Origin of the sequence: Allobosea sp., from assembly GCF_051860145.1 — a bacterium.
GTDB lineage: Bacteria > Pseudomonadota > Alphaproteobacteria > Rhizobiales > Beijerinckiaceae > Allobosea.
In genome coordinates, this window is the sequence record NZ_JBHYEM010000011.1 from 111,419 (window position 1) to 160,745 (window position 49,327).

At 67.0% G+C, this 49,327-nt stretch carries 50 protein-coding genes, 1 tRNA gene and 1 pseudogene (1 of these 52 only partly in view); 29 read left to right on the forward strand and 23 right to left on the reverse strand.

The window, feature by feature from the left end:
- On the forward strand, positions 1-553 hold the 3' portion of the coding sequence (locus ACTIF2_RS18200) for an HNH endonuclease family protein (protein ID WP_439498566.1). The gene continues 290 nt to the left of window position 1, outside the view; only the last 553 of its 843 coding nucleotides appear in the window; the start codon falls outside the window, past its left edge; it ends in the stop codon at positions 551-553.
- A gap of 67 nt (positions 554-620) precedes the next feature.
- Positions 621-1,151: pseudogene (locus ACTIF2_RS18205) on the forward strand (IS3 family transposase); the annotation flags it as partial.
- A 372-nt stretch (positions 1,152-1,523) separates the two neighbouring features.
- Here ACTIF2_RS18205 and ACTIF2_RS18210 read toward each other — a convergent pair.
- A complete protein-coding gene (locus ACTIF2_RS18210) occupies positions 1,524-2,285 on the reverse strand; it encodes an FkbM family methyltransferase (protein WP_439498511.1) in 762 nt (253 codons plus the stop codon).
- Here ACTIF2_RS18210 and ACTIF2_RS18215 point away from each other — a divergent pair.
- Entirely contained in the window at positions 2,223-3,899 is a 1,677-nt protein-coding gene (locus ACTIF2_RS18215) for an MFS transporter (RefSeq protein ID WP_439498512.1), read from the forward strand. The genes ACTIF2_RS18210 and ACTIF2_RS18215 overlap by 63 nt on opposite strands.
- A gap of 119 nt (positions 3,900-4,018) precedes the next feature.
- On the opposite strand, the gene ACTIF2_RS18220 is transcribed toward ACTIF2_RS18215, so the two are convergent.
- Both ACTIF2_RS18220 and ACTIF2_RS18225 read right to left on the reverse strand, forming a co-directional pair.
- Complete coding sequence (locus ACTIF2_RS18220; RefSeq protein WP_439498513.1) at positions 4,019-4,660, reverse strand: Vgb family protein; 642 nt, start codon at positions 4,658-4,660, stop codon at positions 4,019-4,021.
- 43 nt (positions 4,661-4,703) lie between these two features.
- Complete coding sequence (locus ACTIF2_RS18225) at positions 4,704-5,924, reverse strand: helix-turn-helix domain-containing protein (protein WP_439498514.1); 1,221 nt, start codon at positions 5,922-5,924, stop codon at positions 4,704-4,706.
- A gap of 116 nt (positions 5,925-6,040) precedes the next feature.
- Between ACTIF2_RS18225 and ACTIF2_RS18230 the strand changes: the two genes are divergently transcribed.
- The 4 genes from ACTIF2_RS18230 to ACTIF2_RS18245 all read left to right on the forward strand — a co-directional run bounded on the left by ACTIF2_RS18230 (position 6,041) and on the right by ACTIF2_RS18245 (position 8,894).
- Positions 6,041-6,826 (forward strand): DUF899 domain-containing protein, encoded by a 786-nt coding sequence (locus ACTIF2_RS18230; RefSeq protein WP_439498515.1) that lies wholly within the window; start codon positions 6,041-6,043, stop codon positions 6,824-6,826.
- 4 nt (positions 6,827-6,830) lie between these two features.
- Complete coding sequence (locus ACTIF2_RS18235) at positions 6,831-7,085, forward strand: hypothetical protein (RefSeq protein WP_439498516.1); 255 nt, start codon at positions 6,831-6,833, stop codon at positions 7,083-7,085.
- Positions 7,086-7,158: 73 nt separating this feature from the next.
- Positions 7,159-7,587 carry a GFA family protein gene (locus tag ACTIF2_RS18240; protein ID WP_439498567.1) on the forward strand — a complete coding sequence of 143 codons (429 nt, stop codon included), beginning with the start codon at positions 7,159-7,161 and terminating at the stop codon, positions 7,585-7,587.
- A gap of 83 nt (positions 7,588-7,670) precedes the next feature.
- Positions 7,671-8,894 (forward strand): MFS transporter, encoded by a 1,224-nt coding sequence (locus ACTIF2_RS18245; protein WP_439498517.1) that lies wholly within the window; start codon positions 7,671-7,673, stop codon positions 8,892-8,894.
- A gap of 58 nt (positions 8,895-8,952) precedes the next feature.
- On the opposite strand, the gene ACTIF2_RS18250 is transcribed toward ACTIF2_RS18245, so the two are convergent.
- The 8 genes from ACTIF2_RS18250 to psrA all read right to left on the reverse strand — a co-directional run bounded on the left by ACTIF2_RS18250 (position 8,953) and on the right by psrA (position 16,296).
- Positions 8,953-9,351 carry a VOC family protein gene (locus ACTIF2_RS18250; protein ID WP_439498518.1) on the reverse strand — a complete coding sequence of 133 codons (399 nt, stop codon included), beginning with the start codon at positions 9,349-9,351 and terminating at the stop codon, positions 8,953-8,955.
- Between the two features lie 13 nt (positions 9,352-9,364).
- Complete coding sequence (locus tag ACTIF2_RS18255) at positions 9,365-9,655, reverse strand: ArsR/SmtB family transcription factor (RefSeq protein ID WP_439498519.1); 291 nt, start codon at positions 9,653-9,655, stop codon at positions 9,365-9,367.
- A gap of 120 nt (positions 9,656-9,775) precedes the next feature.
- Positions 9,776-11,227: a phosphonoacetaldehyde dehydrogenase gene (gene phnY, locus ACTIF2_RS18260; protein WP_439498520.1), complete on the reverse strand. Its 1,452-nt coding sequence runs from the start codon at positions 11,225-11,227 to the stop codon at positions 9,776-9,778.
- 11 nt (positions 11,228-11,238) lie between these two features.
- Positions 11,239-12,486 (reverse strand): phosphonoacetate hydrolase, encoded by a 1,248-nt coding sequence (gene phnA, locus ACTIF2_RS18265; protein ID WP_439498521.1) that lies wholly within the window; start codon positions 12,484-12,486, stop codon positions 11,239-11,241.
- 96 nt (positions 12,487-12,582) lie between these two features.
- Positions 12,583-13,386, reverse strand: a complete 804-nt coding sequence (gene phnE / locus ACTIF2_RS18270) for a phosphonate ABC transporter, permease protein PhnE (protein ID WP_439498522.1) — start codon at positions 13,384-13,386, stop codon at positions 12,583-12,585.
- Between the two features lie 20 nt (positions 13,387-13,406).
- On the reverse strand, positions 13,407-14,216 hold the full coding sequence (phnC, locus tag ACTIF2_RS18275; RefSeq protein WP_439498523.1) for a phosphonate ABC transporter ATP-binding protein: 810 nt from the start codon (positions 14,214-14,216) through the stop codon (positions 13,407-13,409).
- Between the two features lie 32 nt (positions 14,217-14,248).
- Complete coding sequence (phnD, locus tag ACTIF2_RS18280) at positions 14,249-15,124, reverse strand: phosphonate ABC transporter substrate-binding protein (RefSeq protein ID WP_439498524.1); 876 nt, start codon at positions 15,122-15,124, stop codon at positions 14,249-14,251.
- 80 nt (positions 15,125-15,204) lie between these two features.
- The gene (gene psrA, locus ACTIF2_RS18285) at positions 15,205-16,296 is read right to left on the reverse strand and encodes an iron-containing alcohol dehydrogenase PsrA (protein ID WP_439498525.1); all 1,092 of its coding nucleotides are present in this window, start codon (positions 16,294-16,296) and stop codon (positions 15,205-15,207) included.
- A gap of 117 nt (positions 16,297-16,413) precedes the next feature.
- On the opposite strand from psrA, the gene ACTIF2_RS18290 reads away from it, so the two are divergent.
- The 3 genes from ACTIF2_RS18290 (at position 16,414) to ACTIF2_RS18300 (ending at position 20,399) form a co-directional block, all read left to right on the forward strand.
- Positions 16,414-17,283: a LysR substrate-binding domain-containing protein gene (locus ACTIF2_RS18290; protein ID WP_439498526.1), complete on the forward strand. Its 870-nt coding sequence runs from the start codon at positions 16,414-16,416 to the stop codon at positions 17,281-17,283.
- Between the two features lie 181 nt (positions 17,284-17,464).
- The gene (locus ACTIF2_RS18295; RefSeq protein ID WP_439498527.1) at positions 17,465-19,021 is read left to right on the forward strand and encodes an ABC transporter substrate-binding protein; all 1,557 of its coding nucleotides are present in this window, start codon (positions 17,465-17,467) and stop codon (positions 19,019-19,021) included.
- Between the two features lie 22 nt (positions 19,022-19,043).
- Positions 19,044-20,399 (forward strand): MmgE/PrpD family protein, encoded by a 1,356-nt coding sequence (locus tag ACTIF2_RS18300; protein WP_439498528.1) that lies wholly within the window; start codon positions 19,044-19,046, stop codon positions 20,397-20,399.
- Positions 20,400-20,436: 37 nt separating this feature from the next.
- On the opposite strand, the gene ACTIF2_RS18305 is transcribed toward ACTIF2_RS18300, so the two are convergent.
- A complete protein-coding gene (locus tag ACTIF2_RS18305) occupies positions 20,437-21,354 on the reverse strand; it encodes a LysR substrate-binding domain-containing protein (RefSeq protein WP_439498529.1) in 918 nt (305 codons plus the stop codon).
- Positions 21,355-21,446: 92 nt separating this feature from the next.
- On the opposite strand from ACTIF2_RS18305, the gene ACTIF2_RS18310 reads away from it, so the two are divergent.
- From ACTIF2_RS18310 to ACTIF2_RS18335, 6 genes are read left to right on the forward strand one after another with little or no spacing between them, the layout of a single operon-like run.
- Positions 21,447-22,565: an NAD(P)/FAD-dependent oxidoreductase gene (locus tag ACTIF2_RS18310; protein ID WP_439498530.1), complete on the forward strand. Its 1,119-nt coding sequence runs from the start codon at positions 21,447-21,449 to the stop codon at positions 22,563-22,565.
- On the forward strand, positions 22,546-22,842 hold the full coding sequence (locus ACTIF2_RS18315; RefSeq protein ID WP_439498531.1) for a (2Fe-2S)-binding protein: 297 nt from the start codon (positions 22,546-22,548) through the stop codon (positions 22,840-22,842). The genes ACTIF2_RS18310 and ACTIF2_RS18315 overlap by 20 nt, the downstream gene beginning before the upstream one ends.
- A complete protein-coding gene (locus ACTIF2_RS18320; RefSeq protein WP_439498532.1) occupies positions 22,839-24,236 on the forward strand; it encodes an FAD/NAD(P)-dependent oxidoreductase in 1,398 nt (465 codons plus the stop codon). Before ACTIF2_RS18315 ends, ACTIF2_RS18320 begins: the two co-directional genes overlap by 4 nt.
- The gene (locus tag ACTIF2_RS18325; protein ID WP_439498533.1) at positions 24,233-25,363 is read left to right on the forward strand and encodes an NAD(P)/FAD-dependent oxidoreductase; all 1,131 of its coding nucleotides are present in this window, start codon (positions 24,233-24,235) and stop codon (positions 25,361-25,363) included. Before ACTIF2_RS18320 ends, ACTIF2_RS18325 begins: the two co-directional genes overlap by 4 nt.
- The gene (locus ACTIF2_RS18330; protein WP_439498534.1) at positions 25,360-26,304 is read left to right on the forward strand and encodes an ABC transporter permease; all 945 of its coding nucleotides are present in this window, start codon (positions 25,360-25,362) and stop codon (positions 26,302-26,304) included. The genes ACTIF2_RS18325 and ACTIF2_RS18330 overlap by 4 nt, the downstream gene beginning before the upstream one ends.
- Positions 26,301-27,164, forward strand: a complete 864-nt coding sequence (locus ACTIF2_RS18335) for an ABC transporter permease (RefSeq protein WP_439498535.1) — start codon at positions 26,301-26,303, stop codon at positions 27,162-27,164. The genes ACTIF2_RS18330 and ACTIF2_RS18335 overlap by 4 nt, the downstream gene beginning before the upstream one ends.
- 127 nt (positions 27,165-27,291) lie before the next feature.
- On the opposite strand, the gene ACTIF2_RS18340 is transcribed toward ACTIF2_RS18335, so the two are convergent.
- Both ACTIF2_RS18340 and ACTIF2_RS18345 read right to left on the reverse strand, forming a co-directional pair.
- Complete coding sequence (locus tag ACTIF2_RS18340; RefSeq protein WP_439498536.1) at positions 27,292-28,215, reverse strand: PLP-dependent cysteine synthase family protein; 924 nt, start codon at positions 28,213-28,215, stop codon at positions 27,292-27,294.
- On the reverse strand, positions 28,212-28,577 hold the full coding sequence (locus tag ACTIF2_RS18345) for a DUF488 domain-containing protein (RefSeq protein WP_439498537.1): 366 nt from the start codon (positions 28,575-28,577) through the stop codon (positions 28,212-28,214). Before ACTIF2_RS18345 ends, ACTIF2_RS18340 begins: the two co-directional genes overlap by 4 nt.
- An 88-nt stretch (positions 28,578-28,665) precedes the next feature.
- Here ACTIF2_RS18345 and ACTIF2_RS18350 point away from each other — a divergent pair, with 88 nt between their 5' ends.
- Together ACTIF2_RS18350 and ACTIF2_RS18355 are read left to right on the forward strand one after the other, a co-directional pair.
- Positions 28,666-29,121: a MarR family winged helix-turn-helix transcriptional regulator gene (locus ACTIF2_RS18350; protein WP_439498538.1), complete on the forward strand. Its 456-nt coding sequence runs from the start codon at positions 28,666-28,668 to the stop codon at positions 29,119-29,121.
- Between the two features lie 137 nt (positions 29,122-29,258).
- Positions 29,259-29,894, forward strand: a complete 636-nt coding sequence (locus tag ACTIF2_RS18355; RefSeq protein WP_439498539.1) for a 2'-5' RNA ligase family protein — start codon at positions 29,259-29,261, stop codon at positions 29,892-29,894.
- Positions 29,895-29,946: 52 nt separating this feature from the next.
- On the opposite strand, the gene ACTIF2_RS18360 is transcribed toward ACTIF2_RS18355, so the two are convergent.
- Positions 29,947-30,981, reverse strand: coding sequence for an aldo/keto reductase (locus tag ACTIF2_RS18360; RefSeq protein WP_439498540.1), 1,035 nt, complete (start codon positions 30,979-30,981; stop codon positions 29,947-29,949).
- Between the two features lie 58 nt (positions 30,982-31,039).
- A complete protein-coding gene (locus ACTIF2_RS18365) occupies positions 31,040-32,218 on the reverse strand; it encodes an MFS transporter (RefSeq protein WP_439498541.1) in 1,179 nt (392 codons plus the stop codon).
- 103 nt (positions 32,219-32,321) lie between these two features.
- On the opposite strand from ACTIF2_RS18365, the gene ACTIF2_RS18370 reads away from it, so the two are divergent.
- Both ACTIF2_RS18370 and ACTIF2_RS18375 read left to right on the forward strand, forming a co-directional pair.
- The gene (locus ACTIF2_RS18370) at positions 32,322-33,227 is read left to right on the forward strand and encodes a LysR family transcriptional regulator (RefSeq protein ID WP_439498542.1); all 906 of its coding nucleotides are present in this window, start codon (positions 32,322-32,324) and stop codon (positions 33,225-33,227) included.
- A gap of 48 nt (positions 33,228-33,275) precedes the next feature.
- Positions 33,276-33,632 carry an ArsC family reductase gene (locus ACTIF2_RS18375; RefSeq protein WP_439498543.1) on the forward strand — a complete coding sequence of 119 codons (357 nt, stop codon included), beginning with the start codon at positions 33,276-33,278 and terminating at the stop codon, positions 33,630-33,632.
- Positions 33,633-33,749: 117 nt separating this feature from the next.
- Here the strand turns inward: ACTIF2_RS18375 and pstS are convergent, their stop codons facing one another.
- Both pstS and ACTIF2_RS18385 read right to left on the reverse strand, forming a co-directional pair.
- Positions 33,750-34,793: a phosphate ABC transporter substrate-binding protein PstS gene (gene pstS, locus ACTIF2_RS18380; protein ID WP_439498544.1), complete on the reverse strand. Its 1,044-nt coding sequence runs from the start codon at positions 34,791-34,793 to the stop codon at positions 33,750-33,752.
- A 120-nt stretch (positions 34,794-34,913) separates the two neighbouring features.
- On the reverse strand, positions 34,914-35,786 hold the full coding sequence (locus ACTIF2_RS18385; protein WP_439498545.1) for a DMT family transporter: 873 nt from the start codon (positions 35,784-35,786) through the stop codon (positions 34,914-34,916).
- A 93-nt stretch (positions 35,787-35,879) separates the two neighbouring features.
- Between ACTIF2_RS18385 and ACTIF2_RS18390 the strand changes: the two genes are divergently transcribed.
- The 3 genes from ACTIF2_RS18390 to ACTIF2_RS18400 are packed head-to-tail and all read left to right on the forward strand — an operon-like array spanning position 35,880 to position 38,764.
- A complete protein-coding gene (locus ACTIF2_RS18390; RefSeq protein ID WP_439498546.1) occupies positions 35,880-36,770 on the forward strand; it encodes a LysR family transcriptional regulator in 891 nt (296 codons plus the stop codon).
- 29 nt (positions 36,771-36,799) lie between these two features.
- A complete protein-coding gene (gene tgt / locus ACTIF2_RS18395; protein WP_439498547.1) occupies positions 36,800-37,924 on the forward strand; it encodes a tRNA guanosine(34) transglycosylase Tgt in 1,125 nt (374 codons plus the stop codon).
- 42 nt (positions 37,925-37,966) lie between these two features.
- Positions 37,967-38,764 carry a hypothetical protein gene (locus tag ACTIF2_RS18400; protein ID WP_439498548.1) on the forward strand — a complete coding sequence of 266 codons (798 nt, stop codon included), beginning with the start codon at positions 37,967-37,969 and terminating at the stop codon, positions 38,762-38,764.
- Here the strand turns inward: ACTIF2_RS18400 and ACTIF2_RS18405 are convergent.
- Complete coding sequence (locus ACTIF2_RS18405; protein WP_439498549.1) at positions 38,669-39,664, reverse strand: DMT family transporter; 996 nt, start codon at positions 39,662-39,664, stop codon at positions 38,669-38,671. The two genes, ACTIF2_RS18400 and ACTIF2_RS18405, sit on opposite strands and share 96 nt — an antisense overlap.
- Positions 39,665-39,836: 172 nt before the next feature.
- Here ACTIF2_RS18405 and ACTIF2_RS18410 point away from each other — a divergent pair, with 172 nt between their 5' ends.
- Positions 39,837-40,475 carry a hypothetical protein gene (locus tag ACTIF2_RS18410; protein ID WP_439498550.1) on the forward strand — a complete coding sequence of 213 codons (639 nt, stop codon included), beginning with the start codon at positions 39,837-39,839 and terminating at the stop codon, positions 40,473-40,475.
- A gap of 19 nt (positions 40,476-40,494) precedes the next feature.
- Here ACTIF2_RS18410 and eno read toward each other — a convergent pair whose 3' ends face one another.
- The gene (gene eno, locus ACTIF2_RS18415) at positions 40,495-41,778 is read right to left on the reverse strand and encodes a phosphopyruvate hydratase (RefSeq protein WP_439498551.1); all 1,284 of its coding nucleotides are present in this window, start codon (positions 41,776-41,778) and stop codon (positions 40,495-40,497) included.
- A gap of 142 nt (positions 41,779-41,920) precedes the next feature.
- Between eno and queF the strand changes: the two genes are divergently transcribed.
- On the forward strand, positions 41,921-42,376 hold the full coding sequence (gene queF, locus ACTIF2_RS18420) for a preQ(1) synthase (RefSeq protein WP_439498552.1): 456 nt from the start codon (positions 41,921-41,923) through the stop codon (positions 42,374-42,376).
- On the opposite strand, the gene ACTIF2_RS18425 is transcribed toward queF, so the two are convergent.
- From ACTIF2_RS18425 to ACTIF2_RS18435, 3 genes are all read right to left on the reverse strand, one after another.
- Positions 42,377-43,582 (reverse strand): MFS transporter, encoded by a 1,206-nt coding sequence (locus ACTIF2_RS18425; RefSeq protein WP_439498553.1) that lies wholly within the window; start codon positions 43,580-43,582, stop codon positions 42,377-42,379.
- Complete coding sequence (gene kdsA, locus ACTIF2_RS18430; RefSeq protein ID WP_439498554.1) at positions 43,575-44,447, reverse strand: 3-deoxy-8-phosphooctulonate synthase; 873 nt, start codon at positions 44,445-44,447, stop codon at positions 43,575-43,577. The genes ACTIF2_RS18425 and kdsA overlap by 8 nt, the downstream gene beginning before the upstream one ends.
- Positions 44,448-44,520: 73 nt before the next feature.
- Positions 44,521-45,951, reverse strand: coding sequence for a multicopper oxidase family protein (locus tag ACTIF2_RS18435; protein ID WP_439498555.1), 1,431 nt, complete (start codon positions 45,949-45,951; stop codon positions 44,521-44,523).
- A gap of 262 nt (positions 45,952-46,213) precedes the next feature.
- Here ACTIF2_RS18435 and ACTIF2_RS18440 point away from each other — a divergent pair.
- From ACTIF2_RS18440 to ACTIF2_RS18455, 4 genes are all read left to right on the forward strand, one after another.
- Positions 46,214-46,298, forward strand: a tRNA-Leu gene (locus ACTIF2_RS18440).
- A gap of 90 nt (positions 46,299-46,388) precedes the next feature.
- Positions 46,389-47,834 carry a trigger factor gene (gene tig, locus ACTIF2_RS18445; RefSeq protein ID WP_439498556.1) on the forward strand — a complete coding sequence of 482 codons (1,446 nt, stop codon included), beginning with the start codon at positions 46,389-46,391 and terminating at the stop codon, positions 47,832-47,834.
- Between the two features lie 148 nt (positions 47,835-47,982).
- Positions 47,983-48,606 (forward strand): ATP-dependent Clp protease proteolytic subunit, encoded by a 624-nt coding sequence (locus ACTIF2_RS18450; RefSeq protein ID WP_439498557.1) that lies wholly within the window; start codon positions 47,983-47,985, stop codon positions 48,604-48,606.
- Positions 48,607-48,879: 273 nt separating this feature from the next.
- On the forward strand, positions 48,880-49,327 hold a 448-nt coding region (locus tag ACTIF2_RS18455; RefSeq protein WP_439498558.1), incomplete at its 3' end, for a ClpX C4-type zinc finger protein.

The window sequence follows — 49,327 nt, forward strand, 5'->3', positions numbered from 1 at the left end:
TTGGGACAACTTTCGATACGCTGCCGGGCGGACCAATAAACTCACTACGGATGAGGACACTGACGAGGTTGTTGGGAAGTCAAGTTGGTTTCCGCTGATCGAGGGAAGTGTGACTGCGTCCTGGGAGGACCGTCGCGTCCACAATGAACATCCTATGTTGCTCGATCCCACGAACGAGGACGACGTAAAGCTCCTAGAGATTGCGCCGGACGGCCGAGTCAGCCCGAACAAGTATTGCGTCGGCACCAATCGGCTGCGGGTGGCTGCGTCCGTTAGGCGCTACGGGTTAGACCTTCCCAACTTGAAGGAGGAGCGCTTGCGCGTCATGCGCGACGTGTCCGAGCGGATCGACGCCTTGCTAAAATGCATCGAAGCGGCAAACAAGTTCGAGCCTGCAGCGGACCATCTTCCTATTCCCGAACAGAGGAATGCGATCACAAACCTTACTCTCCCCGGCAGTACGTATTCGCTCGCCGCCAGGTCAAAACTCTATGAGCTTGGGTTAGGGGAGCTGATCGCCAAACCGGAGGGTCACGCAGCAGTCGCGGCCTAAAGCGGGTTGGGATCTGGTTGAATCGTTTTGGTATTCCCCTACCAGCGTCTAGCGGGTTCAGACTGTCATCGCGCCAAATGTGCTCGATCGTCAGTTCACGGCGACGCCGCCGAACCAGGGCTGGATCGCCGACTTCCCCTATGTCTGGACGGGCGAGGGCTGGCTATATGTGGCCGCCGTGATCGACCTGTTCTCGCGGCGGGTCGTCGGCTGGTCGATGAAGGCCGAGATGACGGCGGCACTCGTCACCGACGCGCTCGTCATGGCGATCTGGCGGCGGGGCAAGCCGGCCGCCCTGCTGCAACATTCGGATCAGGGAAGCCAATATGCCAGCCAGCACTTCCAGGAATTGCTGGCCGAGAACGGCGTCACCTGCTCGATGAGCCGATCCGGCAACGTCTGGGACAATGCTGCCATGGGGAGCTTCTTCTCATCCCTGAAAACCGAGCGGATCAGGGGCACAATCTTTCGGACGCGCGACGCCGCCAGGGCCGATGTGTTCGACTACATCGAGCGCTTCTACAACACCATCCGCAGGCACTCGACCATCGGCTATCTCAGCCCCGTCGAGTTCGAAAAGAAGGTGGGATTAGCTTAACTGAGCGTCCACGAAACCGGCAGCAGGCCACCTTTTTCAAGCCTGTTTCCGTTTCGAGCCCTCTTTTTTAGTCCTGGCACGCGAACGGCCTATCAGCCCAACAAGGCGGGCATTGCCGTGGGCACAATCGTGGTGCACATTGCGGTTCATCGGGGTCGATTCCCATCGAAACCCTGTGTTTTGCCCGGAAATCAGGGCGTTTGTGGCATTTTCACGGGGTCCTAGTCCCCCAGCCACTCACGTGGCTTTCCCTGCTTTTCCAGCACCTCCGTTCCCAAGACGTCGAGCACGCCTTTCAAGGCCGCGCCTTGAGCGCGAAATTTCAATGAAGCAGGGGAGCCGGGAGTCAGAGCTGGCGCATTGCGAGACCGGTCAGGTGTTAGGCCTCGCAAAGGCGACCATCCGTCCGCATGACCTGTCAGCAATGAAATCAAATCCTGAATCCAGGATCGCGCGGATCACCGTCGACACGCCGTCATCGCCAATGATATTCGGATGCAGCTCTCCGCACAGCACCCGGACCTCTGGCGGAATCTTGACCTTGAAAATCTCGGCTTCCGCACCTTCGACATCGAAGACCACAAAGGTGGGACGGATCTCCCGAAGCAAACGTGACATGGAAGCCATGGCGACCTGCTCAGGCTTCGCGGCGCCTTCTCGACGATGAACGGACGAAGACATAATATTCACGTTGAAGAAGAACTCTCGGTAGCCATCCTCCTGCCCAACCGCAGTATTGTGAAGGTTTGGCCTGACGTCATTAGCCTCAAAGACGGATCTAATTGGCCCCAAGAGCTCGGGATTTGCCTCGAAGGTATGGAGATTCCTGCTGTCGGAAAGTCGCTGCGCGATGAACGTCGACACGATCCCGAGACCCGACCCGAGCTCCAGGACGATATCGTCGGGCCGGATCAAGTGTCTGATCGTTTCCATCTCGCCGCGCTCGTGCAGCCCTCGGTAGAAATCGCGTCGACGAGCTTGAAGAGCAGGCGATGATCCAAGTGGAATGCGAATATTTTCATACATGTACATCTTAGGCTTAGAAATGACAGAAATCGCATACCTTATCTTATGCCTAAGGTAACTCATGAGTTCTTGAATAAATGTAAGATCATCCGCATCGCCGCGGCTCAATCCCACCGATCCCCGATCCATGGCGCATCTTTCTTCGGCGTTCTGCCTTCTGGCTCAAGCGAAGGCTCGCGGGCTATTGGTCGTTGGCACACGCGCCAAGGGGTCCCATGTCGGCCGCGTGGCCCTCTTGATATCCGTCAAGAAGGGTTGGGGGCTTTTCGCTCGACGCTCTCACCCCACCAGCGCCTCCTTGCCGGCCGGCTACGGCGTGTTGCCCTTCGGACGCACCTCGCTTGTCAGGGGCGGCCGGATCGCTTGCATGCTTCTGATGCAGCCCTCTCAGCCCATAAACGGCCTCGACCGTTCGCGGATATTGCCGGAAGACCAGTTCAACGCCGCGGTTCCTTCAACGCTTGGAGAGTGAAGGAGAAACGCTCGCGGCGATGTGACCGGGGGGCTGCCTTGAAGCTGCCAGTGTGGGGAAGCGCCTTGAGCGCTACTCTCCTTGTGCAAGTCGTGAGTTCGTTCGCCGCCGCAGCGATCCCTCTCCTGGGCCCGATCCTGACGCAACGCTGGGGCCTCATGCCCGAAAGCATCGGCTATGTCTCGGCGGTCGTGTCCGCCGGCATATGCTGGTTCCTGGCCTGCGGCGGGCCGATGCTCGACCATCACGGCCCGATTCGGGCCCTGCAGTTCGGCCTGGTCTTCGTCGCAGCGGGTCTCGTGCTCCTGTCACAGCCGGTCGGGCTGATCGGGCTCTTCGGCGCGCTCCTGGTCGGCCTGGGCCTGGCCCCGAACACGCCCGCCGGCAGCCAGGTGCTGATGCGTACGGCGCCGGCCAGGCATCGCACGCTGGTGTTTTCCATCAAGCAGGCGGGCGTGCCTCTGGGCGGCGCCATCGCCGGCCTCGTGATCGCCCCGCTGGTCCTGGGTTTCGGCTTCACCGGCGCGATCTGGGCACTCGTCGCCGTCATCCTGCTGAGCGCCTTGCTGGTCCAGCCCTTCCAGAGGGAGCTCGATGCGGAGAAAGGTCCGCAGAACCGGGCCTGGGCCCGGCTGTTCCTGTCGCCGTCCTCGCTTGCCCGGTCGGCCCGCGTTCTCAGCGCGCATCCGTCCTTGCCGATGCTCACGGCGATGGGCGTCGCGTTCTCGATATCGCAGGCCAGCATCACGGCCTTCACGGCGACCTATATGGTGACCCAGCATGGCCAGACCCTGGCGCAGGCCGGGCACTACATTGCCGTGCTGCTGGCGGCGAGCACGATCGCGCGCATCTTTTTCGGGTGGCTTGCGGACCGCATGGGGGGCGGGCTCCTGCTGCTTTCGCTGCTGGCGCTTGGAGCCGCGACCGCAATCGTCCTGCTCGTCAGCTCCACGAGCGCGAGCCCCTGGCTGGTCTATGGCTGCATGGCGCTGGTAGGCGCCACCTCGATGGGGTGGAACGGGGTACACATGGCCGAGCTTGCCCGGGTATCGCCGCCTGCGCTGATCGGCGACGTGACGTCCGGCGCCAGCCTGTTCGGCTTCGTCGGCTCGATCTGCGGGCCTCTGGCCTTCGCCATTATCGTCAGCCGGACCGGGAGTTTCGAGTGGCCGTTCGTGCTGGTCGCCGGCCAGCTGGCCGCGTTCGGCCTGTTCGCGCTCTGGCGCCAGTTCCGAATGCGCGGCGTTTGAGGCCCGATCGAGGCCGGTCCGCGCTTTCGGCCGGAGGCGAGGCGCGCCGCGCGTTGCCTCCGGCTGCGATCGGTTTTGGCCGAGGACTACGCCTCCGGCCGGTGTCGTAAGCGTGACGGCTAGTTGCGACCATGGCTCGGCCGGCGCACCGCTCTCACCGTTCCGCTGCGCCCGCCGCCGCAGAAGAACCTGTCGCCGCCATCGGATTCGAGGCCGGAGACGCCGGTGCCGGCCGGCATCTCGATCCGCTCCAGCACCGCGCCGGTCTTGGGGTCGATCCGCCTCAACTCGCTTTCGTCGTTCTCCCAGGTGCCGTGCCAGAGCTCGTCATTGCTCCAGGTGACGCCGGTGACAAAGCGGTTGGACTCGATGGTGCGCAGGATCGCCCCCGTCTCCGGATCGATCTGGTGGATCTTGCGGTCGCGATACTGTCCGACCCAGAGCGTCCCTTCCGCCCAGGCGAGCCCGGAATCGCCGCCGCCGGGGGCCGGGATCGTCGCGAGCACGCGGCCGGTCTCCGGGTCGATCTTCTGGATGCGGTCTTCGGCGATCTGGAACAGGTGCCGGCCGTCGAAGGCCGTTCCCGCGTCGGCGGCGACGTCGAGCGAGCGCACCGTCTTGCCGCTCGCCGGATCGAGGGCGTTCAGCTTGTCGCCGGTCGCGAACCAGACATGCCGGCCGTCATAAGTGACCCCATGCACGCCTTCGACGTCCGGAAAGGGGCCGTATTCGTGGATGATCTCGGCTGCTGATCGTTTCATGTCGTTGCTCCTGTCCTCCGGCAATGGCGCCGGCAGTAGCAGGCTAGCCGCCTGGCAAAGGAGCCGGGAGTAACAAGGTTGTCGGGAACCCCGGCACGGGCGGGGTCATCCAGCGGCAGGCCCGGCCGCGCCCGAAGGATTGCACCCGGCCTCCCGAAGCAAGCGAATCGAGCGCGCGTTGCACGGTCCGCGCGCTCGCCCCGAGCGCCAGCGCGAGCGCCGAACTCGACCATGACTCGCCGTCGGCGAGGAGGGCGAGCATCGCCGCGTGCCGCTCCTCGACCGGTGGAGCGAGCACCACGATCCCGGTCGCCCGGCACGGTGCCAGCGCGAACCCGTCCGCGGTGGCGCCGATATCGGCGAGCCCCCTAAGCTCGGCGCGCAACCGTCCGATCTCGACGCGCAGCCTGGCGCGATGCGATTCATCGGCATGCTTCGCTCGGAAGGCGCGCGCGAGGAGCGCAGCTCTCGGTACGTCTGCGGGCCAGGCTTCGGCCAGCGTGCGCGCGAGTGCGAACAGCACCGGTCGCGTCGCGAGCGAGACCGCGGCATTCGCGTCCCGCACGGCATTCCGGCAGGCGTCGATGATGAGCGCGCCCGATTGCGGCAAGGCCTCGACCTCGCCGAGCAGGAGCAGCCGCTCGCCGCCGCGTTCGATCAGCCGCGCCGCCGGCGTGCTCAGCAGCAGAGCGGCGCTTTCGATCTCCGCCTGCAAGGCTGGAATTCCGGCCTGGCGCGCGGCGGTCTCTGCCCGAGCCAGTGCCGCGCGCGCCACCTTGGTCCGCAGCCGCCTTATCGCGATACCGGCGACGACGAGCTCGTGAGCGGCCAGCAGGGCAGGCGGGAAGGGCGTGGGATCGACCTCGGCGAGCGCGCGCTCGGCGTCGTCGAGGCGCCCGATCAGGACGAGGCGCCGCACCTCGAGATGCCGAGCATGGGCGGCATTGAGCCGGTCTCCGCGCCGTTCGAGCGTCGTGCGCGCAGCGTCGAGCGCCTTGGCGGGCCAGCCGAGATCGCGCGAGACCAGGGCGATCTCGGCCTCGGCGACGACGCAGCGCGCGCGAGCCGCAGCCTCCTTGGGGCCGAAGGCACGCGCCGCCCTCTGCAGCAGCGTCTTCGCCCGGGCGAGATCGCCCAGCCGCGCCATCGCGATGCCGCGCAGGGCGAGCGCGGGCGGGTCCTCGCGCAGCGCGACGCGGTTCAGCACACCAAGGAGATCGCCCGCCGCCAGCGCCCGCGCCGCGGCCGTGATCATCGAGTCCATTCAAATCCCGCCAAACTTGTCACTCCCACCGTCTCACGGCCGGCGAGTACCAACAACCGGGACGCCGCATCGCGAGTGAGAGCGGCGACGGACATCAGACGACAGGAGTGAAAGCGATGACGACACATCTCACCGGCTCCCGCGACGAATGGCTCGCAGCGCGGATCGACCTGCTCAAGGCCGAGAAGGAGTTCACGCGCCTCGGTGACAAGCTGGCCCAGCGGCGTCAGCAATTGCCATGGGTCCGCATCGACAAGGAGTTCCGCTTCGAGACCGAGGAGGGCGACGCATCGCTGGCGGACCTGTTCCGCGGGCGCTCGCAGCTCCTCGTCTATCACTTCATGTTCGGCCCCGACTACAAGGCGGGATGCCCGTCCTGCTCGGCGATCGCCGACGGGTTCAATGGCATCATCGTCCATCTGGCGAACCATGACGTTGCGTTTACGGCCGTCTCGCGGGCGCCGCTCGCCAAACTGCTGGAATACAGGACACGCATGGGCTGGAGCTTCCCCTGGGCCTCCGCTGCCGGCAGCGAGTTCAATTTCGATTTCCACGTCTCCTTCACCGAGGAGCAGCAGCGCGACGAGGGCATCGACTACAATTACCGGCGCGAGCCGGTGCGCGGATGGCGGGAGCGGAGCGGCCAGGAGGGCAGCGGCGACAGCGCCGAGGCGAAATTCGCCGCGATGACCGGTACCGATGTGCCCACCTATCAACGCGAACAGCCGGGGATGAGCGCCTTCGTCCAGGAGGATGGCGCCATTTACCACACCTATTCCAGCTATGGCCGCGGCATGGACGCGATCTGGAGCATGTATCCCTGGCTCGACCGCGCGCCGAAGGGACGCAACGAGTCCAGCGGCCCGTGGTGGCGGCGCCATGACGAATACGGCAAGGGCTGAGGTCATGGCGAGCCGTCATGACAGCGGGCGCGCGGCCGGGCTCGGTGCGGCCGACTTGCTGGGCTTCATCGCCGCGCCGACCTTCGCGGCGATGGCACTGCTCACGGCCGTCCTCGACGGTGGCGCAACCGGTGCTCTCTGCGCGCCCATGCCGGGCGCGTCGCCGATGACCGGCATGGCCCTGATGTACGCGCTGATGAGCGGCTTTCACGCAGCGCCCTGGCTCAGGCTGATCGCCGATCGGCGCGGCCGATCCTGATGCGGGCTCGTGGCGGGTCTTGGCCCGCCGCGACGCCGCCAGCCCCGGTATCTTTTTCGACAGGAGGAAAGACATGAGTGGTGCCTTCATCGGCGGATGCGCCTGCGGCGCGATCCGCTACGAGATCTCTGCCGAACCGCTGGCGATGACCGATTGCCAATGCCGTCATTGCCAGCAACGCAGCGGCACGGGGCACGGATCCTACATCACCTTTCCGAGCCGGCAGGCCGTGAAGCTCCGGGGCGAGGCGCGGCATTGGGACATCGCCGCCGACAACGGCAATGTGAAGACGCATGGCTTCTGCCCGAACTGCGGGACACCGGTCCATCTGACCTTCTCGGCGGCGCCGGACCGGTTCGCGATCCACGCCGCCAGCCTCGATGATCCGGGCCGATACAAGCCGCAGGCGGTGGTCTTCACGGCGAGCGGCCATGCTTGGGATCGCATCGATCCGGCCCTGCCGAACTTCGAGGGAATGCCGCCAAGCGAAGACCCGGCCTGAAACGGCGCGCAAGGCTGCGCGCTTCGTGCCGATGCCACCCAATGCGACATATCGAAGAGAGCTCCCATAGGGCGAGAGGAACCATGATCAATTCCCACTATCGCTGGATCATCGTCGCGGCTGGGGGGCTGCTCGGCTGCATGGCGATCGGTGCCATGTTCTCGCTGCCGGTCTTTATCCTCCCCATGTCGCGGGACACCGGCTGGTCCGTCACCGGCATCTCCAGCGCCATGACCCTCGCTTTCCTGGCGATGGCTCTTGCCAGCATGGCCTGGGGCTCCCTGTCAGACCGAATCGGCACCCGTCCGGTTGTGCTGCTCGGATCGGCACTGCTGGCCACGAGCCTGGCGCTGGCGAGCGTGGCGACATCCCTCGTCCAGTTCCAGCTCGTCTTCGGCGTCCTGGTCGGGGCTGCGGCGGCCGCGACCTTCGCGCCGATGATGGCTTGCGTCACGGGCTGGTTCGAAACCCGCCGCGGCCTTGCCGTCTCCCTCGTCTCCGCCGGCATGGGGATGGCGCCGATGACGGTGTCTCCCTTGGCCGCGTGGCTCGTCTCCAGCTACGACTGGCGAACCTCGCTCCAGATCATCGCCGCTCTCGCCGCGGTCGTGATGATCCCAGCCGCGCTCCTGGTCCGTCGCCCGCCGGCGCTGGCACGCGAACAGGCAGCCCACGGGGTGGAGGACGCAGCGCAAACGGCCATGTCCGTCAGCCAGGCGATCAGAACCCCTCAGTTCATCATCCTTCTGCTGACGAATTTCTTTTGCTGCGCAACGCATTCGGGCCCGATCTTCCATACGATCGGTTACGCCGTCAGCTGCGGGATACCGCTGATCGCCGCCGTGTCGATCTACAGCGTGGAAGGGCTTGCTGGCCTGGGCGGCCGTCTCGCCTTCGGCCTCCTCGGAGACCGGTTCGGCGCCAAGCGCGTCCTGGTCCTGGGATTGCTGGTTCAGGCCTTCGTCGCGCTGGCTTATTTCTTCGTGCGGGAGCTCGGCGCGTTCTATGCGGTGGCGGCGCTGTTCGGCTTCATCTATGCCGGGGTGATGCCGCTTTATGCGGTGCTCGCCCGCGAGAATTTCCCGCTACCGATGATGGGCACGATCATTGGCGGAACGGCCATGGCCGGCAGCCTCGGGATGGCGACCGGCCCGCTGGCGGGCGGTCTGATCTATGACAGCTTCGCGAGCTATGGCTGGCTCTATATCGGGGCTTGGGGCATCGGGATCGGCGCCTTCCTGATCGCGCTGACCTTCAGGCCCTTCGCAAAGGCCCGGCCCGACGCGCGGGCGGCGGTCGCCGGCTAGGCGCCGGCCGTCCGTGGCTCGCCTGCCCGGGGCAGGATCGAGTGGCCCGGCACGGATGTCACGGCTGCTGGCGGGTTATCTGCATGATCTGAATGAGGTTTCCGCAGGTATCGTCGAAGACCGCCATCCGGACGTTCCCGGCATCCATGGGTTCCAGGGTGAATTTGACGCCAAGGCCCTTAAGTCGCTCGAACTCGGCGTCGACATCGTCGACCTGGAAGGAGGTCGCAGGAATCCCGTCCGCGACCAGCGCAGCCTTGAAGGGCGCGACCGCTGGGTGACTGCTCGGCTCGAGCAGCAGTTCTGTACCGTCAGGCTGCTCCTTCGACACGACGGTCAGCCAGCGGTGCTCGCCCAGGGGGATATCGTGCTTCACCTGGAAACCGAGCTTGTCGGTATAGAAATCCAGGGCCTTGGCCTGGTCGTCGACAAGGACGCTCGTGACATAGATTCGCATGCGCGTTTCCCTTCTAGAGGAAGCGATTGATCGAGAGCGCTACTGCTGCCCGCAGCGGCTCGAGGTTGATCGAATGAGCCTTGGTTCGACCTTTCCAGGAGGTTTCGATCAGGCCGGCTTGTTCCAGCACGTCCAGATGCTGGGAGATCGTTTGCCGGGAAAGCGGTTGTCCGTTCTCGGCTAGCGACGAGGCGCAAATCTCGAACAGCGACTGGCCGGGCCGCCGGTGCAGGGAGGCCAGGATGCGGCGGCGCTCGGGATGAGCCATTGCCTTGAAAACGAGGTCGATCTGGTCGTCCTGCACGCCTCGAATTATGCAGTCATATTACTGCATGTCAACTCGGCAAGCGTCAGCCTGCGGTCGCGGATGAAGCGGCCATGAACGCGATGGCCGCCTCTCGCAGGGTGAGCGAGCGCAGCCCTCTCAGGCGGTCCAGGGCTGCGACCAGGTCTTGACGTTGGTGAAGCTCTTCATGGCCTCGACGACGCCTTCCTTGTAGCCGAGGCCGGAATCCTTGATGCCGCCGAAGGGCGACATCTCGATGCGGTAGCCGGGTACTTCCCAGATATTGACGGTGCCGACTTCGAGTTCGGCGATGAAGCGGCCGACATAGTCGAGGCGGTTCGTGCAGATGCCGGAGGACAGGCCATAGGCCGTCGAGTTCGAGATGCGGATGACCTCGGCGATGTCATCCGGGCAGCGCACGATGGGGATGACCGGGCCGAAGGTCTCCTCATGCACGAGTTCGCAGTCATAGGGCACGTGGTCGACCACGGTCGGATGGAACAGCGCCCCTTGCGCACGCTCGCCGTGGAGCACCTGCGCGCCCTTGCTCACCGCATCGTCGACGCGGGCCTGGAAGAGCGCGGCCGAGCGCGCGTTGATGACGCAGCCGACATCGGTCGCCGGATCCATCGGATCGCCGCACTTCAGCTTCCTGGCCTTCTCGACTACCAGCTTGGCGAATGCGTCGGCGACGCTCTCGACCACCAGGATGCGCTTCACGGCGGTGCAGCGCTGGCCGGAGTTCTTGGTGGCACCGGTGACGGCGAGCTCGGCAGCCTTGTCGAGGTCGGCGTCCTCCATGACGATCAGTGGATCGTTGCCGCCGAGCTCGAGCACGATGCGCTTGTAGCCGGCGGTCGCGGCGATGTGCTTGCCGACCCTGACCGAGCCGGTGAAGGTCACGAGATCGGCATCCGGATCGGTGATCATTGCATCCCCCATGGTCGAGGGATTGCCAGTGACGACCGAGAGCATCTCGGGCGGCAGGCCGGCCTCGTAGAGCACGTCGGCGAGCGCGAGCGCGGTCAGCGGCGTCAGCTCGGTCGGCTTCAGCACCAGGCGGTTATTGGTCGCGATCGCCGGCGCCAGCTTGTGGCTGACCATGTTGAGCGGGTGGTTGAACGGGGTGATCGCCGAGATCACGCCGAGCAGCGGTTGGCGCGTGGTGAAGATCTTGCGGGCCTTGCCGTTCGGCGAGATGTCGCAGGAGAACATCTCGCCATCGTCCTTGATGGTGAGCTGGGCCGCGAAGGACCAGACGTCGTAGGCGCGGCTCGCCTCGTAGAGCGAATCCTTCCAGCACAGGCCGGCCTCTGCCGTGATCAGCCGGGCGAACTCCTCCTTGCGGTCGCGCAAGAGCTCGGCCGTCTTCTGCAGGATCTGCTGGCGCTCGTAGCGGGTGAGCTTCGGCTTGAACGCCCTGGCTTTGGCGAAGGCCTCGCGGACATGCTCGGCCCGCGCCGCCGGGATCAGGCCGACGACGGCGTCGTCGTAAGGGTTGCGGACCTCGACCATGTCGTCGGTGGTCACGAGCTTGCCGGCGATGCGCATCGCCTCGCGGCGCGGGGGCTGGGTGAAGGGAGCGTTCATCGCGATCTTCCTCAGGCTGCGACGCAGTTCAGCGCGACATCGAAGACGTCGAAATTGCGCAGCTGCCCCTCCGGCCAGTCGACGACCCGGTTGACCAGCATCGGCACGAGCTGCTCGGTCAGTCCGCCATGGGAGCGCAGCGGCTCGGTCAGGCCCGTCAGGTCGTGCCGTGCCGCGCTCGTCCCGAGGACCTTGTGGCGCGTCGAGATCACGACGATGTCGCCGATCCGGTCGGCCGGCAGCTCGAAGCGGGCGCAAGCGGCCGCGCTGTCCAGAACGACTTCGACGCCTTCGACGGACGCGAGCTCGGTCAGGAGCGCTTTGCCGTCCACCTCGCCGGGCAGATAGATCGTGGCAAAGGAGCCCAGCGCGCCGTGATGGGCGACATAGGGGTCGGTGATCGGCAGGATCACGCGCGCCTTGCCGGCGCCGAAACGCTCGTCCATCCAGTCCTGGAGATAGAGCACGTCGGGTTCGCCCGACGGGAGGTGCTTGTCGTTCATGCCGTGGTCGGCGGTGAGCGCCAGCACGCAGCCGAGCGCGTCGAGCTCGCCGATATAGCGGTCCATCATCGCATAGAAGGCGTTGGCGACGTCGCTGTCCGGCCCGGCCTTGTGCTGGATGTAGTCAGTGGTCGAGAGATACATGACGTCCGGCCGGAACGTCTGGACGAGCTTGACGCCGGCCGCGAAGACGAACTCGGACAGATCGGCCGAGTAGACTTCCGGCAGTGGCTTGCCGACGAAGTCCAGCACGTTCTCGATGCCGTTTTCCGCTCTTGTCGCCTTATCGGCCTTCTCGGAGGAGAAGGCGATCGAGCGGCCGCTCTTCGGGTCCAGGCCCTTGCCGAGCAGGGTGCGCAGCTTGTCCTTGGCGGTGATCACCGCGACCTTGGCGCCGCCTTCCTCGAGAGCCTGCATGATCGTTCCGGTGCGCATGAAGCGCACGTCGTTCATCATCACTTCCTCGCCGGCCGCGCGATCGTAGAAATAGTTCCCGGCGATGCCGTGGACCGCCGGCGGGCGGCCGGTGATGATCGAGATATTGTTCGGATTGGTGAAGCTCGGGATGACCGAGCGCGCCAGCCGGTAGGAGCCTGCGCGCAGCAGCCGGTCCATGTTGGGGGCGAGGCCCCTGGCTATCGCGGCCTCGATATAGCCCGGTTCGGAGCCGTCGATGCAGACCGCCACGGTCGGAGCGCTCGGCATGCGATAGCTGCGTCCATTGGCGGTGACGGTGTTGGGAGCGCGGGTGAGCATGGGCGTTCCTTTCGAGAAGCTGGGCAGTGCTTCAGCGAGGTTGAGCGAGATGTATGACGTCCTGGCGGGCCGCGACCGAAGCCGCGGCTCCGGGCGTCAGCGGATCATGGCGCGGACCCGCGACGAGATCAGATCCGCGGCGAGCACCATCGCCAGGATCACCAGGATGCAGGTCGCGGTGTCCTGGTACTTGAAGAGCTTCATCGAGGAGACGAGCTCGAAGCCGATGCCACCGGCGCCCACCATGCCGAGCACGGTCGACTGGCGGACATTGGTCTCGAGCCGGTAGAAGACCGTGCCCAGCCAGGTCGGCAGCACCTGCGGCAGGACGCCGAAGAAGAAGGTCTTGAAGGGACCGACGCCGGCCGAGCGGAACGCTTCCAGCGGGCCCTCGTCGATATCCTCCATCGCCTCGGCGAAGAATTTCCCCAGCATTCCGGCGCCGTGGATCGCGAGCGCCAGGACGCCGGCGAAGGGGCCGAGTCCGATCGCCGCGACGAAGATCAGCGCCAGGATGATCTCGTTGATGCCGCGCATGCAGTTCAGCACCTGACGCGTCGCGTGGTAGATGACCGGGCTCGGGCTGAGGTTGCGCGCCGCGAAGACACAGACCGGCAGCGCGATGACGACGCCGAGCAAGGTTCCCCAGACCGCGACCTGCAGGCTCTCCAGCGCCGGCTTCCAGAGCCGGTCGAGGAATTCGGGATTGGGTGGCATCATGCGGACGAAGAAGTCCCACATGTAGGGAATGCCGTTCCACAGATTGTTGGCGTTGATCTGCGAGCCGATGGCGGCCCACCACAGGAAGGTGACGATCGCCAGCGCGAGGGCGCCGACGCCCCACCAGCCGAAACGGCCTTGGGGCGGGCGCAGGACGAGCTGCAAAGTGCCGAGTGACATGACCGTGCTCCTCGTCGGGTTCAGGCGGTTGCGGTGGCGATCATCGGGGCCAGAACGGGCTGGCTGCCGATGCGGGGCTTCAGCACGCGGCTGATGCCGGGGTCTTCCAGGCCGGGATAGATCTGGTGGACGATCTCGGAGGTGAGCTGGTCCGGCGTATCGTCGAAGACCACCCTGCCGCCGCTCAAGCCCACGATCCGCTCGCCAAACTCGACCGCGTAATCGACCTGGTGAAGGTTGCAGATCACTGCGATACCTTCTTCCTTGCAGATCGCCTTCAGATAGCCGAGCACGACGCGCGAGGTCTTGGGATCGAGGCTGGCGACGGGCTCGTCGCACAGGATGACGGCCGGTTGCTGGGCCAGCGCCCGGGCGATGCCGACGCGCTGCTGCTCGCCGCCCGAAAGCTGGTCGCCGCGCGAGTTCGCCTTGTGCGAGAGCTCGACCCGCGCCAGGCATTCCAGCGCGATGTCGACATCCTGCTTCGGGAAGAGCTGTAGCATCGACAGGAAGGACGACAGCCCGGCCATGCGCCCGACCAGCACGTTCTTGAGGACGGAGAGGCGCTTCACCAGGTTGTGGTGCTGGAAGATCATCGCCACCGGCCGCTTGCCGCGCGCGTTGCGCTTGGCATCGAACACGGCGCCGTCGATCACGGTTCGGCCCGCGTCGGGCTGGGCGAGCCCGTTGATGCAGCGAAGCAGCGTCGATTTGCCGGCGCCGCTCGGCCCGAGCACGATCAGGAATTCTCCTGCCTTGACGCTCAGGTCGATGCCGTGGAGCACCGGCCGGCCCGCATAGGACTTCTTCAGCCCTTCGATCTTGATCATCCCGGATCCTCCGCCGGTCGCGCTGGGCGCGACTACTTCATCTTTGCCAGATCGAGATGCAGCACCTTCGCCGTCTCCCGGATGATGTCGTAGGCTTGGTCGTTGGTCTCGACGAAGCGGTTGAGCTTGCCCTGATCCGCCCAGGTGATGTCCCTGATGTTCAGGAAGGCGGTCTTGATCTGCTTCTTCAGGTCGTCGGGCAGGTTCTTGCGCCAGCAGGTCGGTGATTCCGGGATCGGGTCGGAACGCCAGACGACCTGGATATCCGCCGGATCGACGAGCTTCTTCTGCACCGCTGCATCGAGGATGCGATCGGCGATCGTCGCCGCGTCGACGCGCTTGTTCGCGACGGCCAGCGCGTTCGCATCATGCGAGCCGGTGAACAGCACGCGGCCGAAATCCTTCTCCGGATCGAAGCCCAGCCGCATCAGCCCGGCCTTGGGGAAGAGATGGCCCGAGGTCGAGGACGGGTCGACAAAGGCGAAGGTGCGGCCCTTCAGGTCCTTCACCTCCTTGATGCCGCTGTCTTTCCGCGTGATGATCTGGCTGTGATAGTAGGTCCGGCCCGATTTCGCCGTCTCGGCCGTCGCGAAGGCCTCGATCGGTGCCACCGTCGTGCCGAGCACATAGGAGAAGGGGCCGAGATAGGCGACCTCGACATGGCCCGAGCGCATCGCCTCGATCACGCCGTTATAGTCGGAGGCGACGAAGCCCTGGACCTTGATCCCGAGGTTCTTCTCCAGCGCGTCGAGCAGTTGCTGGCTCGACTCCAGCATGGCCCGCGAATCCTCCGAGGGGATCAGCCCGACCCGGATCAGCTTGGTCTGGGCCCGGACCAGGTTCGGCATCGCCAGCATGGCTCCGCCTGCGATCGAGCCTGCAATCATCTTCCGACGCGATATGGTCATGTCATCCTCCCAAGATGATCCGGTGGTCTTTGACCTTGCCGGTGAACCAGTGCGGGCGTCGCAGCCCTGTTGTGAGAACGTCAGGCAGCTTTGGCGGCCTGCCTCCCGATGAAGTTGCGTCCGCGCTCTCCTTCGAGAGCCTTCTCGACCAGGCGATCCCATTCGCCGGGCGAGACGCCATAGGCCGAAGGGTCGGTATCCACGCCCAGATCCTGCAGGAACGCGGTCAGCCGTTCGGCGCCGGCATGGAGATCGCTGCCGAAGATCCGGCGCAGCGCCGCGTCGCATTGCGATTGGGCGCCCATCGCCCAGCCCATCACGATCGGCAGCGAGAACGAGCAGGCGATGCCGTGGACGGTGCCGGTCTTCAGGGTGATGTCATAGGAGATGTTGTGGGCCAGCGCCGTCTTGGTGTTCGAGAAGGCCAGCCCCGCGAGCAGGCTGGCGCGCGCCTGGCGAGCCCGTAGCTCGACATCGTCGAGCCGGTCGAGCAGCCTTGGCAAGGTCTCGATGATCTCGCGCGCGGCTTCGACCGCGTAGTTGGCCGAAACCGGGTTGCCGTTGACGTTCCAGATGCTCTCCAGCGCATGGGACAGCGCATCGAGCCCCGTCGCCAAGGTGAGGCCGCGCGGCGCTCCGACCGTCAGGGCCGGATCGAGCACCGCCGTTTCGGGGTAGAGCCCGGGATGGGCGAGCGAGTATTTGCTGCCATTGGCCGAATCCCAGACCGTCGCCCAGGAGGTGACCTCGCTGCCCGTGCCCGCCGTCGTCGGCACCGCGATGATCGGAACGATGGCGTTGGCGGCGAGGGGTGTTTTCTCGACGAGATGGCGGCGCACGGTCTCGAAATCGCCACCGCTCGCCGCGAGCACCTTGGCCGCGTCGATCATCGAGCCGCCGCCCAGCGCGACGATGACCTCGGCCCGCTGCGCCGCTGCCCCGAACAGGCGGCAGGATGTGACCAGGTCGGCGCAATCGGGGTTGGTCTCGATATTGGTGATGGTCGCGACCGGCTCGCCGGCCGTCCTGGCCAGGCGCGCCGAGAGTTCCCTGAAGATCGGCTGGTCATAGGTGACGAGCGCCCAGCGCCGATTGCCGATCAGGCCCGCGACCTCGTCGAACAGGCCGGCGCCGAAGCGAATCCTGACGGGATTCCAATAGGCCCAGTGCATGCGCTCCACCCTTGTTGCTTTATGTCTGCGCTTTTGACTGCGCTGTTGGGAGGATGCTCACAGAGGATGAAACCGGAAACAAATTGATTTTTCAGCGCGGATAGATAGAAATTCGCTATGCGTTATACGCGGCTTCGATCGTTCCATGCGGTGGCCAGCGCGGGCGGCTTCAATGCGGCTGCCGCGATGTTCAACATCAGCCAGCCGACCCTGACCGCGCAGGTCGGCGCGCTCGAAGGCGAGTACGGGGTCGAGCTCTTCGTCCGGAAGGGGCGCCGCCGCGAGCTCAGCGACGCCGGGCGGCAATTGCTGGCGATCACCACGCGCCTGTTCGCGGAGGAGGGCGAGGCGCTGGCCTTTCTCGAGCAATCGCGCGAGTTCAAGACCGGCAAGCTGTCGATCAGCGCCGTCGGTCCCTTCCACGTGACCGAGATGCTCGCCGCCTTCAACCGCGCCTATCCCGGCATCGAGCTCGCGGTGAAGCTCGGCAACTCGACCGAGGTGCTGGACGATCTGTTCGACTACAAATGCGACGTCGCCGTCCTCGCCTATATCGACGAGGACGACCGGCTGCTCACCATCCCCTATCGCCGCCATCCGGTCGCGGTGTTCGTGCGCAAGGACCACCGTTTCGCACGGCGCAAGAGCGTCGAGATCGCGGAGCTGGACGGCGAACCGGTGATCATCCGCGAACATGGCTCGACGACGCGCCGCGCGTTCGAGCAGGCGCTGGCTGCGGCCAAGGCCAGGCCGCGCACCGTCATGGAGATCGGCAGCCGCGAAGCGATCCGCGAGGCGGTGATCCGCGGGCTCGGCATCAGCTATGTCTCGGTGGCGGAATTCGTGCCGGACCCGGACCTGCGCCTGATACCGATCTCGGACGCCGAGATCTACACCTATGCCCATGTCGTCGTGCTGAGGAAGCGCGAGGCGAGCCGGGTGGTCCGGGCTTTCCTGGACGTCGTCCGCCAGACGAAGGAGATGTGAGGCTCGAGGCGACGCTGCCGGCAGAGCGCCAGCGCGACCGCGGCAGGCTCGCAAGCGGGGGTGTGCCGATGCCTGCAGGCATAACCTGTGTGAATAAGGTGCCGCCGATTTTGACTTTGACAGATTAAGTTCTGCGCGCCCACGCTGCGATAAGTCACTGAAACAAAAACAGGTGGGAACGATGCCGTCAGTCTCTCGCGCGCTCGCGCTCGGGCTCCTTGCCGCTGTGGCGATGCCGCTTTCGCTCAAGGCGCAGGAGAGCGTCCTGCAGATCAGCGCCGGCAGCGCCGATATTTCGACGCTCGATGCGCATCGCGCCAGCGCGACCAACGACAAGGCGCTGGTCGGCTGGATCTATAACGGGCTCGTGCGTTTCAAGCCGGGCAGCGCCGATCCGAAGGATATCGAGCCGGATCTGGCGGAAAGCTGGGAAACCTCGCCGGACGGCAAGGTCTGGACCTTCCATTTGCGCAAGGGCGTGAAGTTCCACGGCACATGGGGCGAGTTTTCCGCCGATGACGTGGTCTATTCGCTGACCCGCTCGGCCGATCCGAAGCGCTCGACCTTCTCCTCGGACTTCGCCGGCATCGACAAGCTCGAGAAGGTCGACGACTACACCGTCCGCGTCTCGCTGAAATACCCGGATGCGAATTTCCTCGGTCGCGTCACGAATTACCATGGCGGCAACATCGTCAGCAAAAAGGCGGCCGAGGAGCTGGGCGACAGGTTCGGCTCCAACCCGGTCGGGACCGGACCTTTTGCCTTCGTCGAGCATGTCACGCAGCAATATGTGAAGCTCGCGGCGCATCAGGGCTATTTCCGCGGCAAGCCGAAGATCGACACGGTGATGTCGCGGATGATCCCCTCGGACAGCGCGCGCGAGCTGGCCTTCACCTCGGGCGAGCTCGACGTGATGTATGGCAAGCGCGAGCAGCGCTGGGTCGACGCGGCCCGCAAGCGACGGGGCTTCAATATCGACATCTTCCAGCCCGGCGAGTTCCGCATCCTGCACATCAACCGCAGCATTCCGCCGCTCGACGACATCCGTGTCCGCCGCGCGATCGCGGCCGCGGTCAATGTCGACGACCTCGTGCGCTATGTCGGCAAGGATGTCGGCCCCAAGGGCTGCTCGGTGGTGCCGTCCGGCTATCTCGGCGAGGACTGCACGGTCGGCAGCTATCAGTTCGACCTCGCCAGCGCCAAGGCGCTGCTGACCGAGGCGGGCCATCCCAACGGCATCAGCATCAAGGCGACCGTCTCCAACATCTCCGCCCAGCAACCCTTCATGGAGATCATCCAGGCCCAGCTCGCCAAGGCCGGGATCAAGCTGGAGATGTCGGTGGTCGACCACCCGACCTACCAGAGCCAGATCCGCAAGGATGTCAGCGGCCTCGTCTTCTACGGCGCGGCGCGCTTCCCGATCGCCGACACCTATCTGAGCGAGTTCTTCCATTCCAACGCGATCGTCGGAAAGCCCACCGCCGCGACGAATTTCTCGCATTGCGACGTTGCCGATGCCGAGATCGAAGGCGCGCGGCGCGAGCCCGACGCCGCCAGGCAGAAGGCGCTGTGGAAGGAGGCCCAGCGCAAGATCTTCGAGGATGTCTGCGCGCTCCCGCTCTTCGATCTGCGCCAGGTCTGGGTCCATAGCGACCGGGTCGATTATGGCTACGACCTCAAGGGCGCGATGAACCTCGCCCCGCCGATCACCGAGGCGACCACGGTCAAGCCGCGCTGAGGCGAGGAGAGGGGAGCAAGCGATGCTGGCGGTCAGGCAGCTTGCCGATTACGTCGCATCGGCACGGGAGCAGCCGCTTTCGGCCGAGGCACGCGAGGCGGCGCTGCGCTGCATCCTCGACCTTCTCGCGGCGACCGCCGTCGGCGTCGGCGCGCCCGGCGTTGCGGCGGTCCGGCAGGTGGCGAGGGCAGCCTATAGTGCGGGCGGGTTCCCGCTCTGGTTCACTGGCGAGAACGGCAGCCTGATCGGCTCCATCTGGGCCAATTCCGCCGCTGCGGCAGCGCTCGATCTCGACGACGGCAACCGGCTCGCCCGCGGCCATCCCGGCGCCGCGATCATTCCCGCCGCCTTCGCGGTGGCGCAGGAGCGGGGCGCCACGCTCGACCAGCTCCTGAGCGCGATCGCCATCGGCTATGAGGTCGGCGTCGCCGTCGGCGCGGCGCGGCGCTTCTACGCCAATAGCGGGATGTGGACCTGCTACGGCGTCGTCGCTGCGGCCGGTGCGCTGCGCCGCCTGCCGCCGGCGCAGCTGGCGCATGCCTTCGCCATCGCCGGGATGAGCGCGCCGAACCAGCTCCATGCCGGCGGCGGACCGGCGCAGCTCTTCCCGATCGGCAGCGACGTCAAGGAGGGCATTCCCTGGTCGACTGTCACGGCGCTGCAGGCGGTGTCCCTGGCGGAAGCCGGGCATACCGGCCCCGAGAACCTGCTCGACTCGGAGGCGCATTTCGCCGTCGCGGACATGCTGGCGGGGCTGGGCCAACGGCTGCATATCGGCCGGAGCTATTTCAAGTTCTATTCCTGCTGCCGCCACATCCATCCGCCGGTCGATGCCCTGCGCGGGCTGATCGCGCGCCATCACCTGGACGCGGCGCGGGTCGAGGCGATCGAGGTGCACAGCTATAGCGGCGCGCTGCGGCTCGCCAATCCGCCCGAGCCGGCCAATTTCGTCGATGTCCAGTTCAGCATTCCCTATTGCCTCGGCCTCGTCGCGCTGCATGGACCGGAGACGCTCCTGCCGCTGACGCCGGATGCCTTCGGGTGCGCCGACGTCGTCGCTTTAGCCCGCAAGGTCAGCCTGCATCTCGATCCGGCGCTGGACCGGCGCTTCCCGGCCGAGACCCTGGCGCGGCTCGTGGTGACGCATGCCGGCGAGCGCCATGAATCGCCGGCGACCGCGCCGCATGGCGAGGCGAGCGCGCCTGCCTCCTGGCAGGAGCTGGAGGAGAAGCTCGTGGTCGCGAGCCGCTTTGTCGCCACGCCGGATCAGCAGCGGAACATCCTCGCTGCCGTTTCGAAGCTCAGAGCGGGCGACATGGCCCCGTTGAAACATGCACTGGCGACGCTCGCGCTCGGCCGGCATGCAAAGGCCGCCTGAGCCTGCCAGACTTCGTCCGGCGCCGAGGCGGCGCGCCTCAATCCTCGCGCAGGATCGTGCGCGAGATGCGCCGGGCGGTCTCGCGGGTCTCGTGGAGATAGGCGTCGACCAGGCGGGCATTGCGGCTCTCGCGCAAGCGGCAGAGCTGGAAGTCGAACATGACGTCCGGCTCGAAACGCCTGATCGCCAGGCGGTTTTGCAGGCCGCTGGCGAGCAGCGGATGGACCAGGGAGACGCCGAGACCGGAGGCGACGAACTCGCACAGCGTCGGCGAGATATTGGCGACCAGAACCGTGTGCGGCTGGATCCCGTAGGTCTCGAACATCGTGGCCACGCGCTGGCCGGTATGGCTTTCGGGGTCGAAGGAGACGAAGGGCACGCCCGCGAGATCCGGCGGCTCGATCACGCTCTTCTCGGCCAGCGGATGGTCCGGCGGCATGATGCAGACGAGCGGATGCTCCATCAGCGGCTCGGTCGCGATATAGGGATTGCCGATCCGGGACGAGACCATCCCGACATCGAGCTTCCGCGCGACCAGCCAGTCGGCGATGAGCTGCGAGCTGCGCGCCAGAACCGAGCAGAAGACATTGGGATTGCCGGTCAGGAAGGCGCTGGTCACTTGCTGGATGAAGGGGCCGGAGAGGGCCGGCATGACGCCGACCATGAGCCGGCCCTGCTCGTCGCGCCGAATGGCGTCGACCGCATTCTCGATTTGCCGGACCCCGGTGAAGATCTTGTCGATCTCCTCATAGAGCCGCATGCCCTGGCTGGTCGGCGCGAGACGGCCCTTCACCCGGTCGAACAGGCTCAGCCGCGTGTCGTCCTCGAGATGGGCGATCAGCTTGCTCATCGCCGGCTGCGAGATGTGCAGCATTTCGGCGGCGCGGCTGATCGTGCCGTGCTCGATCACCGCCTTGAAGGCCTCGATCTGACGCAGGTTCAGATGTCTCGCCATTCCATAACCTCTGAGAATAGACTCAAGAAAAATGCGACTTTGACGAAATGGAGAATGGGTCTCTAACGTCCTAGCCGGCAAGAGGGAAAGCGATGCGGCCAGAGGTCATCGTCATTGGCGGAGGAACGGTAGGCGCCGCCATTGCCTATGGGCTGGCGCGGAGGAAGCTCGGCGTGCTGCTGCTCGATGGCGACGACGGCGACTTCCGTGCCGCCCGCGCGAATTTCGGTCTGGTCTGGCTGCAGGGCAAAGGCCTCAACATGCCGGAATACCAGCGCCTGACGCGCCGGAGCATCGCGCTCTGGCAGGATTTCGAGGTGGCGCTGACCGAGACCAGCGGCATCGATCTTCAGTATGAACATAATGGCGGGCTGGCCTTCTGCTTCGGCGAGGAGGGGTTCGAGGCGAGGCGGCTGCAATTGCAGCGGCTGCACAACCAGCTCGGCCACGATGACGCCGATTGGGAGATGCTCGACCGCGCGGAACTCGCGCGGCTCCTGCCCAAGGTCGCGCTCGGGCCAAAAGTCAGCGGCGCGAGCTTCGGCAAGCACGATGGCCATGCCAATCCGCTCTGCCTGCTCGCGGCCCTGCACAAGGCGGTGGTCGCGCTTGGCGGCACGGTGCGCAGCCAGGCGAACGTGCGCGAGATCGCCCGCGACGGCGAAGGCCTGCGCGTCAGCTTCCACGAGGAGGTGGTTACGGCGCCGCGCGTGGTCATCGCTGCCGGCCTCGGTTCGCAGGCGCTCGCCCGGCAGGTCGGGCTCGACGTGCCGATCCGGCCGCAGCGCGGGCAGGTGCTGGTGACCGAGCGGCTCGCGCCCTTCCTGCCGCTGCCGGCGAGTGGGCTGCGCCAGACCGGCGAGGGCACGGTGATGATCGGCGCGACGCAGGAGGAAGCCGGTTTCGACGTCTCGACCACTGGCGAAGCCGCCGCGAAGCTCAGCCGCAAGACCGTCGACCTCGTGCCCGCGCTCGCCAATGTCCGCCTCGTCCGGCAATGGGCCGGCCTCAGGGTCCTGACGCCCGACAGCTACCCGGTCTATGCCCAGTCGCAGAGCCATCCCGGCGCCTTCGTCGCGCTCTGCCATTCCGGCGTGACGCTGGCGGCGCTGCATGCCGAGGCGCTTGCGGAGGCCGTCATGGCCGGCCGCCTGCCGGCCGATCTCGCTCCCTTCCACCAGAGACGTTTTGATGTTCCGAAAGCTGCATGATCCCGGCCCCGAAGCCGTGACGGTCTATATCGATGGCGTGCCCGCGGCGGCCGAGGCCGGCGAGACGCTGGCAGCCGTGCTGCTGCGCCAGAGCGAGATCTGGGCCCGTACCACGCCGGTCTCCGGAGCCAAGCGCGCGCCCTATTGCATGATGGGCGTCTGCTTCGAATGCCTGGCCGAGGTCGACGGCGTCGCCTCGGTGCAGACCTGCCTGACCCCGGTGAAGGCCGGCATGCGCGTCGAGCGCCAGCGCGGCAAGCGGAGCCTGGCACTATGAGCCCGATCGATCTTCTCGTCGTCGGCGCCGGCCCCGCCGGCATGGCCGCTGCGGTCGCGGCGCGCCAGGCGGGTCTCTCGGTCACGGTCGTCGACGATCAGCCCGCGCCCGGCGGCCAGATCTGGCGCGCGGTCGAGACGGTCGCAGTGAGCCCGCGGGCCGCGGTGCTTGGCGAGGCCTTCAAGGCCGGCGCGGCGAGCGCCGCCGCCTTCCGTGCCTGCGGCGCGCACTATGAGCCCGGCGCGCAGCTCTGGCAGATCGAGCCCGGTTTCCGCGCCTTCGTCACGCAGGACCGTCAAGCCCGGACGATCGAGGCCAAGGCGATCGTGCTGGCGACCGGGGCGCAGGAGCGGCCGGTTCCATTTCCGGGCTGGACGCTGCCCGGCGTATTGACGGTGGGCGCCGCGCAGATCCTGCTCAAGACCTCCGGCCAGATTCCTGCCAAGCCGGCCTGGATCGCCGGCAGCGGGCCGCTCGTGCTGCTCTACATGAAGCAGCTTCTCGACGCCGGTGGACAGATCGCCGGCTTCCTCGACACCACGCCGCCCGGCCGGCTGATGATGGCTCTGCCGCATCTGCCGCGCGCGCTCGGCAAGGCAGGCGATCTCATCAAGGGCGCTAGCTGGAGCCTGGCGCTGCGGCGGGCCGGCGTGAAAGTGGTCCGGCATGTCGCCGATCTCGCCGCCGAAGGCAGCGAGCGCATCGAGGCGATCCGCTACCGCACCGCGTCGGGCGTCGAGGCGCGCGTTCCGGCGGAACTGCTCCTGGTTCATGAGGGTGTGATCCCGAGCATCCACCCGCCGCTCGCGCTCGGCTGCGCGGTGGAATGGTCGACCGCGCAGGCCTGCTACGTGCCGAAGCTCGACAGCTGGGGCGAAAGCTCGGTGCCGGGCGTCTTTATCGCTGGCGACGGGGCCGGCGTCGCGGGTGCCAAAGCGGCCGAATTGCGCGGCGCGCTGGCCGGAATCAAGGTCGCGCTCTCCGCCGGCAGGCTCGATGCGGCTGCCGCCGAGGAGCAAGCCGGCCCGCTGCGCCGGAAGCTGGCGAGCGAGCTGGCGCTCAGGCCATTCCTCGATGCGCTCTACGCGCCGCGCCCACAGGTTTTCGCGCCGGCAGACGAGACGCTGGTCTGCCGCTGCGAGGAGGTTACCGCCGGCGAGATCAGGGCGCTGGCGCAGGTCGGGCGGCCCGGTCCGAACCAGGTCAAGGCTTTCACCCGCGCCGGCATGGGTCCATGCCAGGGCCGGCAATGCGGCTACACCGTCAGCCACATCCTGGCCGCCGCCGAGAAGCGCCCGGTGGACGAGGTCGGCTTCTATCGCGTCAGGCCGCCGCTGAAGCCCGTCACGCTCGGTGAACTCGCCTCGCTCGACCGCAGGGACGATGCGGCATGAGCGAGACGGGTTTCGATGTCATCGTCATCGGTGGCGGGCTGCACGGGCTCTCCGCAGCGCTGAACCTGGCGCAAGCAAAGCGCAAGGTGGCGATCCTGGAACGCGCCTGGGTCGGCCGGCACGCCTCGGGCGCCACGGCCGCCGGCGTGCGCACGCTCGGGCGCGATCTCGCCGAGCTGCCGATCTCGCTCGAATCGATGGAGATGTGGCGCCGGATCGGCAGCATCGTCGACGGCGATTGCGGCTTCCACGCCCATGGCCAGATCAGGGTGGCGGAATTCGCCAGCCAGATGCCGGTGCTCGAGCAGCGGGCTGCCAAGACCGCCGCGCTCGGTTATCGCCATGAGGAGATCATCGACCAGGCGGAACTCCGCCGGCTCGTGCCGGCGCTGAGCCGGCACTGCTTCGGCGCACTGATCGCGCGCGACGACGGCGCCGCCGACCCGCACAGGACGCTCGCCGCCTATCGCCAGAGCTGCGAGGCCGAGGGCGTTACCATTCACGAGGGCTGCGGCGTCGAGGCGCTCGAGCGCCGGGGCGCCGATTGGCTGGTGCGCTGCGGCGAGCGGAGTTTTCTCGCGCCGGTGCTGGTCAATGCCGCCGGCGCCTGGGCCGCGCGATTGGCGGCCATGGCCGGCGAGGAGATCGAGCTCGGCTACAAGGCCTCGATGATGATCGTGACGGAGCGGCTGCAGAAGCTGCTCGATCCGGTGGTCAGCGTCGTTGGCCGCTCGTTGTCCTTCAAGCAGTCGGGGCAGGGCACGCTGGTCATTGGCGGCGGGCTGCAGGGCTCGGCCGATATCGCGGCGCAGCGCTCCAGCGTGAATTTCGTCGAGCTCGCCAAGGGCGCGCATGCGGCGACCGACCTCTTCCCGATGGTCAGGGACGTGCGCATCGCGCGCAGCTGGGCCGGGATGGAGGCGAAGACGCGCGACCTGCTGCCAGTGCTCGGCCCCTCGCCGACCGCGCCGGGTCTGTTTCACAGCTTCGGCTATTCGGGACACGGCTTTCAGCTCGTGCCGGTGGCGGGCGCGATCATCCGCGACCTCGTGGTCGAAGGCGGCACCCGCCGCGCGATCGCCGCCTTCAGGCCGGAGCGGCTGATGCCAGCAAGGGAGGCTGCATGACCGGCTATGCGATGAGGCGACTGCTGCTCGCCATCCCGACCCTGTTCGTCATGCTGACGGCGATCTTCGTGCTGGTCCGGCTGGTGCCGGGCGATGCAGCCTCGGTCATCCTCGGCGACCAGGCCAATGCCGCGTCGCTGCAGGCGCTGCGGGCCCGGCTCGGGCTCGATCAGCCGGTGCATGTCCAGTATCTCAGCTTCATCGGCAATATCCTGATCGGCGATCTCGGGCGCTCGCTGTCGAGCGGGCGCACCGTGCTGCAGGAAGTGGCGCAGGTCCTGCCCTCGACGGTCGAACTCGCCTTCGCCGCGATCGTGATCGGCCTCGTCTTCGGCCTGCCGCTCGGTCTCGCCGCCGCGGTGCGGCGCAATAGCTGGATCGATTATGTCTCGCGCGTCGTCTCGCTGGTCGGCCTGTCCTTCCCGGCCTTCGTCTCCGGCATCCTGATGCTGATCGTCTTCGCGATCCAGCTCGGCTGGTTTCCCGTCCTGGGCAGCACGGGGAGCGGCGGCGGCCTGGCTGAGCGCCTGCGCAGCCTCGCCCTGCCGGCGCTGAACCTCGGCATCATCATGACGGCCTATGTGATGCGCGTGACGCGCTCGGCGATGCTGAACGTGCTGACAGAGGACTATATCCGGACGGCACGGGCCAAGGGCGTGGGACCGATGAAGCTCGTCGTCACCCATGCACTGCGTAACGGCCTGATCCCGATCATCACCGTGGTCGGGCTCTATTTCGGCACGCTGATCGGCAATTCGGTGCTGACCGAGATCATCTTCAACCGGCCCGGCCTCGGCAAGCTGATCCTCGGCGCGCTCAATGCCCGCGACTACACCCTGCTCCAGGGGTTGATGATCATTTTCGCCGTCTGCGTCATCGCCGTGAACACGCTGACCGATCTTGCCTATGGCCTCGTCGACCCGCGGGTGAAATACGAATGAGCACGGACACCATCACCACCGAGCTTGCGCGCCCAGGAGGGCTCTGGCTCGCCTTCACCCGCAACCGGCTGTCCTGGATCGGGCTCGGCCTGCTGGCGCTGATCGTGCTGATCGCGCTCTTTGCGCCGCTGCTCGCGCCTTACGACCCGCTGGAGCAGAACCTCGTCGCCAGGCTCGAGCCGCCTTCGGCCGAGTTCTGGCTCGGCACCGACAGCTATGGCCGCGACGTGCTGTCCCGCCTGCTCTACGGAGCGCGGATCTCGCTCAGCGTCGGCTTCATCGCCATCCTGATCGCGATGCTGATCGGCTCCGCGCTTGGCATCGTCTCGGGCTATATCGGCGGCGTCTTCGACCAGTTCGTGATGGGCCTGCTCGACGTGATGCTGTCCTTCCCGACCCTGCTGCTCGGGCTGATGATCGCGGCGATGCTGGGGGCGAGTTTCGAGAACCTGATCATCGCCATCGCGGTCACCGAGATCGCGCCCTTCGCCCGGGTGGCGCGAGCGCCGACCATCACATTGAAGCAGCGCGACTTCGTCGAGGCCGGCCGCTCCTATGGCTGCAGCCGGACCCGGATCATGGCCGTCCATATCGTGCCGAACATGATTTCGGACGTTCTGGTGATGAGCTCGCTCTGGATGGCCTCGGCCATCCGCACCGAGGCTTCGCTCAGCTTCATCGGGCTGGGCGTGCCGCCACCGACGCCGACCTGGGGCAGCATGATCCGCGAGGGTTTTGACAACATCCTCGACGCCTGGTGGCTCGCGGTATTCCCGAGCATCGCGATCCTGCTGACGGTGCTGGCGTTGAACCTGCTTGGCGACGCATTGCGCGACGCGGCCGACCCCAAATCCCGCTGAGCATGGCTGGCCGGTTCGGATCGTCATTGCGAGGAGGCGCAGCCGACGAGGCAATCCAGGGCAGCTGAGCTCCCCTCCTGGATCGCTTCGCTTCGCTCGCGATGACGGCTTTGGACGGCTCAGTGCCTCACCGCCTGCTCAGATACTTCATGCCGGTGTCGCACATGACGGTGACCACGGTTGTTTCCGGTCCGAGCTGCTCCGCCAGCCGGAGCGCCGCGACGACGTTGGCGCCGGTCGAGGTTCCGCCGAACAGGCCCTCCTCGCGGGCGAGCCGCTGCGCCATGGCAGCGGCTTCCTCGGTCGAGACCCGCTCGATGCGATCGGCAGCCTCGGCGCGCCAGAGCGGCACGACATAGCCCGCGCCGATGCCGTCGATCTTGTGGGCGCCGGTCTTGCCACCCGACAGGACGGGCGATTCCGCCGGCTCGACGGCGACGATCCTGATCCGCCCGTTGCGCTGGCGCAGCGCCTCGCCGATGCCGCGCAGCGACGCTGCCGTCCCGACGCTCTGCACGAAGCCGTCGATCCGTCCTTCGGTCTGGTGCCAGATTTCCTCGGCCATGTCGCGATAGGCCGCGAGCTGGTCCTGGTTGTTCATCTGGTCGGTCCAGAAGCTGCCGGTCTCGCGCGCGATCACGCCGGCGGCGGCGATCATGTCGCGGGTCAACTTCTCGGTCATGCGCCCGTCCTCGCTCGGCACGACCTGCAGCTGCGCACCCAACGCCCTCATATGCTCGAGCTTCTCGCGGGCGAAGGCGTCCGAGGTGACGACATGCAGGGGATAGCCCTTCACCGCGCAGACCAGCGCCAGCGAGACGCCGGTGCTGCCGCCGGTATATTCGACCACCGAACCGCCGGGCTTGAGCCGGCCATCCGCCTCGGCCGCCGCGACCATGGCGAGCGCCATCCGGTCCTTCATGCTGCCGGTCGGGTTCTCGCTTTCGAGCTTCAGCAGGATACGGCCGCTGGTGGCCGGCGCGATCCTGCGCAGCGGCAGCAAAGAGGTGCCGCCAATGAGGTCCAGGATCGTCCGCTGGGGCGCATTCATCGAGTGCCCCGTCCTTCCAGCCATAGCTTGAGCGCGACGGCGTTGTTTCGCTGCTCGTCGCGCGCCGCATAGAGCAGCGTCGCCGGGCCCTCGCGCAGCAGTTCGATCAGCTCGTTCACGGCCGCCAGAGCCGCGTCGCCTTGCAGTTCGGCGGCATAGGCTGCGCGAAAGGCCTCCCAATCGTCGGGCTTGCCGTGGAAACGCTTCCGCAGCGCGTCGCTCGGCGCGATCTGCTTGAGCCAGTGGTCGATGCGGGCCTTGTCCTTGGACAGGCCGCGCGGCCACAGGCGGTCGACCAGGATGCGGGTTCCGTCCTCAGTGGAGAATGGATCGTAGACGCGTTTCAGCCTGAATTGATGCACCGGCGCGCTCCATTGCCTCTGCACGGGAAAGCCGCCCGTCTCGAAACCGCTTTCCATGCATATACATCTAATGTAGATACATAGACCCATGGCAAGCTCGACGCAACCGCGCAAGACACTCCGCGACGAGGCTCGCATCCTCGTCGATGCCTGTCCGGGCTGGAACAGCCGACTGGCCGCGCGCCGGATCTCGGCCGCCCTCGATCGCGACCTGGCCAAGCTCGGCCTGAGCGCGGCGCAAATCGGCCTGCTCGCCCAGATCGCCGTCATCGTCGACGACACGCTCGGCGCGCTCGCCCAGCGCGCCGGCCTCGAGCAATCGACACTGTCGCGCAACCTGCGCACGCTGGAGCGCGAGGGGCTGATCGAGATCGCAGTCGTCGAAAGCGACCTGCGCCGCCGCGCCGTCTGGCTCAACGAGGCCGGTGTCCGCCGGCTGGAAGAGGTGCTGCCGGTCTGGCGCGACGCGCAGGAGAAGATGGCGAAGCTGCTTTCGCCCGATCTCGCCCGCAGCCTTGCCGAGCAGGCCGAGGCTCTCGGCTGACCGAAGCGCCTCGCCACAAAAGCTCCACGATCCAACGCTTGACTAGAACAAATAGGGAACAGATTGTTCCGTCGCGCCAGCGACCGCCGAGGCGTGCTGGCCGACCGTGAGGGCTGGGGAAGCACAGGAGGTGCGCGATGTCCCGCTTCGGATTGCCCGGCCAGATGTCGTTCGACTTCGGATCGCCGCTGGGCCCGTCAGGGCCGATGATGCCGAGCGGTCAAACGCAACCGTTGAACTTCTTCTTCGCGCTGATGCCGCATCAGGCAGCGGCGTACGGCATTCGGCAGATTACCGACCGGTTGCGCGCCGAGATGCATTTGCCCGGGTCGCCACGGCCGATCGAGCTGTTTCACGTCTCGCTAAGCGGCATCGAGGCGAACGAGCGGCCGCTGGGCGCCCTGATCGCGGCCGCGAGGCGAGCCGGCGACATGGTCGACAGCGTTTCGTTCCCCGTGAGCCTCGACTCGGTCATGAGCTTCGTCGTTCGGGGGCAACATGTCCTTGTGCTGGCCTGCGGGGAGGATCTCCCGAAAATCGCAGCGCTGCATCGGAAGATCGACCTGTCGCTGAAGATGGCCGGATTGACGCCGGGCCGGCCTGCCGGCGCAACGCCGCATGTCACGACACTTTACGGAGGAGAGCCCGTGCCCCGCATCGGACTCGATCAGCCGATCCGCTGGACGGCGCGGGACTTCGTTCTGGTGCAGAGCTTCGTCGGGAAGAGCCACTACGTCATTCAGGGGCGCTGGCCCTTGCGCAGAGCCGCATGAGGCGCGCCGGCAGGCAAGGGCGACCTCGACGGTGGCCCCAGATCGGCGTGCCTCACACCAGGGGCGGATTGAGCCGCGCAAACCCTTCCTGCCGCCGATAGGGGAAATAGGGATAGGGCGCCGTGACGCTGCTCGCCGCGTCGAGCCGTGCCATCTGCTCTTCCGTCAGCGACCAGCCGACGGCGCCGAGATTCTGCCTGAGCTGCTCCTCGTTGCGGGCGCCAATGATGACGCTCGACACGGTCGGGCGCTGTAGCAGCCAGTTGATCGCGATCTGCGGCACCGACTTGCCGGTCTCCTTGGCGATCTCGTCGAGCGCGTCGACCACCTTGTAGAGGTGCTCATCATCGACCGGCGGCCCGAATTCGGCGGTCTGGTGCAGGCGGCTGCCTTCGGGCAGTTTTTGCCCGCGGCGCAGCTTGCCGGTGAGACGGCCCCAGCCGAGCGGGCTCCAGACCAGTGCGCCGACGCCCTGGTCGCGGCCGAGCGGCATCAGCTCCCATTCATAGTCGCGGCCGACCAGCGAGTAATAGACCTGATGCGCGACATAGCGCGGATGACCGTGCTTCTCGGCCAGCGCCAGCGACTTCATCAATTCCCAGCCGGCGAAATTGGAGACGCCGACATAGCGCAGCTTGCCGGCGCGCACGAGGTCGCCCAGCGTCGCCAGCACCTCCTCGATCGGCGTCTGCGCATCGAAGGCGTGGAGCTGCAGCAGGTCGATATGGTCGGTGCCAAGCCGGCGCAGCGCATCCTCGACCGCCTTGATCAGGCGCGAGCGCGAGGAGCCGGCATCGTTCGGCCCGTCGCCCATCGGCAGGCTGGTCTTGGTCGAGATCAGCACCTCGTTGCGCCGGCCCTTGATCGCCTCGCCGAGCACCTCCTCGGAGGCGCCGTTGGAATAGACATCGGCGGTGTCGAACAGGGTGACGCCGGCCTCCAGGCAGATATCGACGAGGCGACGCGCCTCCTTGGCGTCGGTCGTGCCCCAGGCGCCGAAGAGCGGACCCGAGCCGCCGAAGGTGCCCGCACCGAAGCTGAGCGCCGGGACCTTGAGGCCGGATTTGCCGAGATGACGATAATCCATGGTGATGTCTCCGTGATCGAAGGGAGTGGCGCGAGGATGAGCCTCGCGAGAGGTTTTGTCAGTTGCAGAGCGCCGGCGAGGCGAGGGCGGTCCGGCGCTCGAGGCGAAGGCTCCAGAGCGCGATCAACAGGCCGCCGATCGGCATCAGCGCGGCGACGAGGGGGATGGCGGTCAGGCCCGGCCCGTAATCGATGGTCGCACCGCCGGCCCAGGCGCCGAGCGCATTGCCGAGGTTGAAGGCGGCGATGTTGAGGCTGGAGGCGAGGCTCTGCCCAGCGCCAGAGGCCTTCTCCAGCACCCACATCTGCAAAGGCGGCACGGTGGCGAAGCCGGCAGCGCCGAGCAGCCCGACGAAGATCGTGACCGCGATGCCGTCATGGATGGCGAAGGTCATCAACCCGAGCACCAGCGCCAGCACCAGCAGGCTGCCGATCATCGTCGGCACCAGGTATTTGTCGGCAAGGCGGCCGCCGACCAGGTTGCCGACGATCAGCCCGCCGCCGAAGACGAGCATGACCGGCGAGACCAGGCTGTCGCCGAGGCCGGTGACCTTGGTCAGGATCGGAGCGATATAGGTGAAGATCGCGAAGACGCCGGCAAAGCCGAGCACGGTGGTCGCCAGGCCGAGCAGCACGGGCCGCTGCGCCATCGCCTTCAGGTCGGCGCGCCAGTCGCTGGCTTCCGGCGCGGCCTCGTCCTTCGGGACGAAGGCTGCGATGATGGCGAGGGCGGCGAGCCCGACGAGGGTCACGGCCCAGAACGTCGCGCGCCAGCCCAACTGCTGGCCGAGCCAGGTGCCGAAGGGCACGCCCAGGATATTGGCGATGGTCAGCCCGGTGAACATGATCGCGATCGCCGAGGCCTTGCGGTCCTGCGGCACGAGGCCGGTGGCGACGACCGAGCCGACGCCGAAGAAGGTGCCATGCGCGAAGGCCGTCAGCACCCGGGCCGCCATCAGCGAGCCGTAGTCCGGCGCCAGCGCACAGGCGGCGTTGCCGAGCGTGAAGATGACCATGAGCCCGAGCAGCACGGTCTTGCGCGGCCAGCGCGCGGTGAAGGCGGTCATCAGCGGCGCGCCGACGACGACGCCGAGCGCGTAGCCGGAGATCAGCAGGCCAGCGGCGGCGATCGAGACGCCGAGATCGGCGCTGACCTCGATCAGCAGGCCCATGATGACGAATTCAGTGACGCCAATGCCGAAGGCGCCGGCGGTGAGGGCGTAAAGTGCGATGGGCATGATGCGATGTCCGGGGCGAAGATGATGTCCCCGGCAAGATGGTGCAAAGCAGCATCTTGCGTTAGACTGCCGGCGGTCAAATCATCTGTGAGTTGAATTCACCATGGGCCGCCTCGACGTCAACCGCTCCGGCGAGATGGAAGTCTTTTCCCGCGTCGTCGAGCTCGGCGGCTTCTCGGCCGCGGCGCGCGCCTTCCGGATGACCCCCTCGGCGGTCAGCAAGCTGGTCGCGCGCCTGGAGACCCGGCTCGGCACCCGGCTCGTCAACCGCTCCACGCGCAAGCTCCAGCTCACGCTGGAAGGCATGGCCTTCTACGAGCGCAGCATCCGTATCCTGTCGGATCTCGACGAGGCGGAACGCAGTGCCTCGACCAGCGAGAACCCGGCGGGCCGCATCCGCCTCAACACCAATGCCTCCTATGGCACCCACATCCTGGCGCCCGTCGTGCCCGAGTTCCTGGCGCGCTATCCCGGCATCTCTCTGAACATCGTCCAGACCGACGCCATCGTCGACCTGATGGAGGAGCGCACCGACGTCGCGGTCAGGGCGGGGCCGCTGAAGAGCTCGAACCTGATCGCGCGCAAGCTCGGCGCGACGCGGATGATGATCGTGGCGGCGCCGGCCTATCTGGAGCGCTTCGGCGAGCCAAGGAGCGTCGCCGAGCTCGATGCCCATAACCGGATCGGCCTCTGCTACACCCGCACGATCGAAGGCTGGCCGTTGCTGCGCGACGGCGAGCCCGTCACGGTCCCGATCGTCGGCAGCACTCAGACCAGCGACGGCGAGGCCTTGCGGCATCTCGCCATCGCCGGGGCCGGCCTCGCCCGGCTCGCCACCTTCACGGTGCGCGAGGACATCCGCGCCGGACGGCTCAGGCCCGTGCTCGAGGATTGCAATCCCGGCGATCTCGAGGAGGTCCACGCGGTCTATCTCGGTCAGGGCGGCCCCTTGCCGGCGCGGGTCCGGGCGCTGCTCGATTTCCTGGGGGAGAAGGCCCGCGTCGGTTGAGCCTCTGCCTCCGTCTGCCTAGAACCAGAGAGCAAGGCAGAGGGCGTCATGGCGATCACGATCTACGGCATCAAGACCTGCGACACGATGAAGAAGGCGCGCAGTTGGCTCGACCAGCACGGCGTCGCCTACCGGTTCCACGACTACAAGACCGAGGGCGTGACGAAGGCGCTGCTCGAAAGCTGGTGCAAAGAGCATGGCTGGGAGGTGGTCCTCAACCGCGCCGGCACGACCTTCCGCGCCTTGGCCGAGGCCGACAAGCAGGGCCTCGACGCCCGCAAGGCGGTGGCGCTGATGCAGGAGCATACGTCGCTGATCAAGCGCCCGGTGCTCGATCTCGGCGATCGTCGCCTCGTCGGATTCAAGCCGGAGGTCTATGCGGCGGCGTTCAAGGCCGCGGCGTGACCTGAACCGTCATTGCGAGGAGCAAAGCGACGAAGCAATCCAGCGGGCGACCAGCGCGGTCGCCTGGATTGCTTCGCTACGCTCGCAATGACAGGGCAGGCGTCGCGCAAGGGGCCTTCAGCTCCCGCTCTTCATGCTGGTCACCCAGTAATCCCTGACCTGCTTCACGAGCGGGCCAGGCAGCGGCACGTAGCCGAGCGCGGCAGCGTCTGCCGCTCCGGTCTCGAAGGACAGGCGGAAGAAGTCCAGAACCTCCTGCGTGCGCCTGGAGAGGGGTTTCGGCACCAGCGCGAAGGTGGTTGCGACGATCGGATAGGCCTGCGCGCCCGGAGCATCGGTCAGCAGCAGGGAGAAGTCCTTTGTGGTGGCCCATTCCGCGCTGGTGGCGGCGGCCGCGAAGCTTGCCGGCTCGGGCTTGATGAAATTGCCGGCCTTGTTCTGCACCAGCCCGTAGGAGAGCGAGGCGCGCAGCACCTGGCCGTATTCGAGATAGCCGATGGCGTTCTTGATGCGGGCGACCGCGCTGGCGACGCCCTGTGTGCGCTCCGCCCCCGCGCCGGTCGGCCAGGCGACCTGCGTGTTCACGCCAATCGTCTCGCGCCATTCCGGGCTCGCCTTGGCGAGATAGTCCGTCCAGTTGAAGGTCGTGCCCGAGCCATCGGAGCGATAGACGACATTGATCGCCGCGTCGGGCAGCTTGAGGTCGGGGTTCAACGCCTTGATCGCCGGGTCGGACCAGGTCTTGATCTTGCCGAGATAGATCCCCGCCAGCAGCGCTCCGGTGAACCTGATCTGGCCGGGACCGATGCCCTCGATATTCACCACCGGCACGATCCCGCCCATCACGATCGGGAACTGGATCAGCGCCGAGCGCTCGAGCTCCTGCGAGGAGAGCGGCCGGTCCGATGCGCCGAAATCCGTGGCGCGCTGGGTAACCCGGACCTCGCCGCCGAGCGAACCGACCGGCTCGTAGTCGATGCCGATATCGAGCGGCGTCATCTCGGCGCCGTCGGACTTGGCGACGCGGTAATTCTGGGCCCATTTGCCGATCACGGGAAAGGCGAAGCTCGAGCCGGCGCCGCTGATCGGCTCGGCATGGCCGGGAGCGACGGTCGAGGCCAGAAGGGCGCCGGCGACAGCCAGGATGGCCAAGGGCTTCATCACTCTCTCCCACAACAAGGCCGGACACCCGGCACCGCCAGTCGACGGGCTCATTGCTATGGAAGCGGGGTGACGTTGCGATGACGGTTGTCACAACCGGGGGGCCAACAGGCTGTGGCTTCAGCGCTTTCCCGTCGTCGCGATCCCGATGCCGACGAGCACGGCTGCGAGCCCAACGATCACGTTCCAGCCGACCGGCTCGCCCAGCAGCAGCGCCCCGACGATCGCGGCAACGACCGGGTTGACGGTGACCGAGATTGCGACCCGGGTCGGCGTGGTGCGTCCGAGCGCGAAGGACCAGAGGAAGAAGGCGAGCGTGCTGCCGGCGAGCCCGACATAGAGGAAGGCGAGCCATTGCTCGGTGCCGGCGCTGGCCAGCAGTCGTAATCCGCCGCTCGCGGCCGAGATCGCGATCAGCGCCGTGGCGCCGACTGCCATGCCCATGGTCGTGAAGGTCACCGGCCCGGAGCGCTTGATGAAGGGGCGCGACCAGACGCTGTAGAGCGCCATGCACAACGCCGCGCCGACCATCAGCAGGTCGCCGCGCCAGGCGCCGGCCGGTGCAGCAGCAAGCCCGGTCAGCAGCGCGAGCGCAACGCCTGCCATGGCGATGACGACGCCGAGCGATTTGCGCGGCGTCAGGGCTTCGACCTTCAGCAAAGCCGCGACCAGCATGGTGAGCAAGGGCAGGGTCGAGAGCGCAAGCGCGCCGCGTGCCGCGGTGGTGAAGATCAGCGAAGCGTTGAACAGGATCGGGAACAGGCCGAAGAACAGCGCGCCCAGGCCAGCCACGGCCGGCCAGTCGGCGCGCGGCGGCCAGGGCTGCCTCTGCCAGAGTGCGATCGGCAGCAGGCCGAGGAAGCCGATGCCGAAGCGCAGCGCGCCGAGCGTCATCGGGTCGGTCATGCCGACGACATAGCGCGTCGCCGCCACCGAGCTGCCGCCGATCGCACTCGACAGCATCGCCGCCAGCACGCCCAGGACCTCGTTCATCCAAGCCTCCATCGCACGCATTGCGCCGCTTGTGCGGGAGGGGATACAAATCAGAGAATGGAATTTCTTGGATAAGCTTGATCAGGAAACGTGATGAGCGTCGCTGCACTCGACCCCGACCTGCTCCAGGCCTTCCTCGCCGTGGCGGATCTGCGCTCCTTCACGCGCGCCGCCGGCAAGCTCAACCGCACCCAATCGGCGGTGAGCATGCAGGTGAGAAGGCTGGAGGAGCGGCTCGGCGCCGAGCTTTTCCATCGCAGCACCGTCCATGTCGAGCTCAGCGCATCGGGCGAGGCGCTGGTCGGCTATGCCCGCCGTATCCTCCTGCTGAACGATGAGGCGGTCTCGCGGCTGCGCGAGCGCGAGACGCAAGGCCATGCCAAGCTCGGCGTCATGGACGATTACGGCATCTTGCTGGTGCCGCCGCTGCTCGCGAGCTTCGCCGCGCTCTATCCGCGCATCCAGATCGAGATGCAGACCGGCCTGACCGCTGCCATGACGGACAGGCTCGGCGAGGCCTATGACCTCGTCATCGCCATGCATCCCGTGGGGCAGGGCGGCGGTATCCTGCTCAGGCGCGAGCAGGCGCTCTGGGCAGTGGGCACGGAGCGCTCGGCGCTGGCGCAGGAGCCCCTGCCGATCGCACTCTATCCGCGGGGCTGTCTGTTCCGGGAATGGGCCGTGGCGGCGTTGGACGAGGCCGGCAAGTCCTGGCGGCTCGCCTTCGTCAGCCATTCGCTCGCCGCGGTCGAGGCCGTGGCCGCACAGGGGCTCGCCGTCACCGTGGTCAAGTCCGGCACCTGCCCACCGAGCCTGCGCATGCTGACCGAGGCCGACGGCCTGCCGCCATTGCCTCGAGCCGACATCCGCCTTCACAAGGCGCCCGGCCTGTCGCAAGCGGCCGCGCTGCTGGCCGATCATCTCGTTTCGGCACTCGCCCAGCCATCCCGGCACGGCCGGTCGGCGTCGGCCGCACTTCCTTAGGCCCGCGCGCTAGGCTAAGCGCCTGCCCCATGACGACCGATTTCAGCTTCCATCTCAATGGCCAGGACGGCGCTGCCCGCACCGGCGAGATCCGCATGCCGCGCGGCGTGATCCGCACCCCGGCCTTCATGCCGGTGGGAACCGCGGCGACGGTGAAGGGCATGTATCCCGAGCAGGTCAAGGCGCTCGGCGCCGATGTCGTGCTCGGCAACACCTATCACCTGATGCTGCGTCCCGGGGCGGAACGCATCGCCGGCCTCGGCGGCCTGCACAAATTCATGAACTGGCCGCACCCGATCCTGACCGATTCCGGCGGTTTCCAGGTGATGTCGCTGGCGCAGCTGCGCAAGCTGAGCGAGGAGGGCGTCGCCTTCCAGTCGCATATCGACGGCTCGCGCCACATGCTGACGCCCGAGCGCTCGGTCGAGATCCAGAACCTGCTCGGCTCCGACATCGTCATGCAGCTCGACGAATGCGTCTCGCTGCCCTGCGAGGACAAGGTCGCCGAGAAGGCGATGCGGCTGTCGCTGCGCTGGGCCGAGCGCTGCAAGACGGCTTTCGGCAATCCCGAGGGCAGGGCGCTGTTCGGGATCGTCCAGGGTGGCGCCGTGCCGCGCTTGCGCGTCGAGAGCGCGAAGTCGCTCGTCGAGATGGATTTCAAGGGCTACGCCATTGGCGGGCTCGCGGTCGGCGAGCCGCAGGATGTGATGCTGGCGATGCTCGAGACGGTCGAGCCGCATCTGCCGAAGGAGCGGCCGCGCTACCTGATGGGGGTCGGCACGCCGGACGACCTCGTCGAGGCGGTGAGCCGCGGCATCGACATGTTCGATTGCGTGATGCCGACCCGCGCCGGCCGGCACGGCCAGATATTCACCCGCTTCGGCCGGATGAACCTGCGCAACGCCAAGCATGCCGATGATCCGCGCCCGATCGACCTGCAATCGGGCTGCGCCGCCGCCAATTCCTATGCGCGCGCCTATCTCCACCATCTCGTCAAGGCCGACGAGATGCTCGGCAAGATGCTGCTGACCTGGGTCAACCTCGCCTATTATCAGGACCTGATGGCCGGACTGCGCGCCGCGATCGCGGCCGGCGGTCTCGCCGATTTCATTGCCGAGACCAAGCAGGGCTGGGAGCGGGGCGAAGCGGCATGATTCCGGCCGGGATCGCCAAGCGACAATGATCGATCTCCGGCCATGATCGATCCCTGGCTCGGCATGTTGCTGCTCAAGATGGCGATTGCTGCGGCGATCGTCGTCGGCTGCTCGCTGCTGGCGGAGCGAGCCGGCCCGCTCGTCGCGGCGCTGATCGCGACGCTGCCGATCTCGGCCGGGCCGGTCTATGTCTTCCTCGCGCTCGAGCATGATCCGGCTTTCATCGCCGCAGGCGCGCTCGGCAGCATGGCGGCCAATTTCTCGAATTCGGGGCTGTCGCTGGTCTATGTCCTGATGGCGCAGCGGCTGGGCACCGCCGTGAGCCTCGCCTGCGGCCTCGCAGCCTGGTTCGCGATCGCATTCACGGTGACGCGATTCATGCCGCCGGCGCTGGTGATGGCCGGGCTGACTGTCGTCGTCTTTGCGGGACTGCACGTCCTGTTCCGGCCCTATCTCGGGGTGAGGCCCGCCGCGCCTCCGGGGCGGCCCTGGTACCTCATCCCGCTTCGCGCGGCCTGCGTCGCCCTGCTGGCGGGAACCGTGACCACGCTCAGCTCCAGGGTCGGCGCCGGCTGGTCCGGCGTGCTGGCGGCTTTCCCGATCGTGCTCTCCAGCCTGATCGCGATGCTGCAGCCGCGCATCGGCGGCCCCGCCACCGCCGCCGTCATCGCCAACAGCGCGCTCGGCCTGCTCGGCTTCGGCCTTGCGCTCGGCCTCGTGCACCTGACGGCGGTGCCGCTCGGCTCATGGCCGGCGCTTGGTCTCGGCCTCGCTTTTTGCGTGAGCTGGAACCTCGTCCTGATGCGCCTGTCCCGTCGCCCGCGTCGGCCGGCGCCATGACGCCACGAACAGACCGGCAATAATCAGCACGAACCCGGCGACCTGAAGCGGCCCCGGAATCTCCCCCAGGATTGGAATGGCGAGCAGCGTGCCGATGACGGGGATCAGGGGCGGAAAGCGTCCGACCACGGAGGCGCCGAGCACATGCGCCGCCCAGCCCCAGATCCACAGGGCAAGGATGACGTTGAGCACGCCCTGGTTGATCGCGTGAAACAGTAGCACCCCCCAGGGCGCGACATCGAAACCGCGAAAGAAGAACAGGAAATAGAACGGCAGGTAGACCATCGACAGCACGGACACGATCGCGGCAGCCTTCAGCCCATCGACCTTCCAGAGCTGGACCAGCAGCGGATAAAAGCCCCAGAGCAGGCCGACGCCGAGAAAGCAGAGATCGCCGCGCAATGTGCCGGCCGTCGCGCCGGTGCTGCCGGCGATCCCGAGGCAGGCGAGGCCGGCCAGCACACCGGCGACGCCGACGACGAGATTGCGCGAGAGCACCGCGCCGAACAGCGCGACGCTGCCGCCGATGCCGATCAGCGTCACGGTTCCCGGCCCGATCGTCGCGCCATGGGCGGCTGGAGCCAGCGTCAGCCCGGTCAGCATCAGATAGGTCATCGGAAAGCCGCTCGTGACCGCGAGCCAGAACCCGCGCGTCCAGCCGACCCCGCCACAGGAGGTGAGGCCGCCTTTCAGGAAGATCGGCAGCAGCAGCGGCCCCGCTGTCGCGAAACGCAGCGCCAGCAGGTCGTGCTGGCTCAACCCGTGGAGGACGGCGTGGCGGCTGATCACGAAATTCGAGCCGAACATCAAGACGCTGAACAGCATCCCGACGACGGCGAGCCGCCAGCGTATCCGGGTCCTGCGGTCGTCGAGCGGAGGGTGGCCGAGCCGTTGTTCCATCGCTCGATTAATCCCGCATCGCACAATGGCGATACACCCGATCCTGCATGACCCGCCCGCGCCGGTCGCGGGGAGGCGGAAAATTTCGCATGGAGCCGCAATTGCTCCCCGGCTGCGCCATTTTGTCGCCGTCTCTGCCGGGCTCTGATCGGCGCGAGTGAAGGCTCGTTCAATGGATGACGACATGACGCCCGCTGGCATCGGACGGTTTCTGCGCAATTTCGGCGGCCAGGTCGCCATGTCGCTCGCAGTGTCGGCGGCCACCGCCGGCTTGCTGGCCTTTCCTGATCTGTTGCTGGGCAGGCAGGATCGCGTTCCGGCACCGGATATCGTCGCCGGCGAGGCTTCGTCCGAGCTGCCGGCCTCGGCAGCCAGCAAGTTCCTGGAGCGACATCTCAGCCAGCTGAACGCGGAGGGCGAGGATGCGGCGTCGAGCCGGCCGGCGCTCGCGCTGCCGGCGGCTTTGATGATGCCGCTGTCGATCGCGTGGACCGCACCGGTACAAGCCGCGCCGGTCGTGCCGGTGGCGGACCAGCGGTCTTCCCCGCCTGTGGTCGTCGCCAAAGCCGTTGCGCGCGAACCGGCCCGGGTGAACGCGCCATTGCGTCCGCTGCTAATCTCGCCGCCGGTTCAGGTGGCTGCGGCGAGCCAGGAGCAGACCTCCCCGGGCCCGCTGCCCGGCGCTGTCGGGCGTGCAGTTTCGCAGGGCGTCACGCTGGCGGGCGACACGCTCGGCGGCATCGCCAATCGCGTCGGCGCGGCCGGAACCTGGACGGTCTCGGCCGCGACGGCGCTGGTGCCGAGCTGGTGAGCAGCCCGGCGGTCGCGGCTCAGGCGAGGGCCTTCAGCGCGTTCCGGCCAGCATAGATCGCCTGCGCGCCGAGCTCTTCCTCGATGCGCAGAAGCTGGTTGTATTTCGCCGTCCGGTCGGAGCGGGCGAGCGAGCCGGTCTTGATCTGCCCGCAATTGGTCGCGACAGCGAGGTCGGCAATGGTCGCGTCCTCGGTCTCGCCCGAGCGATGCGACATCACCGCGGTATAGCCGGCGCGCTGCGCCATCTCGACGGCGGCGAGCGTCTCGGTCAGCGTGCCGATCTGGTTGACCTTGACCAGGATCGAGTTCGCCGTCTTCGCCTTGATGCCCCGCGACAGGCGCGTGACATTGGTGACGAAGAGATCGTCGCCGACGAGCTGGCACTTCGAGCCGACGGCATCGGTCAGAGCCTTCCAGCCGTCCCAGTCGTCTTCCGACATGCCATCCTCGATCGAGACGATCGGGTAGTTCGCCACGAGCTTGGCGAGATATTTGGCCTGCGCCTTCGGATCGCGGGTTTTGCGTTCGCCTTCATAGACATAGGCGCCGTCCTTGAAGAATTCGGTCGCGGCGCAATCGAGCGCCAGAGCGAGGTCCTCGCCCGGCCGGTAGCCAGCCTTCTCGATGGCCTGCATGACGAAATCGAGCGCGGCCTCGGCCGATTTCAGGTTCGGCGCGAAGCCGCCTTCGTCGCCGACATTGGTGTTGTGGCCGGCGTCGTGCAGAGCCTTCTTCAGCGTGTGGAAGACCTCCGAGCCCATGCGCAGGCCTTCGGCGAAGGTCGGCGCGCCGACCGGCATGATCATGAATTCCTGGAAGTCGATCGGGTTGTCGGCATGGGCGCCGCCATTGACGATGTTCATCATCGGCACGGGCAGGACACGGGCGGAGGTGCCGCCGACATAGCGATAGAGCGGCAGGCCGGAGGCTTCCGCCGCGGCCTTGGCGACGGCGAGCGAGACGCCGAGGATGGCGTTGGCGCCGAGCTTCTTCTTGTTGGGGGTGCCGTCGAGATCGATCATCGTCTGGTCGATCGCGGCCTGGTCCTCGGCATCCATGGCGACGAGCGCCTCGGCGATGGTGACATTGACCGCCTCGACGGCCTTCAGCACGCTCTTGCCGAGATAGCGGCTCTTGTCGCCGTCGCGCAACTCGACGGCCTCGTGCGCACCGGTCGAGGCGCCGGAGGGCACGGCGGCGCGGCCCATCGAGCCGTCTTCGAGCACGACATCGACCTCGACGGTCGGGTTGCCGCGGCTGTCGAGGATCTGGCGGCCGATGATGTCGATGATCGCGGTCATGGAGAGCTCCGGGATAAAGCGAGACGGAAGGATGCCGCGCTTCTAGCCAAGGGGAGGCCTGTCGGGAAGGGGGAGGCGCGAGTGGCGGGTGGCGCAGGCGGAGCCAAAGCTCTAGAAGGCCGCCTTCACGGAGCCATTCGCCATGACCATCGACGCCTCGACGCTGCAGCTCGGCCACGCAACGGCACTGCCGGCCTCGCCGGAGGAAGCCCGCCTCGACCGCGTGCCCAATCCGCATGCCGGCACGCATTATCTCGCGCGCTTCACCTGCCCGGAATTCACCTCGATCTGCCCGGTCACCGGCCAGCCCGATTTCGGCATCCTGGTGATCGACTATTTGCCTGGGAAATGGCTGGTCGAGTCGAAATCGCTCAAGCTCTATCTCGGCGCCTTCCGCAACCATGGCGCCTTCCATGAGGATTGCACCGTGGGCATCGGCAAGACGCTGGTCGCGCTGCTCGAGCCGGAATGGTTCCGGATCGGCGGCTACTGGTACCCGCGCGGCGGCATCCCGATCGACGTGTTCTGGCAGACCGGCGAGCCGCCGAAGGGGCTCTGGCTGCCCGACCAGGGCGTCGCGCCCTATCGCGGGCGCTGATCAGGTCCGCGAGCCGGCCAGCGGCAGGATCCGCGGCGTCAGGATGCCGAGCAGGCCGATCCCGGCGGCGAAGAGCAGGATCGCGCCGGTCGTGCCGAGCAGGTGCAAGGCGATCCCCATCGCGACCGGCCCGATCGCATGGCCGAAGAACAGCGCGCAGGCGAAGAGCGCGACGGCCGAGCCGCGCGCGGTCGGTGCGAGCTCCGTCGCCTGCGCCTGGAAGGTGCCGTGCATCAGGAAGAAGCCGAAGCCGTTGACGATGAAGAAGGCGATCGCGCTCCACCACGGCAGGAAGGGCAGGGCAAACAGGGCGTAACCCGTCGCCATCAGCAGGCCGCCGACGGTCGTCATCCGTGCCGGCCCGAGCCGTTCGACCAGGATGCGCGTCAGGATGCCGTAGATGATGCCGCCGAGGCCGGTTCCGGCGATCACCAGCCCGGCCAGCGAGGGCCCGAGCCCGTTGCGCTCCTGCAGGATCGCGGCGACATAGGGCGGCATGCCGAAGATCAGGCTGCCTTCGGTGATGACCAGCGCATAGAGCAGCTTGGTGCGCGGGTTGGCGAACACTGCCGCGTAATTCGCGAGCGCGCCCTTGAAGCTGAGCGCCGGGCGTGCCGCGTCCGGGCGCGGCTTCAGCACGAGCGTGACCAGCAGCGCGGCACAGATTGCGAGCGCCGCCGCCATCACAAAAACCCCGCGCCAGCCGAAATGCTCGGCAATGACGCCGGAACAGGCCGCCCCGGCCATCTGGCCGACGATCATCAGGACGAGGAAGCGGCCGAGCATGATCTGGCGCTCCGCCATCGGCGCCCGGTCGCCGATCGCCGCCATGGCGATCGGGATGACGCCGCCGGCGACGATCCCGGTCGAGGCCCGGATCACCGTCAGCATGTCGAAGGAGAAGGCGAAGGCGGCTGCGACAGAGAGCACGGCGAGCAGGACGAGGCAGGTGACGATCGTCCTCAGCTTGCCGATCGAATCGGCGACGGGGCCGAGGAATGGCTGGCCGATCGCATAGGCAAAGGAGAATGCAGTCGCCACGGCGGCGACCTGCGCGATGCTGCGGCCGAACTCGGCCGCAAGCGTCGGCACCAGCGGATCGAGGATGCGCATGGTGAAGGTCGAGGCGAAACCGCAGGCTCCAAGGACCAGGATCAGCGGACGCAGCGATGCGCGATCGGCGCCGCCGGATGAAGGTTCAGTCATGCGCCAGCGTAGGCAAGGCCCGTGCCTTGGCAAGGCGATCGAAGCCTTGCAGCTCTGCGATCAGCGCAGGGAAGTCCTGCAGCGGCACCATGTTCGGGCCGTCCGACGGAGCGTTGTCCGGGTCGGGATGGGTCTCGATGAAGACGCCGGCGACGCCGACCGCGACCGCGGCCCGCGCCAGTACCGGCACGAATTCGCGCTGGCCGCCGGAGGAGGACCCCTTGCCGCCCGGCTGCTGCACGGAATGGGTGGCGTCGAAGATCACCGGCGCCCCGATGCTCTGCGCCATGATCGGCAGCGCCCGCATGTCGGTGACGAGCGTGTTGTAGCCGAAGGAGGCGCCGCGCTCGGTCACCATCACATCGGGATTGCCGCTCTCGGTGATCTTGGCCGCGACATTGACCATGTCCCAGGGCGCCAGGAACTGGCCCTTCTTGACGTTGACGGCGCGGCCGGTCTTCGCCGCGGCGACGAGCAGGTCGGTCTGCCGGCAGAGGAAAGCGGGGATCTGCAGCACGTCGACGACCTCGGCGACGGCGGCGCATTGGCCGGCCTCATGCACGTCCGTCAGCACCGGCAGGCCGGTACGCGCCCGGATCTCGGCGAAGACGGGCAGGGCGGCCTCAAGCCCCATGCCGCGCTGGCCCTTGACGCTGGTGCGGTTGGCCTTGTCGAACGACGTCTTGAAAACGAGCCCGATATCAAGGCGTTCGGCCATGTCCTTGAGAGCAAGCGCGATCTCCAGCGCGTGGTCGCGGCTCTCCATCTGGCACGGCCCGGCGATCAGCGCGAGCGGCAGGGCGTTGCCGAAGCGGACCGGCCTGGCGAGGTCGGCGCCGATCGTGACGATGGCGTTTGCGGTCATGGCGGGTTCCAGCACTGATGAACTGCGGCCGGGCTTAGGTCGCGCCGATATCCGCGGTCAAGCCGCGTGGGGCTCACGTCACCTCGAACCAGGTCCAGAGCCCGAGGTCGAAGCGCTCGAGCACCGTGGACGAAATCAGCCAGCGGCCCGGATTGTCGGCGATGAAGGCGATATGCAGCTTGCGACCTTCCGGGATCTGCACGGTGTCGAGGAAATAGGGCTCCCAGCCGTCGTCGAGCGGGTGCAGCAGCCGGAAGCTGTGGCCATGGACATGGAAGGGCTGGATGAAGGCGGTGCGGTTGTCGATCGCGACCACCACCGGCGCGCCGCGCTTGACGCTGAAGAGCGGTTTCGCCTCCGCGCTTCCGGTTGCGCCATTGATCGACCAGGGCCGGGCCATGTCGAGCCCGGTGAGGTCGAGCCGCGCATCGGCCGTGACCTTCGCGCCGCCCGTCACGACCATCTCGCTGCGGCGCGCATCCTGCAGGCGCACGGCAGCGGGCAAAGCCGGGTTCGGCTTCAAGGCCGCCATCGGGCCGGTCGAAGGCTTCTTCGCGCCTTCCGCCACAAGCCGCACGAGGGGCAGGCCGGGGCCGATCAGCGCCGTCACCATCGCGGTTGCGCCAACCTCCTCCGGCATGTCGAAGATCAGGTCGTAGCGCGTGCCCGGCGCGAAGGGGAGCTGCGCCCGCACCGGCTCGAAATTGTCGGTCGGCTGGCTGTCGACCGCGATGACGAAGGGTTTTATGCCGTCGAAACGCAGCCGGGTGATCCGCGCGTTGCAGGCATTGGCGAGCCGGAGCCGGACGCGGGCTCCCGGCGCGATCGCGATCCGCTGCGGCGGCGCCATGCCATTGACCGTGACCCAGTTTCCGAGCCGGCCTGCAGCCGCGGCCTCGGGTCCTTTGGCGTCGAAGGGGCGAATCGTCTGGTCGTCGCCCAGCAGCCAGTCGTCGACCACTACCGGCAGGTCGAGATCGACGCGCGGCGGATCGGCCTCCTCGACCACCAGAAGCCCGCTCAGCCCGCGATCGGCCGGTTCGGCCGCGCCGCCGACGACGAGCGGGCGATAGAGGAACGTGCCCGAATCAGGGGGCGTCAGCCGGTATTCGAAGCTGGCGCCTGGCGCGACGGGCGCCTGGCTGAAGCCGCCGACGCCGTCCATCTCGGTCTGGCCGCGCAGGCCGTGCCAATGCAGCGAAAGCGGGCTTGCGGTGCGATTCTCCAGCTTCAGCCTCAGGGTCTCGCCTGGCTTCACGCGCAGGACCGGTCCCGGCGCGGTCCCGTCGAAGGTCCAGATCTCGGTCTCAGGTGCTGGCGCGGGCCGCAGCCGGACTTTTGCGGAGCTTGCGACGAGCGGGCGCGCCGGCGGCCCCATCACGCCAGGCTTCACCTCCGGTGTGGTCCCGGGCTTGCCGTTCCCTGACTGCTGCGCCCCGGCTTCGTCCAGCAGCGCCAGCGTCGCGGCGGCGCCCAGGCCCAGCACGGCAGCGCGGCGCGTCAATCGGGGCGGCGCAGCGTGGCGCGATGGGGAAGGCGGGAGGCGGTCGCTTCTGTCTGTCATGGCCAGGGGCATAATCCGAGCGGCGCGATCTGGCGAGAGGGCGCGGCCGGGAGGCGTCTTAGACCTGCCTGCAGACGGTGCGATTGCCGACCTTCGCAGAAACGTCGCATTTTTTTGCTGCATGGCGCGCTTGAAATGCGTATAGCACCGCGGCCCAAACGATGGCGGCGCTGCGCTTGCTCGCACGCAGCGCATCGGGTCGGCGGGCGTGGCGGAACTGGTAGACGCACTGGATTTAGGTTCCAGCGGCGAAAGTCGTGGGGGTTCGAGTCCCTCCGCCCGCACCAGACTTGGCCTGATTTCGCAAGCGCGGCGGCGGGAAACCCGGCGATGCGCACTGGATTTTTGAAGTAACGAGCTGTTGGCGGATCGAAACGATGAACGTGACCGAAACCCTGTCCCAGGGCCTCAAGCGCGAATTTCAGGTGGTGCTGAACGCCACCGACCTCAAGGCAAGGCTCGATGACGGCCTCCAGGGCTTGCAGGGCAAGGCGCGCATCAACGGCTTCCGCCCCGGCAAGGTGCCGGTCGCGCATCTGCGCCGCCTCTATGGCCGCTCCGTCATGGCCGACGTGCTGCAGAACGCCGTCAACGAGGCCAATCAGAAGATCGTGACCGATAACGGTCTCAAGCTCGCCTTCGAGCCGCAGATCCGCTTCCCCGAGAACAAGGACGAGATCGAGGCCGCAATGGAGGCCAAGGGCGATCTCGCCTTCACGGTGGCGCTCGAGGTCCTGCCGAAGATCGAGATCGCCGACCTGTCGGACGTCTCCCTGACCAAGCCCGTCGCCGAGGTGCCGGACTCCGACGTCGATGCCGCGCTGGAGCGCATGGCCTCGCAGAACCGCAGCTTCGCCTCGAAGGGCGAGAAGGCCAAGGCCGCCAAGGGCGACCGGCTGATGATCTCCTTCGTCGGCACGCTCGAGGGCAAGAAGTTCGATGGCGGCACCGGCGAGGGCATCCCGCTCGACCTCGGCGCCGGCCAGTTCATCCCGGGCTTCGAGGACCAGCTCGAGGGCGCCAAGACGGGCGAGAAGCGCACCGTCAAGGTCACGTTCCCCGAGAACTATGCCGCCGCTGAGCTCGCCGGCAAGCCGGCCGAATTCGAGGTCACGGTCGACGACGTGCAGGCCCCTGAGCCGGTCAAGATCGACGACGAGCTCGCCAAGGCCTTCGGCATGGAAACGCTCGATGCGCTCAAGGCTGCGATCCGCGAGCAGATCGGCCGCGATTTCGGCGCCCAGTCGCGCCGCAAGATCAAGAAGAGCCTGCTCGACGCGCTCGACGGCAAATACACCTTCGAGCTGCCGCCGACGCTGGTCGAGCAGGAATTCGGCAGCGTCTGGAGCCAGGTCGAGGCCGATATGAAGGAGGCGAAGAAGAGCTTCGCCGACGAGGGCACGACCGAGGACGAGGCGCGTGCGGAGTACCGCAAGATCGCCGAGCGCCGGGTCCGCCTCGGCCTCGTGCTGGCCGAGATCGGCGAGCAGGCCAAGGTCCAGATCTCGGACGAGGAGGTCACCCAGGCCCTGGTCGAGCGCGCTCGCCAGTTCCCCGGGCAGGAGAAGCAGGTCTGGGAATTCTACCAGAAGAACCCGCAGGCCCTGGCCGAGATCCGCGCCCCGATCTTCGAGGAGAAGGTCGTCGACCATCTGCTCGGCCAGGTGAAGGTCGAGGACCAGAGCGTCAGCCGCGAGGCCCTCTACGCCGACGACGATGCCGAGGAGGCCGGCGAGGCAAAGCCGAAGAAGACTGCCAAGAAGGCCAAGAAGGCCGACGCCAAGAGCGACGAGGCCAAGAGCGACGAAGCCAAGGCGGACTGAGGTCTCCGGACACCCTGATCCGAAATTCGGCGCCGCCCGGCAAAGACCTGGGCGGCGTTTCTCTTTTCAGCCGCGATCCGCGTGCTTATGTGGATGGCTCTCACGAAATCCGCTGATTCCCGGCGCCCGCGACCTCAAGGATAGTCCCATGCTGCGCGATCCGATCGAGACCTACAACAATCTCGTCCCGATGGTGGTCGAGCAGTCGAGCCGCGGCGAACGCGCCTTCGACATCTATTCGCGCCTGTTGCGCGAGCGCATCATCTTCCTGACCGGCCCGGTCGAGGATTATTCCGCCTCGCTGATCGTGGCGCAGCTCCTGTTCCTCGAGGCCGAGAACCCCAAGAAGGAGATCTCCTTCTACATCAACTCGCCCGGCGGCGTGGTGACCTCGGGCCTTTCGATCTACGACACCATGCAGTTCATCCGCTGCCCGGTCACGACCTTGTGTGTCGGCCAGGCCGCTTCGATGGGCTCGCTCCTGCTGACAGCCGGCGCCAAGGACATGCGCTTCGCCCTGCCGAACGCCCGGATCATGGTGCACCAGCCCTCCGGCGGCTATCAGGGCCAGGTCACCGACATCCTGATTCACGCCCGCGAGGTCGAGAACCTCAAGCGCCGGCTGAACGAGATCTACGTCAACCATACCGGCCGCAGCTATGACGAGATCGAAGCCGCGCTGGAGCGCGACAACTTCATGACCGCCGAGGCCGCGCGCGAGTTCGGCCTGATCGACAAGGTCATCGACAAGCGTACGGAAGAGGCTGCCTGAGGCTGCGACCACCGGCCCCGTTCCCTGTGGGTTGGCTTGGCTTGCCGGACGCCCCATATTGCATGGGGACCGGCCCCATGTTTGCATGAGGGAATCGGGTGAGCGGACAGGCGCTGCTGACGGTCCGGTTTTGGGTCAGCCTTCGGGGTCGGGTGTATCGATCCGCGACGTTAACCTAATAATCGTGAACTGAGCGCCCTATTATGACGGAGAGACGACGCCAGCATCCGCCTCGGCTGATGAAGGCACCGGCTCCGGGAATGGAGATGGACGATGAGTAAGGTCAGCGGCGGCGATTCAAAGAGCACGCTCTACTGCTCCTTCTGCGGCAAGAGCCAGCACGAGGTCCGCAAGCTGATTGCGGGACCGACCGTGTTCATCTGCGACGAATGCGTCGAGCTCTGCATGGACATCATCCGCGAGGAGTCGAAATCCGCGCTGGTGAAGTCGAAGGACGGGGTGCCGACACCGCGCGAGATCCGCAAGGTGCTCGACGACTATGTCATCGGCCAGGACCACGCCAAGAAGGTGCTCTCGGTCGCGGTGCACAACCACTACAAGCGGTTGTCGCATGCGACGAAGCACAACGACGTCGAGCTCGCCAAGTCGAACATCCTGCTGATCGGGCCGACCGGTTCGGGCAAGACGCTGCTCGCGCAGACGCTCGCCCGCATCCTCGACGTGCCCTTCACCATGGCCGACGCGACGACGCTGACGGAGG

Excerpts from the sequence above, each read along its gene's own strand:
- ACTIF2_RS18215 (WP_439498512.1), top strand. The coding sequence starts at position 2,223 with ATGCCTAAGGTAACTCATGAGTTCTTGAATAAATGTAAGATCATCCGC.
- ACTIF2_RS18220 (WP_439498513.1), bottom strand. The coding sequence starts at position 4,660 with ATGAAACGATCAGCAGCCGAGATCATCCACGAATACGGCCCCTTTCCG.
- ACTIF2_RS18225 (WP_439498514.1), bottom strand. The coding sequence starts at position 5,924 with ATGGACTCGATGATCACGGCCGCGGCGCGGGCGCTGGCGGCGGGCGAT.
- ACTIF2_RS18230 (WP_439498515.1), top strand. The coding sequence starts at position 6,041 with ATGACGACACATCTCACCGGCTCCCGCGACGAATGGCTCGCAGCGCGG.
- ACTIF2_RS18235 (WP_439498516.1), top strand. The coding sequence starts at position 6,831 with ATGGCGAGCCGTCATGACAGCGGGCGCGCGGCCGGGCTCGGTGCGGCC.
- ACTIF2_RS18240 (WP_439498567.1), top strand. The coding sequence starts at position 7,159 with ATGAGTGGTGCCTTCATCGGCGGATGCGCCTGCGGCGCGATCCGCTAC.
- ACTIF2_RS18245 (WP_439498517.1), top strand. The coding sequence starts at position 7,671 with ATGATCAATTCCCACTATCGCTGGATCATCGTCGCGGCTGGGGGGCTG.
- ACTIF2_RS18250 (WP_439498518.1), bottom strand. The coding sequence starts at position 9,351 with ATGCGAATCTATGTCACGAGCGTCCTTGTCGACGACCAGGCCAAGGCC.
- phnY (WP_439498520.1), bottom strand. The coding sequence starts at position 11,227 with ATGAACGCTCCCTTCACCCAGCCCCCGCGCCGCGAGGCGATGCGCATC.
- phnA (WP_439498521.1), bottom strand. The coding sequence starts at position 12,486 with ATGCTCACCCGCGCTCCCAACACCGTCACCGCCAATGGACGCAGCTAT.
- phnE (WP_439498522.1), bottom strand. The coding sequence starts at position 13,386 with ATGTCACTCGGCACTTTGCAGCTCGTCCTGCGCCCGCCCCAAGGCCGT.
- phnC (WP_439498523.1), bottom strand. The coding sequence starts at position 14,216 with ATGATCAAGATCGAAGGGCTGAAGAAGTCCTATGCGGGCCGGCCGGTG.
- phnD (WP_439498524.1), bottom strand. The coding sequence starts at position 15,124 with ATGACCATATCGCGTCGGAAGATGATTGCAGGCTCGATCGCAGGCGGA.
- psrA (WP_439498525.1), bottom strand. The coding sequence starts at position 16,296 with ATGCACTGGGCCTATTGGAATCCCGTCAGGATTCGCTTCGGCGCCGGC.
- ACTIF2_RS18290 (WP_439498526.1), top strand. The coding sequence starts at position 16,414 with ATGCGTTATACGCGGCTTCGATCGTTCCATGCGGTGGCCAGCGCGGGC.
- ACTIF2_RS18295 (WP_439498527.1), top strand. The coding sequence starts at position 17,465 with ATGCCGTCAGTCTCTCGCGCGCTCGCGCTCGGGCTCCTTGCCGCTGTG.
- ACTIF2_RS18300 (WP_439498528.1), top strand. The coding sequence starts at position 19,044 with ATGCTGGCGGTCAGGCAGCTTGCCGATTACGTCGCATCGGCACGGGAG.
- ACTIF2_RS18305 (WP_439498529.1), bottom strand. The coding sequence starts at position 21,354 with ATGGCGAGACATCTGAACCTGCGTCAGATCGAGGCCTTCAAGGCGGTG.
- ACTIF2_RS18310 (WP_439498530.1), top strand. The coding sequence starts at position 21,447 with ATGCGGCCAGAGGTCATCGTCATTGGCGGAGGAACGGTAGGCGCCGCC.
- ACTIF2_RS18315 (WP_439498531.1), top strand. The coding sequence starts at position 22,546 with ATGTTCCGAAAGCTGCATGATCCCGGCCCCGAAGCCGTGACGGTCTAT.
- ACTIF2_RS18320 (WP_439498532.1), top strand. The coding sequence starts at position 22,839 with ATGAGCCCGATCGATCTTCTCGTCGTCGGCGCCGGCCCCGCCGGCATG.
- ACTIF2_RS18325 (WP_439498533.1), top strand. The coding sequence starts at position 24,233 with ATGAGCGAGACGGGTTTCGATGTCATCGTCATCGGTGGCGGGCTGCAC.
- ACTIF2_RS18330 (WP_439498534.1), top strand. The coding sequence starts at position 25,360 with ATGACCGGCTATGCGATGAGGCGACTGCTGCTCGCCATCCCGACCCTG.
- ACTIF2_RS18335 (WP_439498535.1), top strand. The coding sequence starts at position 26,301 with ATGAGCACGGACACCATCACCACCGAGCTTGCGCGCCCAGGAGGGCTC.
- ACTIF2_RS18340 (WP_439498536.1), bottom strand. The coding sequence starts at position 28,215 with ATGAATGCGCCCCAGCGGACGATCCTGGACCTCATTGGCGGCACCTCT.
- ACTIF2_RS18350 (WP_439498538.1), top strand. The coding sequence starts at position 28,666 with ATGGCAAGCTCGACGCAACCGCGCAAGACACTCCGCGACGAGGCTCGC.
- ACTIF2_RS18355 (WP_439498539.1), top strand. The coding sequence starts at position 29,259 with ATGTCCCGCTTCGGATTGCCCGGCCAGATGTCGTTCGACTTCGGATCG.
- ACTIF2_RS18360 (WP_439498540.1), bottom strand. The coding sequence starts at position 30,981 with ATGGATTATCGTCATCTCGGCAAATCCGGCCTCAAGGTCCCGGCGCTC.
- ACTIF2_RS18365 (WP_439498541.1), bottom strand. The coding sequence starts at position 32,218 with ATGCCCATCGCACTTTACGCCCTCACCGCCGGCGCCTTCGGCATTGGC.
- ACTIF2_RS18370 (WP_439498542.1), top strand. The coding sequence starts at position 32,322 with ATGGGCCGCCTCGACGTCAACCGCTCCGGCGAGATGGAAGTCTTTTCC.
- ACTIF2_RS18375 (WP_439498543.1), top strand. The coding sequence starts at position 33,276 with ATGGCGATCACGATCTACGGCATCAAGACCTGCGACACGATGAAGAAG.
- pstS (WP_439498544.1), bottom strand. The coding sequence starts at position 34,793 with ATGAAGCCCTTGGCCATCCTGGCTGTCGCCGGCGCCCTTCTGGCCTCG.
- ACTIF2_RS18385 (WP_439498545.1), bottom strand. The coding sequence starts at position 35,786 with ATGAACGAGGTCCTGGGCGTGCTGGCGGCGATGCTGTCGAGTGCGATC.
- ACTIF2_RS18390 (WP_439498546.1), top strand. The coding sequence starts at position 35,880 with ATGAGCGTCGCTGCACTCGACCCCGACCTGCTCCAGGCCTTCCTCGCC.
- tgt (WP_439498547.1), top strand. The coding sequence starts at position 36,800 with ATGACGACCGATTTCAGCTTCCATCTCAATGGCCAGGACGGCGCTGCC.
- ACTIF2_RS18400 (WP_439498548.1), top strand. The coding sequence starts at position 37,967 with ATGATCGATCCCTGGCTCGGCATGTTGCTGCTCAAGATGGCGATTGCT.
- ACTIF2_RS18405 (WP_439498549.1), bottom strand. The coding sequence starts at position 39,664 with ATGGAACAACGGCTCGGCCACCCTCCGCTCGACGACCGCAGGACCCGG.
- ACTIF2_RS18410 (WP_439498550.1), top strand. The coding sequence starts at position 39,837 with ATGGATGACGACATGACGCCCGCTGGCATCGGACGGTTTCTGCGCAAT.
- eno (WP_439498551.1), bottom strand. The coding sequence starts at position 41,778 with ATGACCGCGATCATCGACATCATCGGCCGCCAGATCCTCGACAGCCGC.
- queF (WP_439498552.1), top strand. The coding sequence starts at position 41,921 with ATGACCATCGACGCCTCGACGCTGCAGCTCGGCCACGCAACGGCACTG.
- ACTIF2_RS18425 (WP_439498553.1), bottom strand. The coding sequence starts at position 43,582 with ATGACTGAACCTTCATCCGGCGGCGCCGATCGCGCATCGCTGCGTCCG.
- kdsA (WP_439498554.1), bottom strand. The coding sequence starts at position 44,447 with ATGACCGCAAACGCCATCGTCACGATCGGCGCCGACCTCGCCAGGCCG.
- tig (WP_439498556.1), top strand. The coding sequence starts at position 46,389 with ATGAACGTGACCGAAACCCTGTCCCAGGGCCTCAAGCGCGAATTTCAG.
- ACTIF2_RS18450 (WP_439498557.1), top strand. The coding sequence starts at position 47,983 with ATGCTGCGCGATCCGATCGAGACCTACAACAATCTCGTCCCGATGGTG.